Consider the following 54,285-nt stretch of genomic DNA (forward strand, 5'->3'; position numbering starts at 1 on the left):
CAACGAGTTGTTCGACCAGGTCGAGGATATGAAGTCCGACCTCGAACTCGACGAGGGCAGTTCCATCGACCAGCTCAAAGAGGAGATCGAGGACCTGGAGTTCAAACAGCAGACGGAGGTTCTCAACCCGGAAGAAGAGCGGGAACTCATCGAGAAAATCGAAGACAAACGCGAGAAACTCCAGGAGAAACAAGAGAAGCTCGACCAGACCGGTGACGTCGAGGAGCTCAAGAGCGAAGCCGAAGAAATCCGCTCGGAAGCCTCCCAGCACCACCAGAAGGTCACGGAACTCGCCGACGAGGCTCAGAAACATCACAACGAGATGATCGAGGCCTACCGCGAGGCCGACGAGATCCGCGACGAAGCCGACGAGATGCACGAGAAGTTCGTGGAGGCCCAGGAGGCCGCAGACCAGCACCACGAGGACTTCGTGCGCGTCCAGAAGCGCCTGCGCGAACTCGACAAGAAAGAAGAAGAGGAGGAACGCAGCAAGCGCGAAGAAGAGCAGGAAGCGGCGCGCGAGGAGGCCGAGGAGATCTACCAGAAGTTCAAAGAAGGCGAGACCCTCGACACCGAAGACCTGATGAAGCTTCAGAAGACGGGGCTGCTCTAAGCCAGCACGACGACATCAGATTCTCTCTCTTCGAGCCGGCTAGCCACTGCCGTGCCTGCCCCGACGCCCGGAACCGACCGGCGGTCCTCGAGCGAGCAGATTTTTACCGCGCAGTCCCGAACCGCGGATATGTCTGGACAGCGGCTGCAGGCGCTGGGCCGCGGCGTCGTCGCGCTCGTCTGTATGGTCGGAATCGTCGCACTCGCGTGGGTCGCACTGGTCGTGTATCCGCAGGACCTGACGACACTAGTCGGGGTCGTGCTGGTCGCGTCACTCCTCCCGCTGGCCGTCCGGGTGGGCGGGTCCGTCGCCGGCGCTCTCCTGCCGGGGTACAACGTCGCGGAGGTCGCCGTCGAAGGACCGATCACGCGGTCGACGGGTGGGAGTGTCCTCTCCAGTCCGACCGGGGCCGATGCCGACGCCATCGTCGAGCAGATCGAGCGGGCCGACAGCGGGGCGGCCCAGGCCCTGCTCCTGAAACTCAATACGCCTGGCGGCGAGATCGTCCCGAGCGAGGACATCCGGTTGGCCGCCGAACAGTTCGACGGCCCGACAGTCGCGTACGCCACGGACGTGTGCGCGAGCGGGGGGTACGACATCGCCAGTGGCTGTGACGAACTGTGGGCACGACGCGGGAGTATCGTCGGCTCCATCGGTGTCGTCGGGTCGCGAGTCAACGTCAGTGACCTGGCCGACGAACTCGGGGTGAGCTACGAGCAGTTCACCGCCGGCGAGTACAAGGACGCGGGTGTCCCGCTGAAAGACATCTCGGACGACGACCGCGAGTACCTCCAGGGGATCGTCGACGACTACTACGACGACTTCGTCGACACCGTCGCCGAGGGGCGGGACATGGACCCCGATCGGGTCCGCGAGACGGAAGCTCGGATCTACCTCGGTGGAGAAGCCAACGATATCGGGCTGGTCGACACGATCGGGACGCGCGAGGACGTGGAGGACAGACTGGCGGAGCAACTCGGCAACCCGGTCAGCGTCCGGACGTTCACGCCGTCACTGGGTCTGCGTGAACGCGTCGGGGGCGGGGCGGCGTCGGTCGCGTACGCGTTCGGGGCTGGGGTCGCCAGCGTGTTCGACGACGCCGACGGGTTCGATTTCAGGCTCTGAATCGGCCTGCAATGTTTTTTATTCGTTGGCGCACCAACAATCGATTGTGACCACGTTGGTGGCGTGCATCGACCGCACGGGGACCATCGGAGCGGAGCCACCGGTCGTGGGTTGGGAGGCTGTCCAGTCGCTCGTGACCGATTTCGGCGTTACCGACCCCGAGGACAGCCGCGTTAACTGCGTGCTGGAGGCGTTGCGGGTCACGCGTGACATGCGTGACGACGGCGAGGACGTGGTCGTTGCAGTTCTCTCGGCGTCCGGCGACTCCGTCTCGGCCGACCGAGCGGTCGCGACGCAGACCGACCAGCTTACCGACGAGCACGCCCTCGAATCCGCGGTCGTCGTCGTCGACAGCGCCGAAGACGAGCGACTGGTGCCCATCGTCGAGAGTCGCGTGCGCGTGGACGCGGTCGACCGCGTCGTCGTCCGTCAGGCCCGCGATATCGAGTCCACCTACTACCTGCTCAAGCAGTTCCTGGCCGACGAGGAACTGCGGAAGACGGTGCTGGTACCGGTCGGCGTCGCTTTGCTCGCGTTCCCGGCGCTGATGACGCTCGCGGACAGCCCGGCCGTCGCGGCCGGTGCCATCGCCGCTGTCATCGGTGTCTTCTTTCTGTACAAGGGACTTGGCGTCGACTCCGTGCTGGCCTCCCTTCCCGGGCAGATTCAGAACGCACTCTACTCCGGGCAGGTATCGCTCGTCACTTATGTCGTGGCCGTCGGACTGGCGCTCATCGGTGTCTTTGCGGGGGTCATCGGCGTGTCCGCTACCGCCAACGAGGCACCGTTCATCCTCGCGATGCGGTTCGCTTTCGACGCGATTCCGTGGCTGACGGCGGCGGCCTTCGCCGGTTCGACCGGCCGCCTGCTCGACGAGATTATCCGCGACGACCGGGTACGGAGCGCGTACGTCAACCTGCCGTTCGGTGCGGTTGCAGTCGGCCTCGTCGTCCGGGGCTTTTCAGCGTTCTTCCTCGAGACTGCGGGCGTGTTCCCGTCGTTCCAGATGCCCGCGATGGACTTCGGCGCCGTCTCGGTCCAGGGGCTGACCCTCGAACCCCGGATCCGCCTGTTGCTGTTCATTCTCGCTGGCATCTTCGTCTCCCTCGTCGGCGTGCGCTTCTCGTCGTATTTCAACCAGGCTGACATCGAAGAGGAACTCGCCGAACAGCAGTGACCGCCGACCGGGGTCGGGACCGGTGTGGATTTACGCAACCGCCGACAACACGGAAACATGGCAGACGACGGCGCGTGGGTCAGTCTCTTCTCGGGCGGCAAAGACTCTTCGTGGGCACTGTATCAGGCGCTCGAACAGGGTCTGTCGGTCGAGCGGCTCGTCACCGTCCATCCCGAGGGTGATTCGTACATGTACCACGTCCCGGCGACAGACCTCGCGGCACTGGCCGCCGAGAGCGTCGGCACGCCCCTCGTCGACGTGGAACCCGACGATTTCAATGCGGCCGAAGCGACTGACGCGGGTGAACAGGGTGACACGGAACTGGAACCGCTGGAGGCCGCGCTCCGGGAACTCGACGCCGACCTTCCCGGTGGAATCGCCGGTCTGACCGCCGGCGCGGTCGAGAGCGAGTACCAGACCAGCCGTATCGAGGCGATGGCCGACCGGCTCGACGCCGACCTCTTCGCCCCGCTCTGGCAGGAAGACCCCAGTGAGCTCGCCGATGCGATGCTGGCTGCGGGCTTCGAGATCCGGATCATTCAGGTCGCGGCCTACGGACTGGACGAGTCCTGGCTCGGCCGGACGCTCGACGACGAGGCCCTTTCGGCCCTCGAAACGCTCAACGACGAGTACGGTGTCCACGTCCTCGGCGAAGGCGGGGAGTTCGAGACGCTGGTCACCGACGGCCCGCACATGGACCGTTCGATTCGACTCGACTACGACACGGTGTGGGAGGGGTCGCGGGGGTATATCGACGTCGAAGACGCCTGGTTGGACCGAGCCGAGTAATTCGGTTCGTACTCCTGTGCCCACTCCAGTAGCGGCGCCAGTCGTTCGCCCGACTCTGCCCCGTTTTCGTAGGAGTGGGACACTCCGAACCACCTGTGACGGGACGTCGCCTGCGGAGTCTGGAATCCCTGTGCCCACGTCGGGGATAAACTCCGACACAGAAACAGGAAGCCCTGTCCCCACAAGCGAGGGGCGGGGAGCCCCGAACGCGGCAGGGCAGGGGAGTTCAGTTCGTACTCGACGCGAGGCGGGATCTCGCCGTACCGCTCGCGCCGGAGCAACCTGATGGCCTCCAGTTCGTCCAGTCGCGTCGACAGCGTCGACGTGCTGACGTCGGGCAGGTGCGCCTCGGTCTCCACGAACCGGACCTGCCAGCGGGCCTCGACGGGCCACACCGGACCCATCACGTACTTCCGGCCGAGCAGATCCATCACCCCCGATAGCAGGCAGTGACACCCGTTGTTCTTCGGAGCACAGGCCATCTCTGTGGTGAGTTCGTCTCCTCGCAGTCGGTCCTATACTTTGATCCTCACAGCTCGACAACTTCGATTTCAACGGTATAGCTGGAGACAATCGACGAGTTCAGGTTCGGACTCGATACGGATGTACGGTTTGTTCTGTCCCTACACCGACGCGTTCGCCGATCGGGAGGCCTACGAGGCCTGGGCCGCCGAGACCGACGCGGCAACGACGGCCATCCGGCTGGAGCACGGTGTCGCACTGGCCGGCGAACTGGGCCAGCGGACGGTCCGACCCGGCGAGTAACGAGTCGGGGCGTCAGTCGCCGTTCGTGATCTGGGTATGTGCGCCGATCAGCGCGCTCGCGAGGTCCAGGTTCTCGACGTGAGTCTCCTTATCGATGATGGAGTCTCGGATCTCGCAGTCCTCGATGGTGGCGTCGGAGAAGACGACGGCGGACTCGACGGTCGAGTCGACGACACTGGCACCCGGGAGCACGTGGACGTTGTCGCCGATGTCCGAGTTCTCTACGGTCGCGCTCTCCGCGACGAGCTGTCCGTCGTCGAGTTCCCAGGCGACGGCTTCGAGGTAGCTCTCGGGGGTGCCGATGTCGTACCAGGCGTCGTCGAAGGCGAAGGCGTAGGTGTCCTCGTGGGACTGGAGCCACTGGATGAACCAGCCCGGTTCGTCCGGGTTGTTGTCGCCGTCGAGATACTCTCCGAAACGGATGCTCTCGGCAGGGAACGCGTAACAGGCGATCGACACCAGTGTGCTGTTGGGGTTGTCGGGTTTCTCCTGGAAATCGACGACCCGTTCACCCTCGAGTTCGACCAGGCCGTAGGACTTTGCCTTCTCGAAAGTGCCCACGTCGTAGGCGGCCAGCGTCGGCGCGCCTTTCGCCTCGAAGTAATCGAGGAAGTTCGAGGTATCGAAGCCAATCAGGTTGTCGCCGGCGACGACGAGCAGGTCGTCGTCGACGTTCTCGCGCTCGACCAGCTGGGCCAGCGCACCCACGACACCGAACTTCTCGTCTTCCTCGGTCGTGTCCTCGATGGAGAGGCAGGGCTTCTCGTATCCCTGCGCTTCGATGTGAGCCTCGAACTCCCGTGCGAACCGCTCGTTCGTACTCACGTAAACGTCCTCGATGCGGTCGTCAGTCTCTAGCTCTGTGAGGATACGGTCGATGACGGTCGTCTCCCCCACCGGAAGGAGCATCTTCGGTCTGTGTTTCGTGACCGGCCATAGACGCGTCGCGTAGCCACCAGCGAGAACCACTGCTTCCATATCCGGAGCGTCAGCCCACTGGAGTAAGTTCTTTTTGGACCGTACACGTCCGGAGGCGCGTCCTGTCCAGTCGATTGCGTCGTCCAGAAGAGGTATGTCAATCCAAATCGAACGTCGGCCATGCGTGAGGCGAAGACGGACAAGACGACCCGCCAGCGCGTGACCGAGCGACTCCGGACAGAGGCGATGCCCGCTGCGGCCATCGCTCGAGAGTTCGACATCAAGGCGAGCGCGGCGATTAGCCACGTCGAACACATCGCCCAGTCACTCGAACACACAGCAGAGCAACTGCTCGTCGCACCACCGACCTGTCGTGACTGCGGGTTCGACGACTTCGACGACCTCCTGAACCGGCCCGGCCGCTGTCCGGAGTGCAAAAGCGAGAGCGTCGAGGAGCCCGCGTTCCGGATCGAGTAGGAACTCCCACTCCCGACGGAACTGTGCGGCGACAGCGCCGAGCGTCGAGACCTGGCACGGCGGTCGAAAGTAGCAAACTATAGGTTCTTCAACTGGGATGACGGGAACGTGCGCGGAACAGTGGGTGCCGTCCTGCGGACGGCACTAGTCGGGCTGGGGGTCGCGGTCCTGCTGGCCGGCATCGTGACGCTTGCGTTTCCGCAACTGTTGACCGGACTCCCCGACGGTGGTCAGCATGACCCTCAGGTTCCGAGCCAGCGCGGCGGCACACCCGGCTGGGACACGGGCTCGCTGGTGATGTCTGTCGTGTGTGTCGTCGGCGGGCTGACGGTCGCCGCTGCGGGGCTCGCGGTCCCCGGGCGGTCGTCTCGATTGCTCCTTCGCGAACAGTCGTTTACGCGGACCCAGCGGACTTCGGTTCTGTTAGGAGCGTCTCTCTCAATCGGCCTGCCGTCACTGCTCGCAGCCGGGTTCGACTTCGGCAACTCGCTGCTCGCCCTGCTCGGGTCGGTCCTGTTCTCGTTCGTCGGTGCCCTAATGGTCCTGGTCGGGACCGCCCGCGGCCTCCAGATGAGCCAGCGCCGACCGCCGGATCAGAACTCGTAGTTGGAGTTCGAGGAGAGGTCGACGTCGTCCTGCTCGCCCGGGCCGACACCGACGAGGGCGTAGTCCTCGTCGGTCAGGTAGACGCCGCCGTCGGTCGCCTCGACCTCGACGGCTTGGAGGTACGCTCCTTCACAGGGGCCGTGCGTACACATGCCGGTGTCCTTCTCGAAGTACGCGCCGTGGTTGGCACAGATTACCTCGCCGTCACGCATCGGCGCTCCCGACCCCTTGTCGAGTTTGATGTGCGTGAAATGCTGGCAGTAGTTGAGCCAGCAGGCCAGTTCGCCGGGGCTGTCCGTGTTAGCGTCCTCGTCGTCGATGACGCGGACGATGATCGCCTCCTTCTCCTCGTCGGTGTCGTGGTCCCGGACCCGGAACAGGAACGTAGAGTCCGTCGGTACGTCGTCGACGGTCGCAATCCGACTGTCCTCGTCCATGTCAGAGTATCGGTCTTCGTGGGCTTCAACGCCTCGGTTCGAAATCGAAACGAGTCCGACCCGCTAGCTTAACGAAGCAGGCCCCCCGACCTCGGGGTATGGCCGAGCTGCTCGTCTACGGATCCTACGGGTACACTGGGGAACTGATCGTCGAGGAAGCCACGGCGCGCGGCCTCGACCCGATACTGGCTGGGCGCAACGAGCACACCCTCTCCGAGCAGGCCGCCGAGCTGAACTGCGAGATGGCCGCGTTCGAAGTCGACGACTACGCTGCTGTTACGCACGCCCTCGACGGAGTCGATGCGGTCCTCAACTGTGCCGGTCCGTTCGTTGAGACGTACGAGCCAATGGTCGAGGCCGCAATCGAGTCCGGCACTCATTACCTCGACATCACCGGCGAGATCGACGTGTTTCGGGCCGTCGCGGACTACGACGACCGGGCCGTAGAGGCCGACGTAATGTGTATGTCCGGCGTGGGCTTCGACGTGGTCCCCACGGACTGTCTGGCCGCACATCTCCACGAGCGCCGCCCCGAGGCGACTCATCTCGCGCTGGCGTTCAAAGGGCTGGCAGACATCTCACCGGGGACGATGAAGACGATGCTGAATTACGCGGGCGACGGTGGCTACGTCCGCCGAGACGGACTGGTCGAATCGGTGCCGGCCGCCTACCGAACTCGCAGGATCGACTTCGGGTCGGGCGAGCGCTCGGCGGTCACTATCCCCTGGGGCGACGTGGTCACCGGCTATCACACGACCGGCATCCACAACATCGAGGTGTACATTGCTGTGCCGGAGCCGGCCATCTGGGCGATGCGCGGCACGCGCCCCGTCGCACCGCTGCTCGACATCGAACCGGTCAAAACGACACTGGAGAGTGTCATCGACACCGCGGTGACCGGTCCCGGTGCGCGCACCCGTGAGCGTGGCCGGGGGGCCGTCTGGGGTGAGGTGTCCGACGAGGACGGCGGTCGCGCTGTCTCTCGCCTGGAAACACCCGAAACCTACGAACTGACTGTCGAGTCCGCACTGGAGATTGCCGAACGCGTCCTCGACGGGGACGCGCCGGTCGGTTACCAGACTCCTGCGGGTGCCTACGGCCCGGACCTCGTTCTCGACCTGCCGGGCGTCGAACGCGAGGACGTGAGATAAAATGGCCGCCGAACTCACACGCCGGGCACGGATCGGATTCGCGCTCGCGCTCGGCGGGTTCGCTGCCATTCTGGCCGGGGCGCTGTTTTTCCTACCGTTTGGCGTCGACTGGCCGGCGGCGGTCTTCGTCGCCGCCGCGGTGTACGTCGTCTTGCTTTTCGAGACCGTACTGGACGACGCGACGTTCGGCGGGAACTGACTCACCCCTGGTAGTGCCGTCGTTCGACCCGCTCGTCGAACAGTCGGGAGAGCAGTTTCGTCATCGGACCGGTCCCGATGTCGATGCCGTCGACGCTGGCGATCGGTCTGAGCTCCCATGTCGTGTTCGTCAGGAAGGCCTCGTCGGCGTCCCGGACGTCTCCGACCTCGTAGCGGCCGGGTTCGACCGGGAACTCCTCCTCGCGAGCCAGTTCCAGCACCACCTCCCGGGTCACCCCGGGGAGGATATCACAGTCCTCGCTCGGGGTCTTGAGGACGCCGCTGTCGACGAAGCAGACGTTGCTTGTCGCGCCCTCCGCGACCACGTCGTCGAACGTTCGGAGTAGCGCCTCGTCCGCTTTGAACTCGTCCGTTGCGGCCCGCCGGAGTTCGAGTCTGGCCCGAATCCCGTTGAGATAGTTGTGCGTTTTGGCCGCTGCCGGGGTCGCAGCGTCGGGCGTCCGTCGGGTCCTGACGGTCTGGACCACCGCCGGGTCGTCCCACGGGGTCGTTCCCTCGACGCCGCCACGCGGGAGGCCTTTGACGATGACGACGACCGTTGGATCCACGTCGGGGTCCGGCGTCAGTTTCCCAGGCTGGGCCCCTCTCGAAACCGACAGCCGGACGTAGGCGTCGTTGAGGTCGTTCACGTCGAGAGTCGCCCGGACGCGCTCGCGGAGGTCGTCGGGGACGGCGTCGGCGAAGCCGAGCAGGTCGCAGGTGTTGCGGAGTCGGGCCTCGTGGGCGTCCCACGCGAAGACCTCGCCGCCGTAGGCACGCAGTGTCTCGAAAGCCGCGTCGCCGTACATGAATCCGCGGTCGCGGACGCTGACGGTCGCGTCCCCGGCCGGGACGAGTTCGCCGTCTACGTGGAAACGGTAGTCTGACATTGTGTACAGAAGGCCGCGATCAGTTGCTTGCCGATGTCGGTTAGGATGCTTTCCGGGTGGAACTGCACGCCGTAGTGTGGCCGGTCACGGTGGCGCACGCCCATGACGACTCGCGGCTCGACGCCTCGTTGCCCGTCGGTCGCCGTGTGCTCCCCGTCCCCCGCGACGGTCCAGGCGGTTTCGGTCAACACGTCGGGCAGGTCGGCGCGTTCGACGGCCAGCGAGTGGTACCGCCCCACCTCGAAGCGATTCGGAAGGTCGGCGAACAGCCCTTGGCCGTCGTGTTCGACCGTGGATGGTTTGCCGTGGACGACCGCCTCGGCGTGGCCGACCGGCGCACCGTTGGCCGCACACAACGCCTGGTGGCCGAGACAGACACCCAGTGTCGGATACGCGAGTTCGGCGAAGACCGGCATCGAGACGCCCGCGTCCTCCGGAGTGCCCGGTCCCGGCGAGACGACGATCGCGTCCGGGTCGAGGTCGCGGATGCCCGAGACCGTAATCGCGTCGTTGCGGCGGACGACCACTTCCTCCGCCTCAGTATCCCTGCTGTCCTCGCCGTCGTCCGAGTCGCCACACGACCGGTTGGCGACGACCCCACCCGCCCTCTCCGACTGCGTTGAGCCGCCCGGTGACGTGACGACGTCACCGACGTACTGGACGAGGTTGTAGGCGAAGGAGTCGTAGTTGTCGACGACGAGCACTCTCACGACTGCCCTCCGTCGGCCGCGACCTCGACAGCCAGGTCACCCCGCTGGCCGAGCGCCTCGTCGACCGCCGTCACCAGCGCCCGAGCCTTGTCGAGGGTCTCCTCGTACTCGCGCTCGGGTTCGGAATCGTGAACGATCCCTGCGCCGACCCGGAGGTGGTACTCGTCGTCGTAGCGTACGAGCGTCCGAATGACGATGGAAAGTGTTGCCCGACTGTCGAACCCGAACAACCCGACGCTCCCAGTGTAGGGGCCACGGCGCGTGGCCTCTCCCTCGTCGATAATCTCCATGGTCCGTGGTTTGGGCGCACCGGTGATTGTCCCACCGGGGAACACCGCCTCGATAGCGTCCGCCAGGTCTGTACCGTCACGGAGGCGGCCTCGCACTTCCGAGACGAGATGCATCACCTCGCTGTAGCGGTCGACGCGGCGGTAGTCGGTGACCGCGACGCTCCCGTACGCGGAAACTTTGCCGAGGTCGTTTCGCTCCAGGTCGACCAGCATGGCGTGTTCGGCGCGCTCTTTCTCGTCGGCCCGCAGATCTGCCGCCAGTTCGTCGTCCTCGGCCTCGGTCTCCCCCCGGGGACGTGTTCCCGCGATGGGCTCGGTCACCAGTGTGTCACCGTCGCGGTCGAGCAGGAGTTCCGGGCTGGCGCTCACCAGGTCGACGCCGGGAAACTCGACCAGCGCGGAGTACGGTGCGGGGTTGACCTGACGGAGTGCGTCGAAGGCCTCGACGGGGTGGACTGCTGCCGGCGCTGTCAGTCGCTGGGAGACGTTCGCCTGGAACGTGTCCCCGTCGCGGACGTGCGCTTTGACCCGGCGGACCCGGCTGGCGAAGGCCGTCCGGCCACAGTCACTCTCGAACTGGGTTGTCGCGGCTTCGACCGGCGGCGAACCGACCGCCGGGTCGCCCGCAGTTGCCCGCTCGACCAGTTCGCGCGCCCTCGCCAGTCCGTGGTCGTACGCCGCCGCGACCGGTCGCCCTCGGTCGCCGTCGGGGTCGACTCGCGGACAGGCGGTCACCCGGAGCGTCGTCTCCTCGCCACGGGGTTCCTCCCAGGCGGCCAGTCGGTCGTAGAGCGCCACCTGTACTCGTGGGAGGTCGCGGTCGCGCTCGGCGTCGTTCGGTAGTTCTTCTAGCTCCCGAACGAGGTCGTAGGAGAGCCAACCGACCGCACCGCCGGGGTAGGGCACCTCGCAGTCGCCCCGCGCCAGCGACTCGGCGTCGAGGCGGTCACACAGCGTCGACAGTGCTGCCCCGTCGTCGGGGCTGACTGTCACCCAGTCTACGGGGTCGACACCGAAGTAGCCCCAACCGGACTGTCCGCCCGTGGTTTCGAGATAGACACCGTCGGGCGACTCGCTGTCGGCGTTTCCGTCGGTCGGCCGGGCACGCCGGTAGGCTGTAAACGGGTCTTCGACCGTCACCCTGAGTTCGACGGGCACGCGTGTCCCGGGTGTAACACCGTCGGCGACGCTCCGGAAGGCGGTCCTGTCTGTCACGACCCTCGGCGTGGTCATCTGCTCGAAGAAAGCGGATACAACAGTAACCGTTTTGCGGTTCTACTCATCCTCGCCGCGAGCGCGAGCGACCCAGCGACCCACGCGCTTCTCCGAGAGGTCGGTTCCGTCCGCGATGTCCGCGGCGTCGGCCGCCGCCAGGTCGCCGACCGTCTCGACGCCGATGTCGGCCAACGTCTCCGCGTAGGACGGACCGATACCCTTGATCGTGTCCGTCGACGCATCGGCGTTCTCGACCGCTGACTCGACCGCGTCGGCCTCAGCCTCGGATTCGGCACTCTCAGCCTGGACTTCGGGTTCGGTCGCTTCGGCCTGGCGTTCGGCGTCTTCGCTCGAGGATTCGTCGTCGGTTTCACCGGCCGCGTCGGGTTCGGCGGCCGAGCTCGATTCGATGTCGGCGGTCGTCTCGTCGCCGGTGCCCTTGACTGCGTCTTCGGAGGCAGTATCGGGCTCGGGTTCGTGTTCGACCGTTACGCCGGCGTCCTTGCGCCCGGGCTCGGCGGTTCCGGACGTCGAACGAGACCCGGAACCGTCGAGTCCGATCACCGACTTTAGTATCTTGAACAGCCCCATATTCAGATGTAGTCAACCCGCCTACTTAAAGACGCTCCCGCAAAACCCGATTCATTTTTTCTACGGGCGCGTCCGCGCCGGTCCACTGCTCGAACGCCTCGACACCCTGATACAGCAGCATCCACGCGCCGTCGACCGTCGTCGCGCCGGCCGCCTCGGCGTCGCGCAGGAGTCGTGTCTCGACGGGGTCGTAGACGGCGTCCAACACCCCGAGGTCCGCGTGCAGCGACTCGGCCGGGGCCGGCGACCGGTCTTCTTTCATGCCGACGCTCGTACAGTTGACCAGCACGTCGGCGTCGGCGACCAGTTCGTCGAGCGCGTCGAGACCGTGGCCCGTCGCGTCCGGGACTTCGGCGGCCAGGTCGTGAGCCGTCGACTCGGTTCGGTTCGCGACGTCGACGGTCATCCCCTCGTCGGCGAGGCCGAACGCGACCGCCCGACCTGCGCCACCCGCGCCGACGACGACCGCCTCGCCGTCGAGGCCAACGTCGTGTGAGCGAAGTGCACGGGTCGCGCCGACGGCGTCGGTGTTGTACCCCGTCGGTGGGTCGGTGGCGAAATCGACGGTGTTGACCGCACCGATGCGCTCGGCCAGCGGGGCGGGTTCGACGGCGTCCAGCACGTCCTGCTTGAACGGAATCGTAACGTTCAGTCCGCAAACGCCGACTGTCGCGGCCGACTCGACGGCCGCCTGGCCGGCGTCAGCGGGCGGCTCGAAGGTGACGTAGCGGGCGTCGATTCCCAGTTCCTCGTAGGCTGCCTCGTGCATCGGCGGCGACAGCGAGTGCCCCACCGGGTTCCCGATCAGTCCGTACACGTCCATACCGGTGGCAGTCGCGGGGCCGGCATAACCGCACCGCTCCTGCCCCGGTTCCGCGACGGCGGCCGGGCACCTTGGCGCCGTGCCGTCGGAGTCGGTAGGGTAGAATTGACAAAGCTTTCCTTCCGGTGCCGTTTCCGGTCGGATAGTGACTCGACTTCGCCATCCGCTCGTCGCGGTTGCCGTCGCGGTCGCCCTGACGGTGCCGTGGGTCGCGACCGTCCTCGTTGGAGCCGGTGTCGACATCGTCGCGGAAGTCGCGCTCAGTGGTGTGGCGATTCTCGGCGCCTCGTTTCTGCTCGCGTGGGGCGCCGAGACTGCCGAGAAAGACGTGCCGCGAGCGTTCGCTATCGCCGTCCTCGTCAACAAGGCTCGTTCGACGGCCGGGTTCAACGCCCTCATCTCGTCGAAGCTCAACCAGTGGACGCTGCTGGTCGGGACAATCGCCGTCGTCTACTCACTGGCACTCGGCGCGGTCGGGACGCTCCCGTTCGACAGCAAACAGGCGGCCGAGATATGGATCACCGCCGCCCAGTCGTTTTTCGCCCTGGCGCTTTTGATCGACTTCGAAATCTCGACCAGGGAGGCAGTTGTCCTGTTCATCCTCCTTTTCTCCCAGGTCGCTCTGGAGTTCGCGCTCGTCGGGGGACTGATCGAGTTGCCGGTAACCAGCGAGGGGCTGTTGTTCGTCTACACTGGCGTCTATCTGCTGTTGGGCGTCGCACTGTTCATCGAGCGCCGAGGCTCGGTACGCCGGCTGTTCGGCCTGGCCGGCGACGCGGTCCGGACCACCGTCGGTCGCGAGCCTGCCGACGTCGAACGGGCAGACTGATGCTCGGAATCGTCGTCTCCCGCGCGGATCGGGCCTCCGAACACGTCGGCAATCGTCTCCGGGAACTCGCGGACTGGTCGCCGGTGGACGCACCCGCCCACCCCGACGCTGCAGGTCCCGTCTCCCAGACCGACGGGGCACAGCTCCGTGAGTTCGACGCGTGGCACCTCGACCTCGACGACGCCGCCGACGCCTTCCCTGCGGACCTCGACCTGCTCGTGTTCGCCTCCCGGCACAGTGGCGAGACTGGACCACTTCTCACGGCACACCACACGGGCAACTTCGGTCCGGCCGAACACGGCGGCGAGGACGACGCCCTCGCACGGGCCTGTCCGCACGCCCACCGTCGTGTCCTCGACGCACTCGCGACGCACGCACCCGAAGACTACGAGGTCGGGATGGAGTGTACGCATCACGGCCCGACCGACGTCGGTGCCCCCTCGATGTTCGTCGAGGTCGGTAGCGATGAACCCCAGTGGGACGACCCGGCAGCCGCGAGAGCGGTCGCGCGGGCGATTCTCGACCTGCGTGCCGTCGCGCCCGACGCCGACCTGGAACCCGCCAGCGTCGACAATGACCCGACAGGCCAGAACCGTCGCCACCTCGTCGGGTTCGGTGGTGGTCACTACGCTCCACGGTTCGAGCGAATCGTCCGAGAGACAGACTGGGCCGTCGGTCACCTCGCCGCCGACTGGGGACTGTCGGCGATGGGCGAACCCGACCTGAACCGGGACCTGCTCGACGCCGCCTTCGTGGAGAGCGCGGCAACCCACGCCCTCGTGGACGGCGACCGTCCCGCCCTCCGGTCCGAGATTGCGGACCTCGGGTACCAGGTCGTCGGCGAGACGTGGTTACGGGCGGTCACGGGTGTCCCGCTCGCGCTCGCCGCCCGGTTGGAAGACGCACTCGTCACGGTCGAAGCCGGTCTGCGGTTCGGTGAACCGGCTCGCGAGGCCGCCCCGGAGGCCGACTTCCAGGTCGTGTCGCTCCCGGACGAACTGGTCGCCGCGGCTCAGGGAATCGATCAGAACCGGACGCGGGAACGCGTGGCAGCGCACGCACTGGCGTTCCGCACCGCCGAGAACGGCAACCGGGTCGCCGGCCGTGCGGCCGTCGCTTCCCGTGGAGATTACACCGCTATCGTCGACGGCGCCGTAGAGATGCTCCGCACAGCCTACGATACAGTCGAGCGACGCACGGACGTCGTGATCGCTCGGAGAGACCGCTTCGACCCGGAGAAGGCGGAGACGCTCGGCGTGCCGGAAGGCCCGAAGTTCGGTCAACTTTCAGCTGGCGAACCGGTCGAGGTGAACGGACGGACGATTCCTCCCGACCAGGTCCGGTCCGAACAGGTCGACCGGTTTTCCCTCTAGTTTTATTCGCTCGCACCACCGCGAACGAAACGTATGACGTGTGGCTGACAGGAGGGGAAAGATAATTAATGCTGCTCCGCAATTCCACTTTAAATATGGACTCCATTATTAACGACGCCATGGAGGATAGCGAGGAGCAGCCGGCACAAGCACCCGAGGAAACCGAGACCGGCGGGACGACGGCGACCGAAGACGTTTCGACATCGGGACAGATGAGCGACGAGGAGTTGGCGAGTGTCGTCAAAGACCTCGAAACGAAAATCACCGTGGTCGGCTGTGGCGGTGCGGGCGGCAACACGGTTACGCGGATGATGGACGAAGGTATCCACGGCGCGAAACTCGTCGCCGCGAATACGGACGCCCAGCACCTCGCCGACGAAGTGAAAGCCGATACGAAGATTCTCATCGGCAAGAAACGGACCGGCGGCCGCGGTGCGGGGTCGGTCCCGAAGATCGGCGAGGAGGCGGCCCAGGAGAATATCGAGGACATCCAACAGTCCATCGACGATTCGGACATGGTGTTCGTGACCGCCGGGCTCGGCGGCGGAACCGGGACGGGTGCCGCACCGGTCGTCGCTCAGGCCGCCCAGGAGGCAGGCGCGCTGACCATCGCCATCGTGACGATTCCGTTCACTGCCGAGGGTGAGCGACGTCGGGCCAACGCCGACGCGGGGCTGGAGCGCCTGCGTGCGGTCTCCGACACCGTGATCGTCGTCCCGAACGACCGTCTGCTTGACTACGCCCCCTCGATGCCCCTGCAGGACGCGTTCAAAATCTGTGACCGTGTGCTGATGCGTTCGGTCAAGGGTATGACCGAACTGATCACCAAGCCCGGTCTCGTCAACGTCGACTTCGCGGACGTTCGGACGATCATGGAGAACGGTGGCGTCGCCATGATCGGCCTCGGGGAGTCCGACTCCGAGAACAAGGCTCAGGATTCCATCAGATCGGCACTCAGGTCACCGCTACTCGACGTAGAGTTCGACGGTGCCAACTCGGCGCTGGTCAACGTCGTCGGCGGTCCGGACATGTCCATCGAGGAAGCGGAGGGCGTCGTCGAGGAGATCTACGACCGGATCGACCCCGACGCCCGGATCATCTGGGGCGCGTCGGTCAATCAGGAGTTCGAGGGCAAGATGGAGACCATGATCGTCGTCACCGGCGTCGAGAGTCCACAGATCTACGGTCAAAACGAGACAGAAGTCGAACAGGCAGCCGAGAACCTCGGCGACGACATCGACTACGTGGAATAGCGGACTCTCCCGCTCTACTCCCTCCCGCGGGCGTCGTACAGGAGTCCCCGCACCATTTGACCGCTCGTTCCGTTCGCTCGGTATCTGGTACCAACGCGTCGACCTGATTCTCCGCCGCCGGAAAGACGAGACGGCCAACCGGTCGGACAACCTGACTGCCCGAGAGGAGTTTAATTTGCCCTCTCGGGCAGTGTCACGTCTCCCGAAATCGTCACACAGACTACGCTCTCGCGCTCGACCGCCGACGTGGCGGCGACTTCGGCCGTCACCTCGTCCAGCATCAGCAGGTGGTCGCTCGTCTTCGACGAACCACCGCCGGCTGTACGTTCTCTGACCGGAGGACAACGACCGGCCAAATCCGCCGAGCAGGACAGTCACCGCAGACGGTCCGCAGCGCACTCACGCCGTGAACAGTCTACGACTGTCACCCCGCTTGAGAGCGCGGATTCGCACCAATAGATAAAAAAAGGGGCGGGGGTTACATCTGAGCATGCAAGTACCGTACGACCTCACCTCCTACGTTCGGGTGCTGAAACTCGCCAGCACCCCATCGTGGGAAGAGTTCTCCCAGATCGCCAAGATTGCGGGAGCCGGAATCGTCCTGGTCGGCCTGCTAGGATTCATCATCTTCCTGTTGATGAGCTTCATTACAACCCCTCCCGTTTAATATGGGTATCTTCGCTGTCAAAACCACGGCCAGCCAGGAACGCACCGTCGCGGACATGATTATGAGCCGCGAGGAGTCGTCCATCCACGCCGTCCTCGCGCCGGACAGCCTCACCAGTTACGTGATGGTTGAGGCCGACGATGCCGCCGTTTTCGAGCGTATCTCGGACGAGATTCCACATATGCGCGGGGTCGTCCAGGGAAAGAGTTCCATCGCCGAAGTCGAACACTTCCTCTCGCCGAAACCCGACGTGGAGGGAATCGCCGAGGGCGACATCGTCGAACTCATTGCCGGGCCGTTCAAAGGCGAGAAAGCGCAGGTCCAGCGTATCGACGAGTCCAAAGACCAGGTTACCGTCGAGCTGTACGAGGCGACGGTCCCGATTCCGGTGACGGTTCGAGGCGACCAGATCCGCGTGCTGGATTCCGAAGAACGCTAACGCGTTCTCACGGCCCTCTCTCGCTTCGCCGGCAGGAACTCCGGAACGTGGCCAACCAGCAGGCAATTTTGTACTGACCCGTCCGAAGAGCGGTCGCGTTGTGGCTGCGACCCGACGAACTGGGCGCCACCCGGCGACCGTCAGGGAGAGCGAGTCGGGAAGAGGTCAGTTCGCGTCGTACAGCGCGACCACGTCGCCGTAGTCCACCTGCCCGTTGTCGTTGAAATCGTATACGTTCGGGTGGTCCGGGACGCTCGACTGGTCGAGGTTCTCGAATAGGAGTTCGACGTCGCTGTAGCTGTGGTTCCCGTCGCCGTTCGCGTCCTCATACAGACGGTCGCTGTCGGGGTCCGTGGGGGCTGCCTCGCCGACGGTGGGCGGACCGGTCACGACGGTTCCACCACGGGTCAGCACGTCCAGCGTCGCTCCGTCGTCGTCGCTATCGACTTCGTCTTCGGTACCGTCGCTATCGTCCTCGTCGTCGGGTTCGGCGGCGCTGTCGCCCACGGTACTGGCGCTGTCCCCGCCGCCTCTCCCGCTGCCTTCCTGAGAACTTCTGCCGCCCTCGTTCTCGCGTTCGTCCCCAGCACCGCTGCGTTGCACTGTGTCGCTGTCAGTCTCGGTGCCATCGTCGTCCCCGGAGTCACCGTCGTTCTCGGTGTCGCCACCGTCCTCGGTACCGTCGTCAGCTTCAGCGCCGCCGTTGTCCCCGGTGTCGCTATCAGCTTCGGCGCTGTTGTCGCTACTGTCCGCAACACTGCCATCGTCTCCAGCGACATCGTCGTTTTCAACGTGGTTTCCGTCACCGACGCCTTCGGCATCGTGGTTGGCGCTATCGCCCTCGCCTGTCAGCGCCTCTCCGCCCGCAGACTGTGCCGCCGCGGGACCGACCGCCGTCACCACCCCCAGACACAGGAAACAGACCACAAGCGGCACCGCTGATAAAAAAGTCCCACTGGAGCCCGGTAAATTCTGTGGACATCTGTTAGAAGTACCCGACGGGGCTACTGTAATGAATCGTGTTCTTTTTTAACTATACTCGTCAGTGATCTGCCGTCGAGTGTATACCGATACTGAGGTCTCGGTACCGGCCTGGTGACCCCTCTCTGGCGTGTATCTGTCACTACAATTTATTAACTGTACGCTCCGCTAACTGTGCGTGTCCGGGACGGTCGGGTCAGTCCGGAGTCGGATCGGTGCAGCGCTGGTGCCGATCGGGCTCTTCGTCGCGACCGGTATCGCGGGTGTCGTCGGATTCGTCGTACTGGCTGGTATCTCACCAGTCGACGCAGCCTTCTGGCTCCTGGATCCAACCAGCATCGAACGACACTTCCAGCGCCACTCCGGACCAGAGCGGGTGACTAAGGGGTTCACGCTGGCCGTGTTCTCGAGCCTGACCCTATCCGGACTGTGGATCGGCGAGTCGGTCCCGGATACGGTCTTCGGCGGGCAGTTTCGGGAGGAACTACGACGCGTGCAAACGGAACAGACTATCGAGGGCACGTCCGGTCACGTCGTTATCTGCGGGTACGGGATGTTCGGCCGGACAGTTACACGGCAACTCAGACAGCGTGACAAGGACGTGGTGGTCGTCGAGGCGGCCAGTGACGAACCCCTCGTGACCGAGGGCGACGCGCGTAGCGAGAACGTACTCGAACGGGCCGGCGTCACCCGCGCCAGCGCCGTGGTCGGGGGCCATCGACGACTCGAACGTCGCTATCCAGATCGCCATCGTGACGAGCCAACTCGCCCCCGACGCGGACCTCGTCGTCCGGGTCGGCGACGAGACCTACGAGTCGGTCGCCCGTCGTGCCGGCGCCGATACGGTAGTGATTCCGGAGGCCGTCAGCGGGTCGAACGTGGTCGACGGGCTGTGAAGTCAGCCGTCGCCGCGACCGAACAACGCGAACGGGACCCCGTGGACGCCGGCGAGGGTCACGGTGAAAGCACCGGCATTGGCGGGAAACGGCGAGAGCGTGAGTCCGTCCCGCGCGACGAGGAATAGAACCTCCGACGCGCGGTTTCCGGGCCGGAGAACCGAACAGGCGACCGCTCTCGGACGTCAGGCCGTGCGGCCGTTGCCTTCGAGGCGGTCGATGACCTCGTTGATATCGGCCTCGTCCTCGATTGCTTCCTTGACCTTCTCGCGGCGGCGCACCTCGTCGCTGGTGGCGTCGTAAGCGCGGACGTACTCGGCACGGCTGTGTTCGTCGAAGGCGTGTCGGATTGCGAAGTAGCCGTCCGGGAGGACGGTCCCACAGACCTGACATTCGATACGGCCGTGTTCGGTCGCCTGGTGGATGATGAGGTCCTCGACACGCTCGAACCGGTCCGTGCCGCCTTCGATCGCACACTCCCAATGTGGCATCGACCTGGTACAGTCGGGCGACGAATAAAAACGTTCGCTAGCCTCGGCCACGCGAAACCAGAATCCATATGCCACGACCACTGGAATCGGCTTACGACCAATGGCCGGTAGGGCGAGCGATGACGGGTTCCGCGTCGACATGCACGTGAAGATTCTCGACGACGAGGTGGTCCGCCGGGCGAAGGCACGGGGACTGGACGCGCTGGTGTACGCGCCTCACTTCGAGCGCCTCCCCGACATCGAGGAACGAGCACGGGCGTACTCCGACGACGAACTGCTCGTCGTCCCGGCCCGCGAACTGTTCACCGGGGACTGGCGGTCGCGCCGTCACGTCCTCGCTATCGGCCTCACCGACTCCGTGCCCGACTTTCTGACTCTCGACGGCACGATGGCCGAGCTCCGCCGGCAGAACGCCGCTGTCGTCGTCCCCCATCCAGAATTCCTGACGGTGAGCCTCGACGGCGAGCAGATCCGGGAGTACCGCGACCAGATCAACGCCGTTGAGGTGTACAATCCAAAACACCTGGACCGGGACAACCAACGCGCTCGCGAGGTCGCTCGCGAGACCGACCTGCCAGCGTTCGCCTCCTCTTATGCCCACCTTCCAAAGACCGTCGGCGAGGTCTGGACACGTTTCGACCGCCCCATCGAAAGCACACAGGACCTCGTGACCGCGTTGCAGGCCGGCGCAGACCGTCGGATATTCCACCGTGACGGCCTCGTGCACGCGTTACGGTGTAAAGCCGAGTTCTCGCATCTGCTCTGGGAGAACACCTACAAGAAGTTCGACCGGATCTACCTACAGGGGACCGAGCCGACCCATCCGGGCCACATCGCGTACCGAGACGAGTTCGAGGACGCGCGACTGTACTGAACCGGTCAGGCGCCCAGTGCCGTCGTTCCGTGCTCGATCAGTTCCTGGGGAACGTACGACGGCGCGTAGAAGACCAGCGACCCGGCGATTAGCAACTCGAACCCGGTAATGAGGAGGGTCACCAGGCTGGCGTAATCGCTCGAAGTCGAGACGCCCATGGGCAGCCTGAACTCCCTGTCCCAGGGGTACAGGAGCGCGAGCCCTCGCTTGCTCCCGGCGAGATCCAGAATGTAGTGGGTCAACACACCCAACCAGACGAACTGGAGATTGTCGAACACGAACGGATACGCCAGGAAAACTCCCAACACGAGGAAGTTGTGGAGCGTTTTTCGGTGGCGGCCGAAAGCGGTGTCCACGTCGGGAAAGAGTGCGCCCAGGGTCACCGGAATCGTCACTTCGGCGATGGTGCGGAGCGTCGCGACGTCACCGGCCGGTTCGAGGACATACCCCAGGCCGATGCCCAGGAGTACAGCGTTCAGGACGTGGCCCTCTTTGTTCATCCGTCCGGTGACAGGTTCGGCCCAGTAAAAGAGCTTCCCGTCCGGTCACGTCCGGTCGGCGACCCGACCGTCCAGATCCGACAGCGCCCGTCGCGCGACTCGCTCGCGGACCGCCTGGCGGTCACCGTCGATATCGTAGCGCTCGACGGTCGCCGTCGAGGTGCCGGTCCCCCACTCGCCAGCGTACGCGACGGCGACGAACGCGGTGCCGACGGGTTTCTCTGGCGTACCACCCCCCGGGCCGGCGACACCGGCGGTTGCGAGGCCCCAGGTCGTTCCGGCTGTGTCCCGGACGGCCTGTGCCAGTGCTCTCGTGACCGGTTCGCTGACGACGCCGTGTTCGTCGAGCAGTTCGCGGTCGACGGCCAGTAACTCTCGCAGCGAGTCGTAGGAGTACGGAACCAGCCCCCGGTCGAGGTAGTCGCTCGCGCCTGGTGTGGCCGTCAGAAGCGTCGTCACGAGACCGCCGGTACACCCCTCGGCGACGGCTACGGTGTGGTCGGCCGCACGCAGACGGTCGCCGACGGTTTCCTCGATTGGCGGCTCTGCGGCGAACTCGCGCATGGTTAGACTTAGGACCGCGGTGGGCTTGAACCCGGCGGTGCCGGCCACTCACTGCTCGGTCGCAGTGGGAAAGACACAGGGTTCGGGCAGACCCAGACTGTGCATGGACTACGAGCGGCCGCAATTTTTCCGCGTCATGCAGTACGCGGACGCCGCGGCGGGGGACGTCATCGACATGGTGAGCGGGAATCCCGACTGGGAGCCGCCGGGGGCGCTCCGGGACGGACTGGTCGAGTACGCCGACGGCGACCCCGAACAGTTTCAGTACCCCGCCAGCGAGGGGTTGCTGGAGCTGCGTGAGGAGATCGCCGCCCGCCGAAACGTCGCCCTCGAACAGGTGCTGGTCACGAACGGCGCGGGTGAGGCAAACCACCTCGCGATGGCCGAGGGACTCACACGGGGTGCCGGCGACGAGGTGATTCTGACCGATCCGGTCTACCCCTACTACGCCGGCCGGACGAACCTGCTCGACGGGCAGGCACGCTACGTCGCGGTCGACGACGACGGCCAACTCGACCCCGACGCAGTCCGGGAAGCCGCCAGCGAAGACACCGCGCTCGTCGTCGTCAACAGTCCGAACAACCCCACGGGGGCGGTCTATTCAGAGGCGACGGTCCGCGAACTCGTCGATATCGTCGAGGCCTGCGACGCCCTGCTGGTCAGCGACGAGGTGTACGACCACTTCGACTACGGCGGCGAGTTCACCAGCGCGCTCGCGGTCGACTCGGCGCATCGGGTGGTCACCAACGCGTTCTCGAAGTCCCTCGCCATCACCGGGTTCCGGGTGGGGTACGCCATCGTTCCGGAGTGGCTCGTCGACCGCTTCCGGACCCGGCACATGCTGACCAACGTGACGAGCAGTCGGCCGGCCCAGTACGCAGTCTGGCAGGCACTCAGGGAGACGCCACCGGACTACTACGGGCGCAACCGCGAGATGCTTCGCGAGCGAATCGTGGCGTTCACAGACGCTCTCGACGCCGCGGGAGCGGAGTACACCACACCACAGGGAAGTTTCTACGTCATGGCGCGCTTCCCGGATTTCTCTGGCACCATGGCCAACGTCGAGCGACTGATCGACGAGGCCGGTGTCGCCGGGATGCCCGGCGCGGCCTTCGGTGAGTCGCGAACGGACTGGTTCCGATTCGCTCTCGTGACCCCTCGCGCCGAGGAAGCCGCCGAACGACTGGCCGGGTACTTCGACTGAGAATCCGGGGGTTCATACCCGAGGACGCCCCCACTCTCTGTCAATGAGTGACCGTGAGGGAGCCGGCCGGCCGGCGACCGCGGAGAGCGACGCCGACGACGCGGATTGGCGGGCGTACTTCGGCTACGACGAGCCCTACGCGAACCAGCCCGACGCCGTCGAGGCGGCCATCGAGGTGGGTCGCAAGAACGGTTACCTCGCGATGGAAGGCCCCTGCGGGACCGGCAAGACAATGGCCGCGCTGACCGCCGCGACGACGCTCGTCCGCGAGGACGACTACGAGAGCGTCGTAGTCGTCACGCCGGTCAAACAGCAACTCCACCAGTTCGTCGCGGACCTCCGGGCGGTCAACGCCGGGCTAGACGACCCGCTAGACGGCATCGCCCTCGTGGGCAAACGAGACCTCTGTCCGTACGGCCGCGAAGACCTCTTTGCGCGGGACGAAAGTGTCCACGACCGCTGTGAAGACCTCCGGGAAGACACCGCTCACCTCGTCGAGGCCGACGGCGGAACCGACACGCACAGCGGGGCCGCGACCGACGCCGCCGTCGGGGCCGACGCGGACGAAAAGGACCAGTGGTGGGACCCGAAACGCGGCGCCGATCTCGCCACGGCCGCTCGCCGAGACCCGGAGCAGTTCAATACGGTGGCCGACGCCCGGCTGGAGACGGCTGGCGTCGAGTCCCCCTACCGCCCCGAACAGCCTCGCGCCCCGGAGGAGATGGCCGACGGCGACGACCCACCGCTGTACTGTCCCTTCGAGGCCGACTGGTACGCCCGCAACAGGGGTTCGCCCGTCGATTTCGCCGACGGCGAGGACAACGTCCTCACCTCGACCGAGTTCCTGCCCGAGTCCGTCGCCCACGGCACCTGTCCCCACCGCGCGATGGGTGTTCTGCTGGGCGAGGCCGACGTGGTGATCGGCAACTACAACCACCTGTTCGACCCCGACTCCCGGCCTCTCCTGTCGCAGGTCCTCGACGAGAACACGTTCGTGATCGTCGACGAGGCCCACCGGCTGGAGGGCCGTGTCCGGGACCTGCTCTCGGACCGTGTGGGACGGCACACGCTCGTTCGGGCGCGCAACGACTGCGCACAACTGCTCCAGCTTTCGAACCAGAGCCGCGACCACGAGCGCGAGGTCGACGACCGGCTGGCCAGCCACGACGTGCCCCGCGAGGCCGTCGCCACCGCCCGGCAATTTTACGACGACCTGGTGGACTGGCTGGACGGGCGCGTGACCGACCATCTCGATTCCGAGTTCGGCCGCGGCTGGGAGAACGACCTCCGCTCACTCCCCGAGGAGGACCTGGAGGTTCCGCTCCGTGACCCCGAAACCGAGGAGAGAGACGACCTCAGCGAGTGGGCCGAGCGCGAGGGGTACTCCGGCGACCTGTGGCGGTCACTGGCCGCGGTCGGGACTGCCGTCGAGACGACGCTGGACGAACTCGGGGAGAGCCGGCAGTGTGTCGCGGCCGCAGTGGGGGCGGTGATGGGCAACTGGTACGAGCGCGACCACGCCACCGCGTTCCGGGAGGTCGAACTCGAACACTCCCCCTCGGACACCGGCGCGACCGCCGCCCCCTGGCAGGCGGTCTACACCGCCGGCCTCCTGCTGTTCGACTGCATGCCTGCACAGGCCCTGCGGACGATCCTCGACGAACTCGGCGGCGGGGTCCTGATGAGCGCGACGCTGGAACCGCTTGACGTGTTCACCCGCGTCTCCGGACTGGACGCCATCGAAACGACCGGGACGGGGGGGCTATCGGCCTCCGAGGACGACCCGGGCCGGCCCGTCGAGACCCGGTCCTACGGGCTGACCTTCCCCGAGGAGAACCGTGCGAGCTGGCTCGTCGACGCGACGGCCTACACCGCCCGCAATCGCGGCGACCCCGTCCGCGACCACGGCAACCGCGTCCGTGACGAGTACGAACAGGTGCTCCGGACCGTGGCACGCAGCCCCGGTAACGTGCTGGTCGCGATGCCGAACTACCGGGAGGCGGCCTGGGCTGGCAGCTACCTCCGGGACGTGGTAGAGAAGGACGTTCTGGTCGACGAGAGTTCGAGCAACGAAGCCACCGACGACCGCAAACGGGAGTTTTTCAGCGGTCCGGGGAAGGTACTGGTCACGAGTACCCGCGGGACGCTCACGGAGGGCGTCGACTACGACGGGGACAAACTCCACGCGTGTGCCGTCGTCGGTGTGCCGCTGGTCAACATCGGTTCGCCGCGCGTCCGCGCGGTCCGGGCCGCATACGGCCGCGCGTTCGGCGACGACGTGGCCTTCGAGTACGCGCTGACCGTGCCCGCGGTCCGCCGCGCGCGCCAGGCTATCGGCCGGGTTGTCCGGGGAACCGACGAGGTAGGTGTCCGGATGCTCGTCGGCGAGCGCTACACGGAAGACGCCGTCCACTCCGTCCACGAGTATCTCTCTCCGGCGGAACGCCGCGAGTTCGTTCGGATGACGCCCGACTTCCTCGGTCCGCAGTTCGACTCGTTCTGGAGCGACCACGACGCACCTGAGTGACCGTGGCCGTCGACCGACCCGCGACCTCGTTTCAGAAAGCATATGTGGCGTGATTCCCCGCTTTCAGTCGGATGCCTGAGTGTCAGAACTGCGGTTCTTTCGTGACTGAGGCGTACGTCCGGGTGTTTACGCCCGAGACTCTCGACGCACCGCGTGTCTGTCCTAACTGCGAGGACAAGATCAGGGACGGAAACGACGTCCGCGAGGCTCGTTCCTCGCGGTCCTGACCCCTTTTCTCGTTTCCCCGATTACCGACGACTCGTCTCGCTCGTCCCCGTCCACCCCCAGCTACAGCTTGCGACCCGAAACTGGGGACCGACGACTACACAAGTCCCCCGCCGAACCGTTAGATATGGATCTCGAGGTAGAGGCCGTCGAGGCAATCGACGAGACGGCCGTCCCAACAGGCGTCGACGCGGCCGACTACGTCCTCTACGGCGGGAAAGGCGGCGTCGGTAAGACGACGATGGCGGCCGCGACGGCGCTGGCCAGCGCCCGCGACGACACCACCACGCTCGTGGTTTCGACCGACCCTGCCCACTCGCTGTCCGACACCCTCGAAACGGACATTCCGGCCGACCCCGAGCGCATCCGGAAGGACATTCCACTCTACGCCGCCGAGATCGACCCCGAGGAGGCCGTCGGTGACGGCCCCTTCGACGCCGAGGGTGGCCTCGGCGGAATGGGTGGTCTCGGGCAACTGCTCGGCGGTGGCGGCCCGATGGGCGGCATGGGCGGACAGAGCCAGCAGGCAGATGCGTCCGGTGCCGAGGACGAGGCCGCAGCCGCGGACCCGCTGGCCGGGCCGATGCCCGGGATGGACGAGGCGGCCGCGATGCGGCTCCTGCTCGAGTACATGGACGACGACCGGTTCGAGCGCGTAATCGTCGACACCGCGCCGACGGGCCACACGCTCAGGCTGCTCGAACTGCCGGAACTGCTCGACTCGATGATGGGGCGTCTCCTGAAGTTGCGCCAGCGGCTCAGCGGTCTCTTCGACTCCCTGCCGTTCGGCGGCGGCGACGAGGAGCAGGGGGCCGACATGGCGGACCTGGAGGTGCTTCGCGAGCGCATCGAGCGGCTCCGCGCGGTGCTTCGCGACCCCGCGATGACCGACTTCCGTATCGTGATGGTGCCCGAGGAACTGAGCGTGATGGAGTCCCAGCGGCTGCTGGACCGACTGGAGACGTTCGGGGTTCCAGTCGAGACCGTCGTCGTCAACCGCGTCATGCAGGACCTCACGGACGTGGCGGACGTCGAGAGCGACTGGTCCGTCTCGCCGGACCTGGACGACTGTGAGTTCTGTCAACGCCGGTGGCAGGTTCAGCAGCAGGCACTCAAAGAGGCCCAGGACCTGTTCCGGGGGCACGACGTGAAACGGGTTCCGTTGTTCGCCGACGAGGTGCGCGGGGAGAATCTGTTGCGAGTCGTCGCCGCCTGTCTCGACTAGTCGACGAGCCGGGAGACGCCGACGCCCATCCCCACGATAAGCAGGCCGAGCAGGCCGTTCAGGACGAGGCCGATCTGACGGCCGTTGACGAAGTTCTGGACTCCCAGCCCGACGAACAACATTCCGATGAGCACATGCAGTGACAGCACCACCTTCCCCAGGTCGAAGTCCATACGTTCCAGTTGCCTCCCGCAAATAAAAAGTCGCCCGAAACACAGCCAGCCGCCGTCGATTTCACTCGGTGTCCGTGACGACCAACACGTGCAGGTCGTTGACGTTGGTCCCCGTTGGCCCTGTCCGGAGCAGGGCGGTCCGCTCGCCGAGGTGCGACGCCGCGTCGTTGTCCGCGAGCGCACGCGCTGCCGCCTCGTCGTCGACCGTCTCGACGTCGACGAGCGCACCGGCCACCCCGCTCGTACCGTCCTGACCGTCCGTGTCGACGCTCGCTAGTACGGCTCCCTCGGGGAGCGAGCGGGCCGCACTGAGCGCAAACTCGCAGTTGGGGCCACCACGGCCGTCGCCGTCGACTGTGACCGTCGTCTCCCCGCCCGAGAGAATGACCGCCGGCGGCGAGACGGGACTCCCGGTTTCGCGGCTCTCCCGGGCCACCGCCGCGTGGGTCTTGGCCACTTCCCGGGCCTCGCCCTCGATGCCCGCGCCGAGTACCAGTGGCGTGAAACCCGCATCCGACGCGACGCCGCTGGCCGCGTCGATGGCCGTCCGCCCGTTCGCGAGGACGAACGTCCGGACGTGCTCGAAAACCGACGCGCCGGCCGTTGGCGTCTCCGCCACCTCGCCGGCGACACCGCGGTCGAGCCGTTCCTCGACCGGTGTCGGTGGCGCCACGTCGTACTCCTCGAGGACACGTTGAGCGTCAGCGAACGTCGTGGGGTCCGGGACGGTCGGGCCGCTGGCGATTACCGCCGGGTCGTCGCCGACTACGTCCGAGAAAAGCAGTGTGACGACCGTCGCTGGCGCGGCCGCGCGAGCCAACTGACCACCTTTGATCGCCGAGCAGTGTTTCCGGACCGCGTTGACCGCACCGATGGGTGCGCTCGCCGACAGTAGCGATTCGGTCACCCGCTGGAGGTCCGAGAGCGCGAGACCGTCGGCCGGAGCGGGCAGAAGCGCGCTCCCGCCGCCGGTCAGGACCGCCAGAACGAGCGTGTCCTCCTCGGCGTCGACGGCCGCTTCCCGGACTGCTCGGGCGCTCTCGACGGCGCGCTCGCTCGGAATCGGGTGGTCGCCGTCACGGACGGTAACGCGTTCGGTTGGCGTGGGGTCGTCGGTGACCACGACGCCGCCGTTGAGGCGGGTTTCGAGGACCCTCTCCAGTGCGGCCGCGACCCCCGCCGCGGCCTTCCCGCCGCCGAGGACGACCACGCGCTCGAAGGCGTCGAGGTCGATGCGGCCACCGGCGACCCGGAGCCGGTCGTCCTGCAGGGCGAGTCGGTCGCGGACGACCCGTTCGGGACGGGCGGCGTCGATGCCCGCCTCGATGCAGGCCAGTGCCAGGCTGTGGGCGGCAGTCCGTGAGCGGGCGTCGCGGTCCCGAATCACGCTAACTTTTTAACCAGTCGGTACACGCCGTCGCGCAGGCGGTCCGGGACGAACCGGAGCAGCGTGGAGTACTTCGCGACCTGGCCGACCGGATAGCGCGGGTCGGGGTCGGGTGAGCAGGCTGCTTCTAAAACCGTCTCGGCTACGTCTGTCGGTGCGACCGCCAGTGCGCTCGTGCCCCCGAATGTCTGCCCCTCATCGTAGAACGCGTAGATCGAGTCGTAAGCTCCCGAGCGTTCGGTGCCGTTCTCCAGTTCCTCGTCGGCTCGGTCGTCGAAGTTCGTATCGACCGGTCCGGGCTCGATCAGAACGGCGTCGATGTCGTACCCGTCGACCTCGCCCCGGAGTGCGTCGGTCAGCCCTTCGAGGGCGAACTTCGAGCCGTTGTAGACGCCCATGCCCGGCGTGGCAATCCGGCCCGCGACCGAGGAGATGTTGACGACCGTCCCCTCACCCTGCTCGCGCATGTGGGGCAAGGCCGCGCGGATTAGACGGTGCGGGCCGTAAACGTTCACGTCGAACTGGTCGTGGACGCGGTCGGTCGGCACGTCCTCGAGCGGACCGAACTGCGCGTAGCCGGCGTTGTTGACGAGACAGTCGAGCCGACCGTCCTCCTCGACGACGCGCTTGATGGCGGCGTCGACGTCTTCTTGCTCTGTTACGTCGAGTTCCTGGGTCCGGCAGCCCGCCTCGGCCAGCGCCTCGATGTCGTCCGTGTCCCGTGCCGTGGCGTAGACCGTCCACCCCTCCGCTTCGAAGGTCTCTGCCGTCGCGCGACCGATGCCGGACGACGCCCCCGTGATCAGCACCGTCTTGTCTTCCATACCGCACGCCTCGCCCGGGGCGCTGTTAAATTGCCAGTGTTTCCAACGGATTCCCGACCGGTCACCCCTCCGCACGGATGAGCAGGCTATTGAGGCCGGCGCACCTCCAGCCGACGGCATGTATCTCGCAGACGAGACGTGGCCCGATCTGGGCGCGTACTTCGAGGACGAGTCGCTGGTCATCGTGCCGCTAGGCTCGACGGAACAGCACGGCCCGCACCTTCCCGAAGGAACCGACCACATGATCGCACAGGCGCTGGCCCGAGACGCCGCCGACCGGACCGGCTATCTCTGTAGCCCCACTATCAACGTCGGCGTCTCGCCCCACCATCGACAGTTCCACGGCACGATGTGGGTCGACGCTCCGGTCTTCCGGGACTACGTCGAGAGTTTCTCCCGGAACCTCACGTCCCACGGCGTCGACCGCATCGTCTACGTCAACGCCCACGGCGGGAACGTCGAACACCTCCGGGAAGTCGGTCGCCGCCTCCACGAGACCGAGACCGCCTACGCCATCGAGTGGATGTGGGACCAGTCTATCCCGGACCTCGTCGACGACCTCTTCGAACAGAACGGCCCCCACGGCGGCCCCAAGGAGACGGCGATGATTATGCACATCGCGAACGAACTCGTCCACGACGACCGCCTCGAAGACGCCCGCGACGGCGGCCTCCTCGAGTGGGAGAACATGGCCGTCCACGGCGCGACCACGTTCTACGACGCCGCGGACAACACCAACAACGGCGTGCTCGGCGACCAGACCGACGCGACCCCCGAGAAAGGACGTGAACTGTTCGAGGCCGCCAGCGACCAACTGGTGAACCTCTGTGGGTGGCTCGACGACCAGCCGTTCGAGGACCTGATGCCGGAACCGCACGTAAGCGAGCGCGAATGACCGCTCAGTCTCCGAACTCCGTCTTCACGTCGTCGGCGTACCGATCCGCCAGCCGCGTCGGTTCGGGAAGTTTGTAGCCGGCCGCACAGGAGAGCGTGAGGTCCGCGGCAGTCTCGGCACTCACTCGGTGGCCTGGGCTGACCAGTAGCGGATTGATCGTCCTGTTCGACGAGTCGTACTGTCTCGACTGGGCGGCGTAGCCGATGACGGTCCCGTCGGGCGCGGTCACCTCCCCGTCTGCCTCGACGGCGACACGGTCGCCTTCGGCCAGTCCGTCGGTCGACGCGGCGGGCTGGCCACAGAGCAGGTTCTTCGCGACGCCGACGCTGGGCACGTCGAACAGGACGCCGACGTGGGTCGCCAGCCCGGCCTCCCGGTAGTGGATGTGACCGCTCCCGTCGAAGAAAACGAGGTCAGGTTCGACGGCGAGTTCACGGAAGCCCGCCAGTATCGCGCCGCCCTCCCGGAAGGACAGCAGGCCGGGAATGTACGGGATGTCGGTCGGCACGACGGCGTGAGCCCGCTCGATCACCTCACCGCCCTGGAAGGCGACTAGCGCCGACACGGCACGGTCGTCGTCGAGGAACGCCTGGTCGACACCGACGACGACGGGGACTTCCGCGTCGGAGTCGTCCGCTGGCCCGTCGCCGTCACCGCCGTCCGCAGCGCCGAGTCCCTGCTGCTCGCTCTCCCGGTCGGCACAGACCAGGCCCGGATCGAAGTCGAAGTCGTCCTCGAAGGTGGCTCTCTCGGCGATTTCACGCTGGAGGGCTTCCATCTCCGCCCGGTCGAGACTCGCGTCTGGGACGAACTCGGGGTGGACAGGCTCCATCGCTCAGAACGGGCCGCGGCCACCGGGCCCGCCGGGGCCGCCCGGGCCGCGACCCATCCCACCGCCGAGCTGGAGTTGCCCGGGGGCGCTGAGCTTGTCTTTGACCCGCTGGCCGTAGAGCAGACCGAGCGCGAGCCCGACGGCGTGAGCGACGTGGGCGATGCCGCCGCCGACCCCGCCGACGATTCCGAGCGCGCTCAGCCCGGCGTAGCCGATGGTGATAACCCAGATGGGAACGGGCAGCAGAAAGTAGAGATACACCTTGAGGTTCGGGTTCAGCACGGTCAGCACACCCATAATCGCGAGTGCTGCGCCACTGGCGCCGAGTGCACCCGCCGGGTTGCCCTGGTAGGCCTGGATGGCGATCTGGCCGAGGCCCGCCAGGACGCCGCTCCCGAGGAACAGTAGCGCGAAGTCCCGGGAACCGACGTACCGCTCGACGATCCGGCCGAAAAAGAAGATCACGATGCTGTTCCCGCCGATGTGAAAGAGGCTCAACGGCGCGTGGGAGAAGATCGAGGTGACCCAGGTCCAGACGTACTCCGGGTTCGCCGGTGAGATGACGAACAGTGCTCTGAACGCCGCCTCGCCGAGCGTGAAGAGGACGATGTGTTCGATGAGGAAGACGGCCCAGATGATACCGAGGAACAGGTATGTCACGTTTCCTCTGAAGTAGCCCAGAATCCCGCCGGGACCGGTGTTGATTCCGAGCCGGGACGCGATGCCGTTGCTCTCGGCTGTGGAACTCCCCCAGCCGCCACCGCCGCTCCCGTCGACGGTGTCGTCGAAGCCGCTGTCGAAGACGCCGTCCGGGTCGTTCCAGTTTTCTAGCCCCGGACAACTGTGGTTTTCGGGGAGGCGGTGGTCACCGCAGTAGGTCCCCCCGCAGTGGCGACACTGGTACGGCATATTTTCCTCTCGCCCACACGCGTCGCACTTCGCCATTGTGCCGCGATAAGGTACGCCCCCGGAAAGGTCTTCCCCACCGTCCCGACGGCCATGCACGGCCGGTTGGGCCGAGCGCCACCGGGTACGTCCGAGAACGTTTTATCGGTTGCGACCCGAGTAAAAGCCGTGCAGGAGTTCCAGCGCAAGCAGCTCCTCGAACGGATCGAGCGCGAGGGGGCGACAGTCGGCGCCGATATCCCCGACGAGATCGAGGTGCAGGGCGAGTTCATCGACCTCCAGACGTTCGTCTTCGAGATCAAGCGCCGGGAGACCGTTCCGCAGGGCGAGCGTGAACGGGTCACGCAGGCCAAAAAGAACCTTCGCCGTGAACGTCTCCAGCGCAAGCAACGCATCGAGGACGAGGACATCAGCTTCGAGGACGGCGAAGCCATCGCCCGAGCGATCATCGGCATCGACCGCGCGCTGAACGCACTGGAAAATCTCGGCCCGACCGACCTGGAAAAGGAGTCCGAACTACAGGAGACACAGGACAAGAAACGCTGGACGAAGTTCCTGAAGAAGGCGTTGGGCCACCAGGATGACAGCGGCGTCGGTGTCGGCCGCGGCCGCTGAACAGTTTGATACCTCGGGCGGCCTAACGCTCACCCAATGAGTCGTAACGCCGAGGTCGCCGGCCTCCTGGAGGAGTTCGCCGACCTGCTCGAAGCCAGAGACGTCGAGTACAAACCCCGCACGTACCGCCGCGCCGCCGAGAACATCCGCGGGCACCCCGCAGCTATCGAACACCTCGCGGCCGACGGCGAGAGCGGGGTGAAGGAACTCGACGGCGTCGGCGACGCCATCGCCTCGAAGGTCGTCGAGTACGTCGAAACCGGTGGTGTCGAGGAACTCGACGACCTCCGCGACGAACTCCCGGTCGACATGGCCGCGCTGACGAGCGTCGAGGGCGTCGGCCCCAAGACCGTGGGCACTCTCTACGAGGCACTCGGAATCACCACGCTCGACGAACTGGAGACCGCTGCCGAGAACGGCGAGATTCGGGAGATTTCGGGGTTCGGCGAGACGACAGAACAGAACATTCTGGAGGGGGTCGCGTTCGCACGAGAGGCCCACGAGCGGGAACTGCTCGGCGAGGCCCGGCCATACGGCGACCGTGTGCGGGAGTTCCTGACCGGCGTCGATGCGGCCACGGAGGTTGAGCTCGCGGGTTCGATCCGCCGCTGGCGGCCGACCATCGGTGACGTGGACGTGCTGGTCGGGAGCACCGACGCCGACGCCGTCGTCGACGACTTCACTGGTTGGGACGCCGCCGAAACCGTGATCGAGGCCGGCGAGAGCAAGGCCAGTCTCCGCATCGACGACTTCCGGGTCGACCTCCGGGTCGTCGACACCGACGAGTTCGGGGCTGCACTCCAGTACTTCACCGGCAGCAAGGACCACAACGTCACGCTACGCAACCGGGCGATCGGCCGTGACCTGAAAATGAACGAGTATGGCGTGTTCGACGTGTCCGAGGTGGACGACCCCGACGCCGACCAACGGGCCGGCCACCGCGTCGGTGGGGCGACCGAGGACGAGATGTACGCCGCGCTGGACCTCCCCTGGATTCCGCCGGAACTCCGCGAGGGCCGGGGCGAGGTCGCGGCCGCCGCCGACGGCGACCTCCCGGCTCTCATCGAAGACGGCGACGTTCGCGGTGACCTCCACACGCACACCGAGTGGTCCGACGGCGGGAACACGATCCGGGAGATGGCTGCGGGCGCGGCCGAGTTCGGCCACGACTATCTGGCGGTCACCGACCACGCCACCGGGCCGGGGATGGTCGGCGGCGTCGGCCTCTCCGACGCGGAACTGCGCGACCAGATCGACGAGATTCGGGCCGTCGACGCCGAGGTCGACGTCGACCTGTTCGCGGGCGTCGAGGCCAACATCGGGGCCGACGGCTCGGTCTCGGTGGGCGACGCCGTGCTCGACGCACTCGACCTGGTGGTCGCCTCACCACACGCCGGTCTCGACGGCGATGGCACCGACCGACTGGTGACTGCCACGGAACACCCAGCAGTCGACGTAGTTGGACATCCGACCGGCCGAGTCCTCAACCAGCGGGGCGGACTGGACGTGGACATCGAGCGGGTTGCAGCGGCAGCGGCAGACGCCGGGGTTGCACTGGAGATCAACAGCAGTCCGCGGCGGCTGGACATCGACGGGAGTCTCGTCAAGCCCGCCATCGAGACCGGGGCGACTATCGCCATCGACACAGATGCCCACCAGCCCGGCACCCTGGAGTCCGTCCGGTACGGCGTCCACACTGCACGCCGTGGCTGGGCGGAGACCGACGACGTGCTGAACGCCCGTGATGTCGACAGCGTGCGTGCGTTTCTGGGACTGTGACGGACCGGTCACCCGACCGGGACGACCCGGTTCACGCCCGCGACCGACTCGTGCTTGACGTCATGCTCGGCAAACTCGCCACGTTCCTGCGGATGTGCGGTTACGACGCGGTGTACGCACTGGACCGGGAACTCGAGGCAGACGACCGCATCTTGGCGCTCGCCCGGACCGAAGAGCGAACGCTGCTGACACGGGACCGCGAACTGGCTGCCCGAGCCGACGACTCCGTCCTGCTCTCGGCCCCGGACCCGGTCGAGCAGTTACGGGAACTCCGCGCGGCGGGGTTTCGACTCGAACTGGCCGCCCGGCCGGCGCGGTGTGGACGGTGTAACGGTGTCGCCGTCGCCGTCGACACCGACGAACCGACCCCAGAGTACGCACCGGACGCGGCCGAGGCCGACGTCTGGCGGTGTCGCGACTGCGGGCAGTGTTTCTGGAAGGGGAGCCACTGGGACGACGTGGCCGAGACACTGGCCGACCTCTGAGTACAGATTCAAGCGGCGTCCGGCAGACACACTCACTCCCGGTTTAGAACCCCGTTACAGCGGTTGACGAACTGTCCGAGACCCTGTGCGATGTTCCGGTCGAGCGAAACCACTACGCCGCCGTCGCTCTCTCTGAAGTGGAGCAGGACCGCGTCGGCGTGAAGCTCGACTGTCGCCTGTGTCTGGCCGAGACCCGAATACACCGCTTCGCCGGCGATGGGTTCGTAATCACGCGCTCGGTCGGCGAGTGTCTCGAACGCGCCCCTGAGCTCATCGGTAGCCACGTCGTCACGGATGTACAGCACCACCCAGTCTCGTGCATCGTACTTCACCGCCGCCCGAAAGGCATCGCCCGCTCGATCGCGTACCAGCTGGAGGAGCTTCTGATACTGTTCGCCAGTCATCATCTGAAGACATATACCCAAGTTCAGTTAGAACTATCCACTGTTCAGGAGGGCTGGTCGGTCGGACGGACCAGCAGTTCGTTGATACTCACTCGTGGGGGCTGGGTGACCGCGTAACGAATCGCAGCCGCGATGTCCTCGGGCTGGAGCACCGTCATGTCCTGCACCATCTCGGCCATGCGTTCCATCACCTGTTCGTCGGGGATGTGCTGGCCCAGTTCCGTGTCGACCGCACCGGGTTCGATCACGGTCACACGGACGCCGCTGTCTGCGGTCTCCTTTCTGAGTGACTCCGAGAAGGCGTTGACACCGAACTTCGTCGCGGAGTAGCCACCCGACGTCTCGTTGGCCCGCCGGCCTGCGACCGAGGAGATGTTGACGATGTGGCCGCTGTCCTGTTCGAGCATCCCGGGCAGGGCCTTGCGGGTGGCCGCCATCAGGCCCATCAGATTCACGTCGAGCATCTGCTGGAGGTCGTCGAGGTCGGCGCGGATCACCGGTGCGAGCAGCATGACGCCCGCGTTATTGACCAGCACGTCGAGGCCACCGAGTTCCTCGCGTGTCTGCTCGAGCATCCGCTCTACGTCGTCGGTCTCGGTCACGTCGGCGGTGATGGGGAGGGCCTGCCCGCCCTCGCTCTCGATTTCTTCGGCGAGGGCTTCGATACGGTCGGTCCGGCGTGCGGTGACGGCCACCGCCGCGCCGGCGTCGGCGAGCGCCTTCGCTGTCGCGCGACCGATACCGGAGGACGCGCCAGTTACCAGTGCGACGTCACCGTCGAGGTCGTGGGAAGTCGTCGACATACACGAGAGACGTAGCGTCTCAGCCGTCTAAGGCTGGCGGGTCCGGCAATCGGGACGGCGGTCGCCGCGCCGAGCGCCACCCCGTGTACTGTCTGGCCTGGCAGGTGAGTGTGGTCGATTTCGGCGGCCGTCGGGTCGGGAGGGCCAGTGCCGTCGCTCGTCTGTTTCGGTTGTTCACCGCCACGGCGGGTTCGTGCCGACCGACAGGCGCTGCCATCCACGGTCGCACCCGGACGGCCAGTGGGTTCGCTCGCGTTGCTCGGCCGACCCCGTCGCTCACTCGAACTCGGGTTCGCGGTCCTCGACGAACGCCGTCATCCCCTCTCTCTGGTCGGGGGTGCCGAACAGACCGCTCCAGACGCGCTGTTCGTACTGCAGGCCAGCGTCGAGATGCATCCGGTGAACCTGATTGAGCGCCTCTTTGGCGGCCTGGAGCGCGAAGGCCGGTTTCGCTGCGAGGTCCTCGGCCATGTCACGGACGAACGAATCGAGCTGGTCGTGTGCGATTACGTCACCGACGAGCCCGAGTCGGTCGGCGTCCTCGGCGTCGACCCGTTCGCCGAAGAAGACGAGTCGTCGGGCGGTTTCGTCGCCGACGAGGCGGGCGAGCCGCTGGGTGCCGCCCCAGCCCGGGACGATTCCCAGGTCGATTTCGGTCTGGCCCAACACCGCGCGCTCGCTGGCGACTCGCATGTCGGCCGCCAGCGCGAGTTCACAGCCGCCGCCGAACGCGTAGCCGTTGACCGCCGCAATCACCGGCGCGGAAAACGTCTCGACGCGGCCAGTGACGTGATGACCCTTCTCGCCGTACGACTTTGCCGCCTCGACGTCCATGTCTTTCATGTATGCGATGTCCGCGCCGGCGACGAAGGCGTCGTCGCCAGCGCCGGTGACGACGAGTACGCGCGTGTCGAGGTCCTCGGCTTCGTCGAGTGCCTCGTCCAGCGCGGACAGCGTCTCGACGTTGAGCGCGTTCAGGCGGTCGGGGCGGTCGACGGTCAGCGTCGTGATGCCGTCCTCGTGGTCGAGGGTGACTGTGTCCCAGTCCATAGCCCCTCGTGCGGCCAGCGAGTAAATAAGCGCTGGCCCCGACCGGTCGGGTCCGATGCAGAACATCAAAATACATGCTCGGTGTAGCGACGGTTAATGACGCTTTCGGAGGAGGCCCGCGAGCGACTCGCGGATGTCGTCGCGCTCCAGCCGACTAAAAACGCCGAACTCCAGGACCAGTGGGACCTGGAGAGCGGCAGCGAGGTCCACCAGTACCTCGAATCGGAACTGAAAGAGTACTACTATCGCGACGAGAACAGCCTGATCTGTGCTACCGAGGACGCCGCCGCGCTCGTCGGCGCCGACGACCCCGAGGGTGAGCGTATCCTCCAGGTCCCGTCGCTCCAGGCCGCTGTGACCGACGTGCTGGCCGGCCCCGGGGACCGCTCTCAGAGCGTCGTCTCGGTCCTCCACGACCTCCGAGACACCGGCCACGACCCCGACGTCGACGACGTCCGGTCCGCGCTGCGAAGTCTCTCCGACAAAGGGGTCGCCGAGCGAATCCAGCGCACGGTCCCTACGTTCCGACTGGCGATGGCTCGCGAGGAGTTCACCGTCGAAGAACTCGACTGACGGCGCTGGCCGGTTCGTGCGCGACTCCGGCTCCGATACGCCGACCGCGCCGGGCAGTCCCCGTTACAGGTCCTCGTGTTGTGGGAGTTCGTCCCCACACCGACGGCAGTACCGCATCGGCGCGCGCGATTCTTGCCCCTCTCGTCCGACTGTCACCTTCCGGCCACAGTTTCCACATTCGATTTTTGCCATGAGTCTCCTCTCGACACGCCGGCCCACGCCAGCGAGCGAGATACAATTACTACACTGGCCAGTGTGATAAAGTTCCGCACACCACGCTTCGCTGTCGTGTTTCACGGCCCCGGCCGCCGACGCCGACGCTGTGCGTCGAGCAGGCGCTTGACCGCTTTTCCAGGACCGCCGTCGATGGGCCACTCCTGCTGTCGCCAGGCCGGCGGCTCCGGCGAGAACTCCGGACAGGAACCCGAACACTCCCCGCCCGTCTGGTGACAGGCTTTCTCCGCACACCACGGGAGCGCATCCCCCGCCTCGGTGTGTAAGTTGAAGTGGCGACAGTCCGGCCGCATCGTGTCTGCGTAGGCCCGCCACCCCCGGCCGTAGGCTCGCTCTGCGATCTCGCGGCGCTTCTCGGCCTTCCACGCCGGGTCGGCGTACTCGAACCGCGCCGCGGAGGCGTCCCGACCACTCCCTGCGGGTCGGTCGGTAATCCGAGTTCCTGGTTCGTCGGGTGTGAGCGTCCGGGGGTTCCAGCTAACCTCGACTACCGCATCGCCAGCCGGGCCGTTGGCCGCCGGGTCGACCGTCAGGATGCCCGCTTCGACGGGGACGTCCTCCAGGAGCGCCGGCTCGACGGTGTCTCCCTCCCGGCCGGTGGCAACCCAGACCTCGTCGGCCAGCCCCAGCGCTACGTCGCGTTCGAGTTGTGGGGCGAGGTCACGAGCTGCGGCCGCGTCGAGGTCGGGCTTGTTTTCGATAGCGACGATCCGGTCGACCCACTCGGGATACGACTGGTGACGTCGCAATTCGATGCGGCCCCGTTCGCCCCGCCGCGTCTCGACCAGTTCGCGGTCGGCGGCGTCGTGGACCGCCTCGCGGACGTACTGCCAGGGATAGTCCGGCTCGGGGAGCGCGTCCCGGTACCACGCCCAGTCGACGGGCGCGTTGCGGACGACACCCAGCAGGTCCGAGTTCAGGCCCTCCGCACCGAAGGCGGCCCGCTCGCGAAGGGCTGTCCGGTCGGCCTCGACGACGATCGTGTCCCAGCGGCGGTACTTCGTCCCCAACTGGCGGGCGACCAGCACGGCGGTGTCGGAGTCGCGACCGCAGTCGGGCGGCCAGCGGCGCTCGGCCCACTGACAGACCCGTAACTCGAAGACGAATTCGGGTTCGGTCGGCACACCCCTCTCTGTGAACCCGGGGCTGAAACCGTTGTCGCCAATCCGCACCCGCCGTGGGCCACCGCGTTCAGAACTCCGTCTCCTCGTCGAGGAACTCGTGTGCCTGTTCCAGTATCTCGCGGGGGCCGTCCTGCGTGACGGTGTTCACCGCCTGCTCGTAATCACGCCACTGCATATCGCGGTGTTCGTTCGACAGTTCCGCACTCGCCTCGAACGACTTCGCGATGAACAGGTGGACGGTCTTGTGAATCGTCTCGCCGTTCGCCTCGAACACGTAGTCGTAATCCTCCCGGAAGCCGTCCAAGAGCCGGAAGTCACCGATTCCGGCCTCCTCTTTCACTTCGCGTATCGCGGTCTGCTGGAGTTCCTCGTCGCCCTCGACGCCGCCCTTGGGAAATTCCCAGTCGCCAGGCCGACTCTTGAGCAGGAGGTACTCCCTGCGGCCACGCGTATCGCGAAAGAGGATGGCTCCCGCGCTCGTGGCCTCTATCATTGACCTACGTTATTCAACCAGTACTTAAGAGAATACCGGAGGAATCGCGCCCTGCAACCGGTCGACAGCGGCTGCGGAGAGATGGGTTTTTGCCCGTCGCCGTTCTGGACCAGTCACATGCCCTTCGTCACGAAGCTCACGCTCGAAAGCGGCGACCGCCACCGCCTCGAAGACGTGGTCACCACGATCAAGGAGACCGCCGCACGCAAGGGCGTCGAACTGAAGGGGCCACACGCGGAGGCCACGAGAGACCTCAACGTCCCCCAGCACAAACGCCTCGTCGCCGACGGCGACCGGTTTCAACCCTGGACGTACACCGTCTACACCCGGACCATCCAGATCGTCGGGCACGACGAGTTCGCCCGGTCGGTCGCCGAACGCGACTTCCCCGACGGCGTCCACGTCTCCGCCGAGATCGAACAGCGCCGGCAGACGAACTGAGCTCTCGAGACTCCCAGACGACAGTTCGTTAGCGAGAGTCTGTCTCTGCAGGTTCCGTCGTTGAAACAGGAAGCCCCTGCCTCAAGCACCCCGCGTGAGTAGGCAGGGGTCAGTTCACTCCCGGTCCCCGACGTCGACAGGCGTTCCGTCTTTTTGTGCTTCGACACGCGTCGGGCACGAACCGTCCCGTCCAGTAGTATAAGTCGCTCGCGGCGCTCCAAACGTACATGAACGATGTCGACCACGACCGTCTCGTCTCACTCCGCCGTGGCTTTCACCGTCACCCGGAACCGGCCTGGCGTGAGTTCTGGACCACCGCCCGTATTCTTGCGGAACTCGACCGGATCGGTGTCGACGAGTCGCTCGTCGGCCCCGAGGTGCTCGACGCCGACGCCCGAATGGGCGTGCCTGACGGGGCGGAGCTGAGTGCCTGGCGCGACCGCGCCCGTGAGGCGGGTGCCGACCCGGACCTCCTCGACCGACTCGCGGGCGGGCAGACCGGGGCTATCGCCGTCCTCGACGGCGAGCGTGACGGCCCCACAATCGCACTCAGGGTCGATATCGACGGGCTTCCGCGGGTCGAGTCCGACGACCCGGACCACCACCCCGCGGCCGAGGGCTTCCGGTCGGAGCATCCCGGCGCGATGCACGCCTGCGGCCACGATGCTCACACGACCATCGGGCTGGGCGTTCTCGAAGCCCTCTCGGACCGGGCGTTCGCTGGCCGACTGAAAGTCCTGTTCCAGCCCGCCGAGGAGGTCGTCGGTGGTGCGGCCCCGGTGGCCGAGAGTGGTCACCTCGACGACGCCGACTATCTGCTGGCACTCCACATCGGCCTCGACCACCCGACCGGCGAGGTCGTCGCGGGCATCGATGGCTTTCTCGCGGTGAGTCACTTCCGCGCCGAGTTCGCCGGCGACCCGTCACACGCCGGGGGCCACCCGAGCGAGGGTCGAAACGCCGTACAGGCGATGGCGACCGCCGTGCAGAATCTCTACGCTATCCCGCGACACGAGGACGGCGCGACACGGGTCAACGCCGGTGACGTGGGTGGCGGAACGGCCGCGAACATCGTCCCCGAACAGGCCTACATCGAGGGCGAGGTCCGCGGCGAGACGACCGACCTGATGGAGTACATGCGGGAACGCGCCGACCGCGTTCTCGACCACGCCGCCGCAATGCACGACTGCGAGGTCGAAGTCGAGACCGCGGGGCAGGCCCCGAGCGCCGAGAACGACCCGGAACTCGTCGACGTGGTCGAGACCGTGGCCGGCCGGACCGACGGCGTCGAGTCCGTCCTGCGCCACGACGAACTGGGCGGGAGCGAGGACGCGACGTACCTCATGCGACGCGTCCAGGAATACGGCGGGAAGGCTGCCTTCGTTTGTGTCGGCACCGACCATCCCGGCGGCCACCACACCGCAACCTTCGACGTGGACGAGGACTCGCTGCCCGTCGGCGTCGCGGTCCTCGCGGACACCATCACCCACCTCGGACGCGAGGCCCCCTGACCGCGAGAAAACCGAAACCCGAAACCGCCGAACTGCGGCGTCAGTCCGTCCAGCTATTCAGCGTGAACGTCGAGTCGCTCCCCGGGTCGTCCCAGACGAGTTTAACAGTCGCCCCGTCAAGATTGAGACCGTCGGCGGTCGGCGAGGAGATCACCGAATCGACGTTGTTTGCGTTCACCCGCACGCTCGTCCCACCGGAGACACTGCTGTCGGCACCGACGCCACTATCGAGTTCGTCCCACCGGAACCGTTCGTCCAGGCCAGTGGTACTGTCCGAACTCTCCTCGTACGTCTTCGCCCCCGACACCGCCACGTCGAGGTTCCCGGCGGTGACCGTGTCGCCGGTGTCGTGACTGATCTTCAGCGTGTCCGTCCGGTAGTCAGGCGCGCTGGCCCTGGTCTCTGTGTCCTGTGCGTATTCGAAACTGAACGCCGCCTGTGGCGTCGCGTTCGTGTTTTCCTGCCCGATACCGAGAAAGAACGTTGCTGCCGTCGCCGCCAGCAACACGGTAATTGCGACCATCAGCACGACGCCGATGACCGGTGATACTGCCGAGTCGTCTGTGAATAGCGTTCTGACGTTCATCGTTGTCCCCCACCAGGCACGGAAACCCACTGTCGCTTCCGCACAGCACAGCCTGCCCACGTAGGTACCGTCCCCTTCCTATACGTTCTATTTACAATTCTAACTAATAAGCTTTGAGCGATTGATCGACGGGAACTTAACTATGGCTGGCCGCGGTCGACTCTCGCGCCGCTCAGTATTTCGGATCGGCGCCGGTCGTCGCGTAGATTTCGTCCATCACGTCGTCGCGGTCGGTGCGCCAGGTCTCGAACTCGCCCGGGGAACTCGGGTAGTCACCGTAGTGATCGAGGAGCCGGTCGGCGAGGTCCTTGGTCTGATAGAGGTCGTAGATTGTCTTCCAGTGGCCGAAGGTCTTGACCGCCGTTTTCAGTTTCAGTGGCAGGCTGATGTCCGTCGACCCCTCGTACAGTGCCTCGGCGAGCTGTTCGCCCGGTAGTGCTGCCAGCAGTGCCATCAGGTCGCCGAGGTCGTAGGCGGTCGTGAAGATGTTGTACACGTCCAGCGCGGCGTAGCGCCCGCCGAAGTGGTCCATGATGCGGCTGTTGTACTCCCAGAGTGCGCCCTCGCCGAGGTCGCCGCCGCTGATGGCGTCGATGGCCTCCTGTGCAGCGTACTGGCCGGCGTAGGCCGCACCGGCGATGCCACCGCCGGTCGTCGGGTTGACGTGGCCGGCGGCGTCGCCGACGGCGAGGAAGCCGGGTGCGACCGCCGAGTCGTACGGTCGGCGAGTCGGGAGCGCTGCCCCGAGTTTGTCGGTAACCCGGGCGTTTTTCAACTCCGGCCGATTGCGCACGTCCCGCCTGAGGTCGTCGACCAGTTTCATCGGTTCCTCGTTCATCTGGAAGCCCAACCCGACGTTGATCTCCGTCTCCGTCCGCGGGAAATACCAGAGATAGCCCGACGCTCGCTCGGTCGGCTTGAACACGAGCGCGTCGGACCACTCCACGGGTTCGTCGACCTCGATAATCTCTCGATACCCCGAGGAGAACTGCGAGTACTGGACGTTCGTGTCGAAGGTTGCGCCCGAGAGGTCGGCGTTGTCCTGCAGGATGGACAGCGCACCCGCGGCGTCGATGGTGACGTCGGCCTCGTATGTGATCGGCTCGCCCTGCCGCATGGCGTCGACGCCGGTCACGCGCCCAGTCTCGTCCTGGTGAACGTCCTTGACGACCGTGTCGTAGTGGAACTCGACGCCCGCCTTCTCGGCCCCTTCGATGAGAAGCCGGCCGTACTCCAGGCGGTCGATGACGGCGAGTTCGCCCGGCACGGGGATGTCGAGAACCGTATCCTCCGCGGGAATCTCGAAGCGCCCGTGGTCGACGATGGTGTTCGTAAAGGCAGATTCGATCTGCGATTTGGGGATGCTGTCCGGAAACTCGTCTGCCCCTTTCAGCGCGTCCCCGCACGCGATGTGACCGGCCTCCTGCGCCGGTTTCCGCTCGACGACAGCGACGTCGAGCCCCTCGTGTGCAGCGGTTGCGGCCGCGTAGCACCCCGACGTCCCCGCCCCTACGACGATGATATCGTACGTCCGGGTTCCGCCACCGACGCTCGGACTGCTGGCGTCGGTCTCCTGTGTAGCCATACCAGTCCCTGGTCGCCCCACCGAGAAAACTCTTTATAGAAGCCACACTCGGCCGTCGCCCGTCAGCACGGACCGCCCGCCGGAATAAAGACCTTTGACAGACGGTGCCCAATCGAGTGGTATGACCGATTACACCGTTGAATTCGTGGGGACGGGGGAACGGATCACGGTCTCCGGGAAGGAGACGATTCTTCGCCGGTGTATCGAAGAGGGGATTGCCCAAGAGTACTCCTGTCGGGTCGGGATGTGTCTGGCCTGCTCGGCGGAGGTCGTCGAGGGCGAAGTCACTCAGCCGGCGGCCCACGGGTTCACCGACGACGAGAAAGAGGAGTACGCCCTGACCTGCATGGCACGGCCCGCGTCGGACCTCGTGTTGGACCGCGGGAAGTATCCGCCGAGTCTCGAAGAGGACGCCGACGGCTCGACCGGCGCGACTGCCGACGATTAGGGCGGCCGGTCGGCCGGCAGAGTGTCCGGTCGAAACAGTCGATAGGACGAGCGAGCGGCCCTGCGTGCCCCCTCGGTGAACTGACCCAAAGATATTCACCGTCCGTTCGCGTTGACACAGTAGCGATGGACGACTCGCCGGTCGGAGCCGCATTAAATGGGTTCGCTGAAATGACTCCGTGGCTCTGGTGGCTCTCGATCACCTTCTACGGAATCGGCGACATCCTCACGACGGCGACCACGCAACTGTCCAGCCCCATCGCCGAAGGGAGCCCCGTCGTCGAGTCGGCGGCAGCGGCGTACGGCATCTGGGGGTTGGTCGGCCTCAAAATCGTCGCGTTCGCCGTCGCCTACGGGGTCTGGTACTCCGTGGACTCCCCACACAACGTCGGCGTTCCACTCGCGCTCTCGGTCCTCGGTGTCGGGCTAACGACGTGGAACCTCGTCGTAATCAGTGCCGTCTTCTCCGGCTGACGGCGTCCCCCCGGACAGTTTTGAATCACCGAAAAAATTAGGCGGGACCGACGAATCCGGCTGTCATTGGTGACTAATCATGCGGATTTAAGCCACATGGGATGAGAAGTAACGACAGATGTCAGACGCATCCGAGCTACCCGAGAAGCCGTGGTTCGTCGAGTACGAGCAGTTCGGCGTGCCGGAGACGCTCGAACCGTACCCCGACCAGCCGGTCCACCAGTTCCTCTACGATTCCGCCGACGAGTACCCCGACCAGGGACTCGTTCAGTCGGGCCAGAAGTACTCGTATCCGGAACTGGTCGACCACGTCGAGCGGCTGGCCACTGCCCTTCGCGACCGGGGGGTCGAGAAGGACAGTCGCGTCGCGACGGTGCTGCCGACCTCCGTGCAGTTCGCCGTCGCGGAGAACGCCATCTCCCGGGCTGGCGGGGTCCACATCCCGAACGATTTCCTCGACGCCGAGGAGGACCTGATCTACCGGCTCGAACAGGGCCAACCCGAGGTCCTCATCGGACAGGACAAACACCGAGACCTCATCGAGAGCCTCCAGGAGGAACTGGACCTCGACGACGTCATCCTCACCACCGTCGACGACTACGGTGCAGACCCGCCCGCGGACCACGAAAACGTCGAGGGCGTGGAGTGGCTCACCGACGTGATCGAGTCGACCGAGCCGAACCCACCCGAGGTCGAGTTCGACGTGGAAGAAGACGTCCACACACTCCTGTTCACCGGTGGGACGACCGGCCTGCCCAAGGGCTGCCAGCTCACACACCGCAATCTCGTCGCCAACGCCCTGCAGGCTAACGCCGCCCAGTCGCGGATGGCGGACATGATGCGCGGCGACGAGGGTGCCGTGATGGCGCTGCCGATGTATCACGCGTACGGCTACTCGGTCCAGCACTCGCTGATCGAACTCGGGCTGGAGATCCTGATGGTGCCCGACGCCCGGGACACGGAGATGATGGTCGACCTGATCGAGGAGCGCGAGCCGCTGATCATGCTCGGCGTCCCAACGCAGTTCATGGAGATCGTCAACGAGGACCTCGATCAAGACGTCGTCGGCCTCTCGGGGTCGGCTCCGTTGGCCACCGAGACCAAAGAGCAGTTCGAGGAGAAGTCGAAGGGTGTCTCACAGGGGTACGGTCTCTCTGAGATGTCGCCGGTGACCAACTTCAATACGCGCGGTCTGCAGGATATGCTGCTGGGGGAAGATACCCGCGAGGAAGGGCCGGACATGCCGACCATCGGCGTGCCGGTGCCGGACACGGACGTCAAACTCGTCGACGTCGACAGCGGCGAAGAGATTCCGCTCCGGAAAGCCATCGAGGAGGACCTCGAGGGCGAGATGCTCCTCAACGGGCCCCAGCGCATGAAGGGATATCTCGACGAGAGTAGGTCTCCGTTCGACGAGAACGGGTTCGTCGCGACCGGCGACGTCGCGAAGATCGACGCCAAGGGTCGCTTCTACATCGTCGACCGCGTCAAGAACATGATCAACGTCTCCGGACTGAAGGTGTACTCCGAGGAAGTCGACGAAGTCCTGTTCAGCCACCCCGGCGTCCACCGCCCGGCCACCATCGGCGCGCCCGACCCGGACCGGCCTGGCAGTGAGGTCGTCGTCATCTACGTCGAACCCGACCCCAACTACGACGGCGAACTCACCGAGGCGGACATCCGTGACCACATAGAGGGGAAGGTCCCGAAACAGGCCATGCCCGAGGAGATCAACATCGTCGACGAGGTCCCGACGACCGACGTCGGCAAGACCGACAAGCACTCCCTGAAAGGCCGTCACGAGTGACCCGCCGGAGGCAGTAACACGCCTCGTTTCAGGGCGATCATCTTTCTTCCGTCATGATACAGCGGTTACAGATATGAGCAGACAGTACCGAAGTCGGAGCGGTCGTCCGGGCACGAAACCGACGGCAGCCCGAGAGGGCCGTTGCTGGCGCTTCCGGAGGTGCTGGCGACGAACAAACTCCAGGTCGCCCTGACGAGCCTCGTGGTCTTTTCGGCCGGCGGTGCCGCGACGTACGTGGCGCTGACCGGCGGACCGTTGGCCAGTGACGACATGCTCGGGACGGTCCCTGCGGAGGCCGAGGCGGTGATGCACGTCGATGGCCACGTCACCGACGACGAGACGACTCGCGCGCTAGTCGAGGAGTCCGTCGACGTGGCCGCGCCGGCGAACAGCAGTTACGGCGGTCCCGACGACTTCGAGGCGGTCGTGAACGAGGCGGCCAACGACAGCGGGTCGTCCCTGGAGGGCTTCCACGGCATGACGGCTTTCTCCGCGTACGGTGACGACGCCCCGTCGAACTACAGCGCCGCCGTCGTCGACTCCGACCGGGGTACCGATGCGTTCGTCGAGGCCACTGCCAACGGCGCCGACTACGAACAGCGCACGTATCAGGGATACACGGTCTACGTCGTCGAGAACGACGCCTCGACCGCGGCGCGGCCGACGGGCCGGCGACCTCTCCGGCGGGTTCGGAAAGAAACTCGACCTAGCGCTGGCACTGCTGGACCGCTCGCCGGTGGTCTGTCTCGACGAACCGATGGGCGACCTGGACGACGTGTCGAAGACGAAACTGCTCGGCCTGTGGCCGACTACCGCGACGGCGGACTCGTCGTCGTTTCGACTCATCACCTCACCGAGTTCGAGGACGACATCGACTACGTCACCGTTCTCCGCGACGGTGAGACTATCCTCGACGAGAAACGGGACGCCATCGAACTCGGAGAACACGACTCACTGCAGGAGCTGTACGTGGCCCGCTCTCTGGCGGCCGAATCCGACACTACTTAAACACCCGTCGTGCTGCCCCATTTTAAATGGCCTAAGGTTTCTTGCAACGGTAATATAGCGTATACTACCAACTATACTGTGGACCATGACACAGGTGGAGGACACGAGTCGTGACATGCGGCTCGACACGGACTCATTCGCACAGGGGTATTTCAAAAACGCCGTTTATCGACACTGGGACCCGTACGACGTCGAAGGGTTGGAAGCGGACAAGCAGAAGGTCATCGATACGGCACCGCAGGAAGACGAGTTTAACACGCTCCGGACCGCGCTCGCTCGCTTCGGTGCGGGCGAGGAAGCCGTGACGGAGGACCTGATGCCGCTCGGGATGGCGCTGGAGGACATCAACGACCAGATGTTCCTCTCCAGCCAAATCTACGAGGAGGCCAAACACGCACAGTTCTTCGACCGCTACTGGCGAGAGGTCGTCAACCCGTCCGAGGAGGCACTCGGCTTCGAGGTGACCAATCCAACGGACCAGCGCTTCTTCAACGACCACTACATCGCGCTGTTCGACAAGACCGAGGCGGCCATGGAGCGACTGCTGGAGGACGACTCCCCGGAAGCACGAGTCGAGGCCTACTGCCACTACCATCTCGTCGTCGAGTCGGTGCTGGCACAGACCGGGTACTACGGTTTCCAGTCCGCCTTCAGTGACCAGGGTTCGGACGAGGTCGCGGTCAAGGACTGGCCCAACGCCGAAGGACTGGTCGACGGCGTCGCCAACATCCGTAGCGACGAGGGTCGCCACGTCGGCTTCGGGATGAACAAGGTCCGGAGCTACGTCCAGGACGGCGACGTCGACGAGTCGGTCGTTCAGGAGACGCTGCAGGACCTCATGCCCCACGTCGCGGGCACGTTCAGCGACCTGACGGTCGGAATCAACCCCGCACCACTCGTTGCGTACTCCCGCGACAAACTCACCCGCAGGATCGAGATCATCACCGACGCCGAGGCCGAAGTCCCCGGCGTGGACGAACTCGTCAAACTCGACACCGACGAAGGAACTGCTGCCGACTGACCGACACCGTCCTGCGGTCCGACGCCGATTTTTTATCTGACCCCGACAGCACCGGCCGTCTCAGGCGTCCGGATAGTCGTCGGCCCACGGGTTCGCTCGTTCGAGTGCCGCTGCGATACCGAGCAGGTCGGCCTCTGCGTACCGCGACCCGACGATCTGGAGGCCCACCGGCAATCCGTCGTCGGTGCGGCCGGCGGGAGCAGCCACGACCGGGTGGCCGGTCATGTTGAACGGCCAGGTGAGGCCCCAGTCCATCGGCAACCCACCGGCCCGCTCGCCGTCAATCTCCGAGGGGTATGGTTCGTCGTGGGTCAGCGGCGGCGTCGAGAGGGTCGGCATCACCAGCGCGTCGTGGTCGTCGAGGACGGCCTCGACCGCGTCGTAGAGGTCCGTCCGGACCGCGTTCGTCTTCAGGTAATCGACGGCGTCGTACCCCTCGCCCATCCGCACGGTCTGGACGAAACTGTCGGAGAGGTCGTCGGCGTCCTCGCCGGTCACGTCCACGCCGTACTCCTCGTCCAGATAGTGTGCCATGACCGCGAACAGGGGCGTCGCCTCGGTCCCGTAGGCGTAGTTCAGCGTTCCTTTGTCGGGGCCGTCCACGTCGGTGTCCGTGACCGCCGCGCCCGCGTCTGCCAGCGCGTCGACCGCGCCCCGGCAGGCCGACGTGACGGACGAAGCCACCGGGAACGTGTCCAGGTCCGGGGTGAATGCGATGTCGAACTCGGCCGCCTCACGGCCGGTCGCGTCAGTATAGTCGGTCTCGGGCGCGACGACGCTGAACGGGTCGCTGTCGTCCGGCCCGACCAGCACCGACAGCATGAGCGCGAGGTCGTCGACGGTGCGGGCCATCGGACCGACGACGCCGACCGGCGTCGTGGAACTGAACGCGTCCGGCCGGTTGTCCTTCGGGACGAGACCGAACGTCGGCTTTACCGAGACCACCTGACAGCACGACGCCGGGTTCCGGAGTGAGCCGCCTACGTCGGACCCCGTCGCCAGCGGCGCCAGCCCGGCCGCCAGCGCCGCCGCGGAGCCGCCAGACGACCCGCCCGCGTTGTAGTCGAGATCGAACGGTGTCGGCGTCGGGCCGACCAGTTCGTTGTCCGTCTGCATCGTGTGGCCCAGTTCGGGCGTGTTGGTCGTCCCTATCGGAATCGCGCCGGCCTCTTCGAGCCGCTCGACGACGACCCCCGACTCCTCGGACACGTTGTCCGCGAGCGGGGCGAGGCCCATGGTGTGTGGGACCCCTTCGACCTCCATGTGGAGGTCTTTGATGGCCACGGGGACGCCGTGGAGCGGCCCGAGGTCCTCGCCGTTCTCGACGGCCCGTTCGGCCTCGCGAGCCTGGTCCCGAGCGCGTTGCTCCAGGACGTTCACGTAGGCGTTCAACTCGTCGTCGTTGTCGTCGATGCGGTCGAGGAACGTCTCGACCAGTTCGACCGGTGACATCTCGCCGGCTCGGACCGCGTCCGCGAGGTCAGTTGCGGACCGGAACGCTGTCGACATGCCTCGAGAGCCGGACGGAACCGGAATAATAGCTTCGCCTCGCGACTGTCCCGTCCGCTCGTTCGACGACGCGCTCGGTGGTCGCACCACACGGGTCACCCAGTGACGCCCGCTCTGTGGTTCCCGCTCGCTGGACCCGTACGCTCAGTCGTCCGCGCTCGCTTCCCCGCCTTCGGCCTGGTGTGCCCGCGCCGACGCGCGGAGGTCGTCGGAAACCGCCGGCACGTCGTCCGCGTCGATGCCGCCCGCGGCCTCGATTTCTTCGCTCGACATCGGGTAGGTCCGAAGGTCGTAGTGGATGTCGATACCGGCCTTTGCTCCATGCCCCATCGCGACCGGAATCTGGTTGTGGCCGGGCACCATGTCGCCGACTGCATAGACACCCTCGGCGCTGGTCGCGCCGTGGTCGTCGACTGCGACGGTCCCGTCGTCGTTCAACTCGACACCGAGTTGTTCGGCGAGGTCCGTGTTGTACTGCGACCCGTACATGGCGAAGCCGCCGCGATACTCCCGCTGCGTGTCGTCCTCGAACTCGAGGGCTTCGAGCCAGCCGTCGTCGCCGTTCTCGACCCCCGTAATCTCCTCCTCGACGATGTCGACGGGGTGGGCACGGACGAGTTCGTCCGTCTCGTCGCTCCAGGTCGGGTCGTCGCCGTCCAGCAGGACATCGACGTCGTCGGTGAAATTGAGCATGATCATCGCGACGTGAGCGGTACTGTCGCCGTGGCCCATGACATACACCGACTCGTCCACGAACATGTAGGCGTCACAGTGCAGACAGTAGTGAAGCCCTCGTCCCGTCCGGGGAGCCGGCGGGTCTGGTCGGCCATCGGAGAAGCCGGTGGCGAAGACGACGCTGTCCGTGACAGCGGTGATGTCGCCCGCCTCCAGCCGAATTCGGCCGTCGTCGGCTCGCTCGGCGTCGGTCACGAAGTCACGGTGGTAGTCCGCGCCGTAGCCCTGGACCTGCTCGATGGCCGTCTGGAGCAACTCGTTGCCCGACGTGTCCTCGGTGATTCCGATGACGTTGTGCGTATCTCGCATCATGGCCGCTCGGCCGCCGCCTCGATTGATGACAGCGGTGTCGTGTCCCAACCGGGTCGTGTACAGCGCCGCGGTCAGCCCGGCGGGACCGCCCCCGACGACGACGACTTCGTACTCGTGTGCCTCACTCATTGGTATATATCTGTAAGACCGCGCGATACAAAACTGTCTGGTTACCCTCCGGTTATCGTGTCACCGTAACGCGGCCGTCGGAACCCAGCGCCCTTCGAAACCCGCCACAACGAGACTATGAGTACAGTTACCACGGTTCATACTCTTCACAGGTCACATGAAGGACAGGCCATATATGACTGGGATGCGTACATTCCGACGAACAGACCCGGTGTCAGCCGGCCGCCACTCATTCAAATCATGACAAGCCGTGTATTCAGACTCCATTCGACACTTGAATTGCCGCTCGAAGACGTGTACGAGTACTTCGAAGACCCCGATCTCCCGGTGGAGATGGAGGATATCGACATCACTCGTCGTAACAATACACTGATAATCAGTGCGGTTGCTGCCGACGAGAGTATGAGCAAGTACACGCCGACAGCACAACTGAAAGCAAGCATCACCGAAAACAGGGTGTACGAGGAAGAACCAGAGGACCGACCTGGCGGCCCCGGTGGTGGCGGTGGGAGCCCACAGTGGGGGACACTCGAGGAAGAAGAAGAGGAAATCGAGTCAGAGCTCGTCGAATACGCCTGTTTCAAAGGCGACCGGGAGACCGTTCTCCAGAATACCGCGCTTCAGTACCCGATGTTCGAGGTTCTCTGTGGCATCGCCTCCATCGCCGAAAAAGGGACTCTGACCGCCGTCGTGGCAGTCGACGGCGAACTCCACGCAACCCGCATCGTCGACGGTGAAGACCGGCCCGCCTCGGTCAACGTCGTCGAAGAACCCAAAGAAGACGAGGGCGCAAACGGCGTCAACTGGCGGGACAACAAGTTCATTAGCTAAACTCCGCCGACAATCGTCTCGATTACGACGGTCTCTTGCCCCCCTGCGGCCGCCGTCCCCGAACTTGTCTCTGCCCCGGTCCCCGACACGGCTTCGTGGACGCTCTGTGGGAGCGTCGTATCGACCGAACCGTCGAGCCCCACGAACTCGGCGTACCTCGTGATGTCGTTCTCCACGTCGGCGTAGGAATGGCTGCGAACCATGTCGTACATATCGGTCCCCTCACTCCCCATCACCAATCGACTGTTCTGCCGGTCCTGGAGCGTCAGATTCACCGATTGGTGCTCTTCGGTCACGACCGTCTCGACGTTTTTCATCCGCTCGCGGGCCGCCGGGAGGGGTTCCCAACGACCGTCACCGTCTTCGACTCGCCCGCGACTCCGACCGTGTACTCACCGGGTTCTCTGAACGCGTGGCAAAGGGTGATACCCCGCTGGGCGTTCGCGTTCACGCGGACCGTTCTGGAGACTGCCTACTCGCCGTCGACACGTCGACCGACGCGGCCACACCGGCTTCCGTTTCGTCATCGACCGTCGTTGTCGGTGTTTCGGAGCCAGTCGGCCCCGAACACCCCGTCAGCAACACCGAGCCTCCGACGAGCAGCAGTACTAGCAATCGCCTCATGCGAACGCGTCGGCTAACCGCAGCGAAAGCCCTGCCGTTCCTTCGAGGCGTGACCGCTCCTGCGGAACGGCTCCTCGCCGTGTCACCGCGCGATTCCGTCAGTCTCGATGGCGGAAGCTCACGACCGTACTCATCCCCTGACCGTCGACCTGTTCGGCCGTTACGTTCATCGTGAGCACGTCGTCCTCGTCGACGACGTCGTAGGTGATCGCTTCGAGGTCGTTCGCACTCTCACCTTCGGCCAGCAGGACGACCCGTACCTGCTCCCGGTTGGTCGTCACCTCGTCCACGTCGTAGCCCGCACCCTCGAACGCCTGTCGCAGGTCTGCTTGCAGTTCGCTCATAATGCTACCGTACGGTGGCCGGTAGTATAACATAGGGGCCCGCTGCCATGCGTTCCCGACCGGCCGACGGAATGTGACGACTTCTCTCACACGAACGGAATCCCGAAAAACACTTACCGGGTAATAATTATATCTCATTACACCATGGCGGAATTCCCAGACTACCTGGACGTCGACTACACCGACGGTGAGGGTGAAGACCCGTCCGACTACCCCGGTATCGAGGACAAGATCGAAAAGGCCATCGAGGTCACCCGCGAGGGCCTCGAACAGTACGAGAACCCCGTCGTGATGTGGACCGGCGGGAAGGACTCGACGCTGACGCTGTACTTCATCAAGGAAGTTGCCGAGAAGTTCGATCTGGAGGTGCCGCCGGCGGTCTTCATCGACCACTATCAGCACTTCGACGAACTGTTCGACTTCGTCGAGAAGTGGGCCGACGAGTGGGACCTGGAACTCATCTACGCTCGTAACGAGGACGTGGGCCAGTACGTCGACGAGAACGACTTGACGCCTGGCGACGATATCCCCGTGGACGGACTCAGCGAACACAACCAGCACCACATCCGGAACATCCTGGAGTACGAGGAAGACACCTTCCCGTTCCTGCTGGACACCTACGTCGGTAACCACCTGCTCAAGACGGTGGCTCTCAACGAGACCATCGAGGAGCACGACGTGGACGGCATCCTCAGCGGTGTCCGATGGGACGAACAGGAAGCCCGCGCCGACGAGACGTTCTACTCGCCGCGTCACGACCCGGACATCTACCCGCCACACGACCGCATCCAGACGATTCTGCAGTTCGCCGAACCCGACGTGTGGAACGCCTACTGGCACTTCGTCGTCCCGGACACCGTCGACGAGTACCCCGACGACGGCTACGTCCCGCAGAGCCAGGACGACATCCCCGGCGACCTTACCGAGGACGACCTGCCGGTGAGCCCGAAGTACTTCGCCGGCTTCCGCTCGCTGGGCAGTGAAGTCAGCACCGACAAGTCGGCCGAGGAACCGGCCTGGCTGCAGGACATGGAGAACACGACCGAGCGCGCCGGCCGCGCCCAGGACAAAGAAGACCTGATGGAGCGCCTGCGCGACCTCGGCTACATGTAGGAAGCTAAATTTTATTTCGTCGGGTTCGCGCCTCCGGCTCGAACCTCTCTCTGCTCACGGGCGGCAAAGCCGCCCGTTCGCATGGTATGTGGGACCTTCGGTTCCGCATTACTCGCAAAAATCTAGTACAAAAACTTCCCGGACGCTCGACCTTCGGTTTCGTGTCCGGTGAACGGCGCGCCTGCGGCGCGCGGATGCTCGTTTCGGCCCCGCCCACCGCCGTACTTTGCTCGGGTTTTCGGCTCGGATGAACGCCTCGCCAGTGTCGGGATCGGCGAACACCAGGCGTCCCTCGCAATCCCGTCCGTCCACCCGCTCGGGGAGGTCGGGAATCGCGTAGTCGCTCCGGTTTCTGAACTGTGCGGCGATGGTCCGATCGCGGGCGCGCATCTGCCCGCCCCGCGAGCC

At 65.7% G+C, this 54,285-nt stretch carries 63 protein-coding genes and 1 pseudogene (1 of these 64 cut by a window edge); 36 read left to right on the plus strand and 28 right to left on the minus strand.

Annotated elements, in window-relative coordinates; genetic code table 11:
* From Q0964_RS02355 to Q0964_RS02370, 4 genes are all read left to right on the plus strand, one after another.
* On the plus strand, positions 1-613 hold the 3' portion of the coding sequence (locus tag Q0964_RS02355) for a coiled-coil protein (RefSeq protein ID WP_299263046.1). It extends 278 nt beyond the left edge of the window; 613 of the gene's 891 nt are visible here — the last part of the coding sequence; the start codon falls outside the window, past its left edge; it ends in the stop codon at positions 611-613.
* 129 nt (positions 614-742) lie between these two features.
* Entirely contained in the window at positions 743-1,738 is a 996-nt protein-coding gene (gene sppA / locus Q0964_RS02360) for a signal peptide peptidase SppA (RefSeq protein WP_299263047.1), read from the plus strand.
* A 46-nt stretch (positions 1,739-1,784) separates the two neighbouring features.
* Positions 1,785-2,915, plus strand: coding sequence for a DUF373 family protein (locus tag Q0964_RS02365; protein ID WP_299263049.1), 1,131 nt, complete (start codon positions 1,785-1,787; stop codon positions 2,913-2,915).
* A 57-nt stretch (positions 2,916-2,972) separates the two neighbouring features.
* Positions 2,973-3,704, plus strand: coding sequence for a diphthine--ammonia ligase (locus Q0964_RS02370; RefSeq protein WP_299263051.1), 732 nt, complete (start codon positions 2,973-2,975; stop codon positions 3,702-3,704).
* Here the strand turns inward: Q0964_RS02370 and Q0964_RS02375 are convergent.
* Positions 3,632-4,186: a winged helix-turn-helix transcriptional regulator gene (locus tag Q0964_RS02375; RefSeq protein ID WP_299263053.1), complete on the minus strand. Its 555-nt coding sequence runs from the start codon at positions 4,184-4,186 to the stop codon at positions 3,632-3,634. The genes Q0964_RS02370 and Q0964_RS02375 overlap by 73 nt on opposite strands.
* A 121-nt stretch (positions 4,187-4,307) precedes the next feature.
* Here Q0964_RS02375 and Q0964_RS18280 point away from each other — a divergent pair, with 121 nt between their 5' ends.
* Positions 4,308-4,469, plus strand: coding sequence for a hypothetical protein (locus Q0964_RS18280; RefSeq protein WP_349254420.1), 162 nt, complete (start codon positions 4,308-4,310; stop codon positions 4,467-4,469).
* 12 nt (positions 4,470-4,481) lie between these two features.
* Here the strand turns inward: Q0964_RS18280 and Q0964_RS02385 are convergent, their stop codons facing one another.
* Positions 4,482-5,447, minus strand: coding sequence for a nucleotidyltransferase family protein (locus Q0964_RS02385; RefSeq protein WP_299263056.1), 966 nt, complete (start codon positions 5,445-5,447; stop codon positions 4,482-4,484).
* A gap of 120 nt (positions 5,448-5,567) precedes the next feature.
* On the opposite strand from Q0964_RS02385, the gene Q0964_RS02390 reads away from it, so the two are divergent.
* Together Q0964_RS02390 and Q0964_RS02395 are read left to right on the plus strand one after the other, a co-directional pair.
* On the plus strand, positions 5,568-5,864 hold the full coding sequence (locus Q0964_RS02390) for a transcriptional regulator (RefSeq protein ID WP_299263058.1): 297 nt from the start codon (positions 5,568-5,570) through the stop codon (positions 5,862-5,864).
* Positions 5,865-5,972: 108 nt separating this feature from the next.
* Positions 5,973-6,470: a hypothetical protein gene (locus tag Q0964_RS02395; protein WP_299263060.1), complete on the plus strand. Its 498-nt coding sequence runs from the start codon at positions 5,973-5,975 to the stop codon at positions 6,468-6,470.
* Here the strand turns inward: Q0964_RS02395 and Q0964_RS02400 are convergent.
* Positions 6,458-6,907: a Rieske (2Fe-2S) protein gene (locus Q0964_RS02400; RefSeq protein WP_299263062.1), complete on the minus strand. Its 450-nt coding sequence runs from the start codon at positions 6,905-6,907 to the stop codon at positions 6,458-6,460. The two genes, Q0964_RS02395 and Q0964_RS02400, sit on opposite strands and share 13 nt — an antisense overlap.
* Before the next feature lie 98 nt (positions 6,908-7,005).
* Between Q0964_RS02400 and Q0964_RS02405 the strand changes: the two genes are divergently transcribed.
* Positions 7,006-8,058, plus strand: a complete 1,053-nt coding sequence (locus Q0964_RS02405; protein ID WP_299263063.1) for a saccharopine dehydrogenase family protein — start codon at positions 7,006-7,008, stop codon at positions 8,056-8,058.
* A gap of 1 nt (position 8,059) precedes the next feature.
* The gene (locus Q0964_RS02410; RefSeq protein ID WP_299263064.1) at positions 8,060-8,257 is read left to right on the plus strand and encodes a hypothetical protein; all 198 of its coding nucleotides are present in this window, start codon (positions 8,060-8,062) and stop codon (positions 8,255-8,257) included.
* Position 8,258: 1 nt separating this feature from the next.
* On the opposite strand, the gene Q0964_RS02415 is transcribed toward Q0964_RS02410, so the two are convergent.
* The 5 genes from Q0964_RS02415 to Q0964_RS02435 are packed head-to-tail and all read right to left on the minus strand — an operon-like array spanning position 8,259 to position 12,775.
* A complete protein-coding gene (locus Q0964_RS02415) occupies positions 8,259-9,146 on the minus strand; it encodes an aminotransferase class IV (RefSeq protein WP_299263066.1) in 888 nt (295 codons plus the stop codon).
* Entirely contained in the window at positions 9,122-9,856 is a 735-nt protein-coding gene (locus tag Q0964_RS02420) for an anthranilate synthase component II (RefSeq protein WP_299263068.1), read from the minus strand. The genes Q0964_RS02415 and Q0964_RS02420 overlap by 25 nt, the downstream gene beginning before the upstream one ends.
* Positions 9,853-11,379, minus strand: coding sequence for an aminodeoxychorismate synthase, component I (gene pabB / locus Q0964_RS02425; RefSeq protein ID WP_299263070.1), 1,527 nt, complete (start codon positions 11,377-11,379; stop codon positions 9,853-9,855). The genes Q0964_RS02420 and pabB overlap by 4 nt, the downstream gene beginning before the upstream one ends.
* A gap of 42 nt (positions 11,380-11,421) precedes the next feature.
* Complete coding sequence (locus Q0964_RS02430) at positions 11,422-11,952, minus strand: helix-hairpin-helix domain-containing protein (protein ID WP_299263072.1); 531 nt, start codon at positions 11,950-11,952, stop codon at positions 11,422-11,424.
* A 25-nt stretch (positions 11,953-11,977) separates the two neighbouring features.
* Positions 11,978-12,775, minus strand: coding sequence for a shikimate dehydrogenase (locus Q0964_RS02435; RefSeq protein WP_299263074.1), 798 nt, complete (start codon positions 12,773-12,775; stop codon positions 11,978-11,980).
* A 145-nt stretch (positions 12,776-12,920) separates the two neighbouring features.
* Between Q0964_RS02435 and Q0964_RS02440 the strand changes: the two genes are divergently transcribed.
* From Q0964_RS02440 to Q0964_RS02460, 5 genes are all read left to right on the plus strand, one after another.
* Complete coding sequence (locus Q0964_RS02440) at positions 12,921-13,604, plus strand: hypothetical protein (protein ID WP_414652125.1); 684 nt, start codon at positions 12,921-12,923, stop codon at positions 13,602-13,604.
* On the plus strand, positions 13,604-14,977 hold the full coding sequence (locus Q0964_RS02445) for a D-aminoacyl-tRNA deacylase (protein ID WP_299263076.1): 1,374 nt from the start codon (positions 13,604-13,606) through the stop codon (positions 14,975-14,977). Before Q0964_RS02440 ends, Q0964_RS02445 begins: the two co-directional genes overlap by 1 nt.
* Before the next feature lie 95 nt (positions 14,978-15,072).
* Positions 15,073-16,230 carry a cell division protein FtsZ gene (gene ftsZ / locus Q0964_RS02450; protein WP_299263078.1) on the plus strand — a complete coding sequence of 386 codons (1,158 nt, stop codon included), beginning with the start codon at positions 15,073-15,075 and terminating at the stop codon, positions 16,228-16,230.
* A gap of 490 nt (positions 16,231-16,720) precedes the next feature.
* Positions 16,721-16,897, plus strand: a complete 177-nt coding sequence (locus Q0964_RS02455; protein WP_299263080.1) for a protein translocase SEC61 complex subunit gamma — start codon at positions 16,721-16,723, stop codon at positions 16,895-16,897.
* A gap of 1 nt (position 16,898) precedes the next feature.
* Complete coding sequence (locus tag Q0964_RS02460; protein ID WP_299263082.1) at positions 16,899-17,336, plus strand: transcription elongation factor Spt5; 438 nt, start codon at positions 16,899-16,901, stop codon at positions 17,334-17,336.
* A 165-nt stretch (positions 17,337-17,501) separates the two neighbouring features.
* On the opposite strand, the gene Q0964_RS02465 is transcribed toward Q0964_RS02460, so the two are convergent.
* On the minus strand, positions 17,502-18,263 hold the full coding sequence (locus Q0964_RS02465) for a hypothetical protein (RefSeq protein WP_299263084.1): 762 nt from the start codon (positions 18,261-18,263) through the stop codon (positions 17,502-17,504).
* Positions 18,264-18,870: 607 nt separating this feature from the next.
* Between Q0964_RS02465 and Q0964_RS02470 the strand changes: the two are divergent.
* From Q0964_RS02470 to Q0964_RS02480, 3 genes and pseudogenes are all read left to right on the plus strand, one after another.
* Positions 18,871-18,966: pseudogene (locus tag Q0964_RS02470) on the plus strand (hypothetical protein); the annotation flags it as partial.
* A 103-nt stretch (positions 18,967-19,069) separates the two neighbouring features.
* Positions 19,070-19,213, plus strand: coding sequence for a hypothetical protein (locus Q0964_RS02475; protein WP_299263220.1), 144 nt, complete (start codon positions 19,070-19,072; stop codon positions 19,211-19,213).
* On the plus strand, positions 19,210-19,341 hold the full coding sequence (locus Q0964_RS02480) for a hypothetical protein (RefSeq protein WP_299263222.1): 132 nt from the start codon (positions 19,210-19,212) through the stop codon (positions 19,339-19,341). Before Q0964_RS02475 ends, Q0964_RS02480 begins: the two co-directional genes overlap by 4 nt.
* Positions 19,342-19,398: 57 nt before the next feature.
* On the opposite strand, the gene Q0964_RS02485 is transcribed toward Q0964_RS02480, so the two are convergent.
* Positions 19,399-19,704: a DUF7565 family protein gene (locus tag Q0964_RS02485; protein ID WP_299263086.1), complete on the minus strand. Its 306-nt coding sequence runs from the start codon at positions 19,702-19,704 to the stop codon at positions 19,399-19,401.
* Between the two features lie 100 nt (positions 19,705-19,804).
* Between Q0964_RS02485 and Q0964_RS02490 the strand changes: the two genes are divergently transcribed.
* Positions 19,805-20,578: a PHP-associated domain-containing protein gene (locus tag Q0964_RS02490; protein WP_299263088.1), complete on the plus strand. Its 774-nt coding sequence runs from the start codon at positions 19,805-19,807 to the stop codon at positions 20,576-20,578.
* A gap of 5 nt (positions 20,579-20,583) precedes the next feature.
* Here Q0964_RS02490 and Q0964_RS02495 read toward each other — a convergent pair whose 3' ends face one another.
* Positions 20,584-21,078, minus strand: coding sequence for a metal-dependent hydrolase (locus Q0964_RS02495; RefSeq protein WP_299263090.1), 495 nt, complete (start codon positions 21,076-21,078; stop codon positions 20,584-20,586).
* Between the two features lie 45 nt (positions 21,079-21,123).
* Positions 21,124-21,642 carry a CinA family protein gene (locus Q0964_RS02500; RefSeq protein ID WP_299263091.1) on the minus strand — a complete coding sequence of 173 codons (519 nt, stop codon included), beginning with the start codon at positions 21,640-21,642 and terminating at the stop codon, positions 21,124-21,126.
* A gap of 103 nt (positions 21,643-21,745) precedes the next feature.
* On the opposite strand from Q0964_RS02500, the gene Q0964_RS02505 reads away from it, so the two are divergent.
* The 4 genes from Q0964_RS02505 (at position 21,746) to Q0964_RS02515 (ending at position 26,823) form a co-directional block, all read left to right on the plus strand.
* Positions 21,746-22,846, plus strand: a complete 1,101-nt coding sequence (locus Q0964_RS02505) for a pyridoxal phosphate-dependent aminotransferase (protein ID WP_299263092.1) — start codon at positions 21,746-21,748, stop codon at positions 22,844-22,846.
* A gap of 43 nt (positions 22,847-22,889) precedes the next feature.
* Complete coding sequence (locus tag Q0964_RS02510) at positions 22,890-25,373, plus strand: ATP-dependent DNA helicase (protein WP_299263094.1); 2,484 nt, start codon at positions 22,890-22,892, stop codon at positions 25,371-25,373.
* 71 nt (positions 25,374-25,444) lie between these two features.
* A complete protein-coding gene (locus Q0964_RS18555; RefSeq protein WP_170845305.1) occupies positions 25,445-25,600 on the plus strand; it encodes a DUF7563 family protein in 156 nt (51 codons plus the stop codon).
* Positions 25,601-25,725: 125 nt separating this feature from the next.
* Positions 25,726-26,823: an ArsA family ATPase gene (locus Q0964_RS02515; RefSeq protein WP_299263096.1), complete on the plus strand. Its 1,098-nt coding sequence runs from the start codon at positions 25,726-25,728 to the stop codon at positions 26,821-26,823.
* Here the strand turns inward: Q0964_RS02515 and Q0964_RS02520 are convergent.
* The 3 genes from Q0964_RS02520 to Q0964_RS02530 all read right to left on the minus strand — a co-directional run bounded on the left by Q0964_RS02520 (position 26,820) and on the right by Q0964_RS02530 (position 29,207).
* Positions 26,820-26,996: a hypothetical protein gene (locus tag Q0964_RS02520; protein WP_299263098.1), complete on the minus strand. Its 177-nt coding sequence runs from the start codon at positions 26,994-26,996 to the stop codon at positions 26,820-26,822. The genes Q0964_RS02515 and Q0964_RS02520 overlap by 4 nt on opposite strands.
* A gap of 61 nt (positions 26,997-27,057) precedes the next feature.
* Positions 27,058-28,383: a glycerate kinase type-2 family protein gene (locus tag Q0964_RS02525; RefSeq protein WP_299263100.1), complete on the minus strand. Its 1,326-nt coding sequence runs from the start codon at positions 28,381-28,383 to the stop codon at positions 27,058-27,060.
* Positions 28,380-29,207 (minus strand): SDR family oxidoreductase, encoded by an 828-nt coding sequence (locus Q0964_RS02530; protein WP_299263102.1) that lies wholly within the window; start codon positions 29,205-29,207, stop codon positions 28,380-28,382. Before Q0964_RS02530 ends, Q0964_RS02525 begins: the two co-directional genes overlap by 4 nt.
* Positions 29,208-29,325: 118 nt before the next feature.
* Between Q0964_RS02530 and Q0964_RS02535 the strand changes: the two genes are divergently transcribed.
* Complete coding sequence (locus Q0964_RS02535; RefSeq protein ID WP_299263104.1) at positions 29,326-30,102, plus strand: creatininase family protein; 777 nt, start codon at positions 29,326-29,328, stop codon at positions 30,100-30,102.
* A 4-nt stretch (positions 30,103-30,106) separates the two neighbouring features.
* On the opposite strand, the gene Q0964_RS02540 is transcribed toward Q0964_RS02535, so the two are convergent.
* Positions 30,107-30,934 (minus strand): endonuclease V, encoded by an 828-nt coding sequence (locus Q0964_RS02540; protein ID WP_299263106.1) that lies wholly within the window; start codon positions 30,932-30,934, stop codon positions 30,107-30,109.
* 3 nt (positions 30,935-30,937) lie between these two features.
* Entirely contained in the window at positions 30,938-31,879 is a 942-nt protein-coding gene (locus tag Q0964_RS02545; RefSeq protein WP_299263108.1) for a rhomboid family intramembrane serine protease, read from the minus strand.
* 129 nt (positions 31,880-32,008) lie between these two features.
* On the opposite strand from Q0964_RS02545, the gene Q0964_RS02550 reads away from it, so the two are divergent.
* From Q0964_RS02550 to Q0964_RS02560, 3 genes are read left to right on the plus strand one after another with little or no spacing between them, the layout of a single operon-like run.
* Positions 32,009-32,455, plus strand: a complete 447-nt coding sequence (locus tag Q0964_RS02550; protein ID WP_299263110.1) for a DUF5788 family protein — start codon at positions 32,009-32,011, stop codon at positions 32,453-32,455.
* 36 nt (positions 32,456-32,491) lie between these two features.
* Positions 32,492-34,234 (plus strand): helix-hairpin-helix domain-containing protein, encoded by a 1,743-nt coding sequence (locus Q0964_RS02555; protein ID WP_299263112.1) that lies wholly within the window; start codon positions 32,492-32,494, stop codon positions 34,232-34,234.
* Positions 34,231-34,719 carry a Mut7-C RNAse domain-containing protein gene (locus Q0964_RS02560; RefSeq protein ID WP_299263114.1) on the plus strand — a complete coding sequence of 163 codons (489 nt, stop codon included), beginning with the start codon at positions 34,231-34,233 and terminating at the stop codon, positions 34,717-34,719. The genes Q0964_RS02555 and Q0964_RS02560 overlap by 4 nt, the downstream gene beginning before the upstream one ends.
* A 32-nt stretch (positions 34,720-34,751) precedes the next feature.
* Here the strand turns inward: Q0964_RS02560 and Q0964_RS02565 are convergent, their stop codons facing one another.
* The 3 genes from Q0964_RS02565 to Q0964_RS02575 form a co-directional block, all read right to left on the minus strand.
* Entirely contained in the window at positions 34,752-35,126 is a 375-nt protein-coding gene (locus Q0964_RS02565) for a DUF7522 family protein (protein WP_299263116.1), read from the minus strand.
* A gap of 41 nt (positions 35,127-35,167) precedes the next feature.
* Positions 35,168-35,926: an SDR family NAD(P)-dependent oxidoreductase gene (locus Q0964_RS02570; RefSeq protein WP_299263118.1), complete on the minus strand. Its 759-nt coding sequence runs from the start codon at positions 35,924-35,926 to the stop codon at positions 35,168-35,170.
* Between the two features lie 276 nt (positions 35,927-36,202).
* A complete protein-coding gene (locus Q0964_RS02575) occupies positions 36,203-36,976 on the minus strand; it encodes an enoyl-CoA hydratase/isomerase family protein (RefSeq protein ID WP_299263120.1) in 774 nt (257 codons plus the stop codon).
* A gap of 96 nt (positions 36,977-37,072) precedes the next feature.
* Here Q0964_RS02575 and Q0964_RS02580 point away from each other — a divergent pair, with 96 nt between their 5' ends.
* Entirely contained in the window at positions 37,073-37,549 is a 477-nt protein-coding gene (locus tag Q0964_RS02580; protein WP_299263122.1) for a DUF5797 family protein, read from the plus strand.
* Between the two features lie 293 nt (positions 37,550-37,842).
* Here the strand turns inward: Q0964_RS02580 and Q0964_RS02585 are convergent, their stop codons facing one another.
* Positions 37,843-38,907 carry a DUF5787 family protein gene (locus Q0964_RS02585; protein WP_299263124.1) on the minus strand — a complete coding sequence of 355 codons (1,065 nt, stop codon included), beginning with the start codon at positions 38,905-38,907 and terminating at the stop codon, positions 37,843-37,845.
* A 67-nt stretch (positions 38,908-38,974) separates the two neighbouring features.
* Complete coding sequence (locus tag Q0964_RS02590) at positions 38,975-39,400, minus strand: bis(5'-nucleosyl)-tetraphosphatase (RefSeq protein WP_299263126.1); 426 nt, start codon at positions 39,398-39,400, stop codon at positions 38,975-38,977.
* 117 nt (positions 39,401-39,517) lie between these two features.
* Here Q0964_RS02590 and Q0964_RS02595 point away from each other — a divergent pair, with 117 nt between their 5' ends.
* Entirely contained in the window at positions 39,518-39,841 is a 324-nt protein-coding gene (locus tag Q0964_RS02595; protein WP_299263128.1) for an uS10/mL48 family ribosomal protein, read from the plus strand.
* 227 nt (positions 39,842-40,068) lie between these two features.
* Positions 40,069-41,352: an amidohydrolase gene (locus Q0964_RS02600; protein WP_299263130.1), complete on the plus strand. Its 1,284-nt coding sequence runs from the start codon at positions 40,069-40,071 to the stop codon at positions 41,350-41,352.
* A gap of 40 nt (positions 41,353-41,392) precedes the next feature.
* On the opposite strand, the gene Q0964_RS02605 is transcribed toward Q0964_RS02600, so the two are convergent.
* Both Q0964_RS02605 and Q0964_RS02610 read right to left on the minus strand, forming a co-directional pair.
* Entirely contained in the window at positions 41,393-41,938 is a 546-nt protein-coding gene (locus Q0964_RS02605; RefSeq protein ID WP_299263132.1) for a type IV pilin N-terminal domain-containing protein, read from the minus strand.
* Positions 41,939-42,110: 172 nt separating this feature from the next.
* Positions 42,111-43,523 carry a geranylgeranyl reductase family protein gene (locus tag Q0964_RS02610; RefSeq protein ID WP_299263134.1) on the minus strand — a complete coding sequence of 471 codons (1,413 nt, stop codon included), beginning with the start codon at positions 43,521-43,523 and terminating at the stop codon, positions 42,111-42,113.
* A gap of 121 nt (positions 43,524-43,644) precedes the next feature.
* On the opposite strand from Q0964_RS02610, the gene Q0964_RS02615 reads away from it, so the two are divergent.
* From Q0964_RS02615 to Q0964_RS02635, 5 genes are all read left to right on the plus strand, one after another.
* Positions 43,645-43,971: a 2Fe-2S iron-sulfur cluster-binding protein gene (locus Q0964_RS02615; RefSeq protein ID WP_299263136.1), complete on the plus strand. Its 327-nt coding sequence runs from the start codon at positions 43,645-43,647 to the stop codon at positions 43,969-43,971.
* A 125-nt stretch (positions 43,972-44,096) separates the two neighbouring features.
* Complete coding sequence (locus Q0964_RS02620; protein WP_299263138.1) at positions 44,097-44,444, plus strand: DUF5658 family protein; 348 nt, start codon at positions 44,097-44,099, stop codon at positions 44,442-44,444.
* A 118-nt stretch (positions 44,445-44,562) separates the two neighbouring features.
* Positions 44,563-46,251, plus strand: a complete 1,689-nt coding sequence (locus Q0964_RS02625; protein WP_299263140.1) for an AMP-binding protein — start codon at positions 44,563-44,565, stop codon at positions 46,249-46,251.
* Positions 46,252-46,392: 141 nt separating this feature from the next.
* Complete coding sequence (locus tag Q0964_RS02630; RefSeq protein WP_299263142.1) at positions 46,393-47,259, plus strand: hypothetical protein; 867 nt, start codon at positions 46,393-46,395, stop codon at positions 47,257-47,259.
* 85 nt (positions 47,260-47,344) lie between these two features.
* A complete protein-coding gene (locus tag Q0964_RS02635) occupies positions 47,345-48,280 on the plus strand; it encodes a ferritin family protein (protein WP_299263144.1) in 936 nt (311 codons plus the stop codon).
* Positions 48,281-48,340: 60 nt separating this feature from the next.
* Here Q0964_RS02635 and Q0964_RS02640 read toward each other — a convergent pair whose 3' ends face one another.
* Together Q0964_RS02640 and Q0964_RS02645 are read right to left on the minus strand one after the other, a co-directional pair.
* The gene (locus tag Q0964_RS02640) at positions 48,341-49,789 is read right to left on the minus strand and encodes an amidase (RefSeq protein ID WP_299263146.1); all 1,449 of its coding nucleotides are present in this window, start codon (positions 49,787-49,789) and stop codon (positions 48,341-48,343) included.
* A 144-nt stretch (positions 49,790-49,933) separates the two neighbouring features.
* A complete protein-coding gene (locus Q0964_RS02645; protein ID WP_299263148.1) occupies positions 49,934-50,965 on the minus strand; it encodes an NAD(P)/FAD-dependent oxidoreductase in 1,032 nt (343 codons plus the stop codon).
* Positions 50,966-51,205: 240 nt separating this feature from the next.
* Between Q0964_RS02645 and Q0964_RS02650 the strand changes: the two genes are divergently transcribed.
* A complete protein-coding gene (locus tag Q0964_RS02650) occupies positions 51,206-51,796 on the plus strand; it encodes a DUF7110 family protein (RefSeq protein ID WP_299263150.1) in 591 nt (196 codons plus the stop codon).
* Here the strand turns inward: Q0964_RS02650 and Q0964_RS02655 are convergent.
* A complete protein-coding gene (locus Q0964_RS02655; protein WP_299263152.1) occupies positions 51,793-52,113 on the minus strand; it encodes a hypothetical protein in 321 nt (106 codons plus the stop codon). The two genes, Q0964_RS02650 and Q0964_RS02655, sit on opposite strands and share 4 nt — an antisense overlap.
* A 405-nt stretch (positions 52,114-52,518) precedes the next feature.
* Positions 52,519-52,764, minus strand: a complete 246-nt coding sequence (locus tag Q0964_RS02660; RefSeq protein WP_299263154.1) for a hypothetical protein — start codon at positions 52,762-52,764, stop codon at positions 52,519-52,521.
* 144 nt (positions 52,765-52,908) lie between these two features.
* On the opposite strand from Q0964_RS02660, the gene Q0964_RS02665 reads away from it, so the two are divergent.
* A complete protein-coding gene (locus Q0964_RS02665) occupies positions 52,909-53,877 on the plus strand; it encodes a phosphoadenosine phosphosulfate reductase family protein (protein ID WP_299263155.1) in 969 nt (322 codons plus the stop codon).
* Positions 53,878-54,285: the final 408 nt, after the last annotated feature.

The sequence above is a fragment of the Halorientalis sp. genome (assembly GCF_028275115.1).
Taxonomy (GTDB): Archaea; Halobacteriota; Halobacteria; order Halobacteriales; family Haloarculaceae; genus Halorientalis.

Coding starts and splice junctions, on each gene's coding strand:
- Q0964_RS02605 (WP_299263132.1), bottom strand. CDS start 41,938: ATGAACGTCAGAACGCTATTCACAGACGACTCGGCAGTATCACCGGTC.
- Q0964_RS02650 (WP_299263150.1), top strand. CDS start 51,206: ATGACAAGCCGTGTATTCAGACTCCATTCGACACTTGAATTGCCGCTC.
- Q0964_RS02455 (WP_299263080.1), top strand. CDS start 16,721: ATGCAAGTACCGTACGACCTCACCTCCTACGTTCGGGTGCTGAAACTC.
- Q0964_RS02530 (WP_299263102.1), bottom strand. CDS start 29,207: ATGGAAGACAAGACGGTGCTGATCACGGGGGCGTCGTCCGGCATCGGT.
- Q0964_RS02575 (WP_299263120.1), bottom strand. CDS start 36,976: ATGGACTGGGACACAGTCACCCTCGACCACGAGGACGGCATCACGACG.
- Q0964_RS02430 (WP_299263072.1), bottom strand. CDS start 11,952: ATGGGGCTGTTCAAGATACTAAAGTCGGTGATCGGACTCGACGGTTCC.
- Q0964_RS02620 (WP_299263138.1), top strand. CDS start 44,097: ATGGACGACTCGCCGGTCGGAGCCGCATTAAATGGGTTCGCTGAAATG.
- Q0964_RS02655 (WP_299263152.1), bottom strand. CDS start 52,113: ATGAAAAACGTCGAGACGGTCGTGACCGAAGAGCACCAATCGGTGAAT.
- Q0964_RS18555 (WP_170845305.1), top strand. CDS start 25,445: ATGCCTGAGTGTCAGAACTGCGGTTCTTTCGTGACTGAGGCGTACGTC.
- Q0964_RS02515 (WP_299263096.1), top strand. CDS start 25,726: ATGGATCTCGAGGTAGAGGCCGTCGAGGCAATCGACGAGACGGCCGTC.
- Q0964_RS02580 (WP_299263122.1), top strand. CDS start 37,073: ATGACGCTTTCGGAGGAGGCCCGCGAGCGACTCGCGGATGTCGTCGCG.
- Q0964_RS02540 (WP_299263106.1), bottom strand. CDS start 30,934: ATGGAGCCTGTCCACCCCGAGTTCGTCCCAGACGCGAGTCTCGACCGG.
- Q0964_RS02590 (WP_299263126.1), bottom strand. CDS start 39,400: ATGATAGAGGCCACGAGCGCGGGAGCCATCCTCTTTCGCGATACGCGT.
- Q0964_RS02665 (WP_299263155.1), top strand. CDS start 52,909: ATGGCGGAATTCCCAGACTACCTGGACGTCGACTACACCGACGGTGAG.
- Q0964_RS02635 (WP_299263144.1), top strand. CDS start 47,345: ATGACACAGGTGGAGGACACGAGTCGTGACATGCGGCTCGACACGGAC.
- Q0964_RS02400 (WP_299263062.1), bottom strand. CDS start 6,907: ATGGACGAGGACAGTCGGATTGCGACCGTCGACGACGTACCGACGGAC.
- Q0964_RS18280 (WP_349254420.1), top strand. CDS start 4,308: ATGTACGGTTTGTTCTGTCCCTACACCGACGCGTTCGCCGATCGGGAG.
- Q0964_RS02640 (WP_299263146.1), bottom strand. CDS start 49,789: ATGTCGACAGCGTTCCGGTCCGCAACTGACCTCGCGGACGCGGTCCGA.
- Q0964_RS02390 (WP_299263058.1), top strand. CDS start 5,568: ATGCGTGAGGCGAAGACGGACAAGACGACCCGCCAGCGCGTGACCGAG.
- Q0964_RS02490 (WP_299263088.1), top strand. CDS start 19,805: ATGGCCGGTAGGGCGAGCGATGACGGGTTCCGCGTCGACATGCACGTG.
- Q0964_RS02645 (WP_299263148.1), bottom strand. CDS start 50,965: ATGAGTGAGGCACACGAGTACGAAGTCGTCGTCGTCGGGGGCGGTCCC.
- Q0964_RS02435 (WP_299263074.1), bottom strand. CDS start 12,775: ATGGACGTGTACGGACTGATCGGGAACCCGGTGGGGCACTCGCTGTCG.
- Q0964_RS02520 (WP_299263098.1), bottom strand. CDS start 26,996: ATGGACTTCGACCTGGGGAAGGTGGTGCTGTCACTGCATGTGCTCATC.
- Q0964_RS02495 (WP_299263090.1), bottom strand. CDS start 21,078: ATGAACAAAGAGGGCCACGTCCTGAACGCTGTACTCCTGGGCATCGGC.
- Q0964_RS02375 (WP_299263053.1), bottom strand. CDS start 4,186: ATGGCCTGTGCTCCGAAGAACAACGGGTGTCACTGCCTGCTATCGGGG.
- Q0964_RS02505 (WP_299263092.1), top strand. CDS start 21,746: ATGGACTACGAGCGGCCGCAATTTTTCCGCGTCATGCAGTACGCGGAC.
- Q0964_RS02610 (WP_299263134.1), bottom strand. CDS start 43,523: ATGGCTACACAGGAGACCGACGCCAGCAGTCCGAGCGTCGGTGGCGGA.
- Q0964_RS02510 (WP_299263094.1), top strand. CDS start 22,890: ATGAGTGACCGTGAGGGAGCCGGCCGGCCGGCGACCGCGGAGAGCGAC.
- Q0964_RS02385 (WP_299263056.1), bottom strand. CDS start 5,447: ATGGAAGCAGTGGTTCTCGCTGGTGGCTACGCGACGCGTCTATGGCCG.
- pabB (WP_299263070.1), bottom strand. CDS start 11,379: ATGACCACGCCGAGGGTCGTGACAGACAGGACCGCCTTCCGGAGCGTC.
- ftsZ (WP_299263078.1), top strand. CDS start 15,073: ATGGACTCCATTATTAACGACGCCATGGAGGATAGCGAGGAGCAGCCG.
- sppA (WP_299263047.1), top strand. CDS start 743: ATGTCTGGACAGCGGCTGCAGGCGCTGGGCCGCGGCGTCGTCGCGCTC.
- Q0964_RS02410 (WP_299263064.1), top strand. CDS start 8,060: ATGGCCGCCGAACTCACACGCCGGGCACGGATCGGATTCGCGCTCGCG.
- Q0964_RS02570 (WP_299263118.1), bottom strand. CDS start 35,926: ATGTCGACGACTTCCCACGACCTCGACGGTGACGTCGCACTGGTAACT.
- Q0964_RS02555 (WP_299263112.1), top strand. CDS start 32,492: ATGAGTCGTAACGCCGAGGTCGCCGGCCTCCTGGAGGAGTTCGCCGAC.
- Q0964_RS02460 (WP_299263082.1), top strand. CDS start 16,899: ATGGGTATCTTCGCTGTCAAAACCACGGCCAGCCAGGAACGCACCGTC.
- Q0964_RS02595 (WP_299263128.1), top strand. CDS start 39,518: ATGCCCTTCGTCACGAAGCTCACGCTCGAAAGCGGCGACCGCCACCGC.
- Q0964_RS02615 (WP_299263136.1), top strand. CDS start 43,645: ATGACCGATTACACCGTTGAATTCGTGGGGACGGGGGAACGGATCACG.
- Q0964_RS02445 (WP_299263076.1), top strand. CDS start 13,604: ATGCTCGGAATCGTCGTCTCCCGCGCGGATCGGGCCTCCGAACACGTC.
- Q0964_RS02405 (WP_299263063.1), top strand. CDS start 7,006: ATGGCCGAGCTGCTCGTCTACGGATCCTACGGGTACACTGGGGAACTG.
- Q0964_RS02545 (WP_299263108.1), bottom strand. CDS start 31,879: ATGGCGAAGTGCGACGCGTGTGGGCGAGAGGAAAATATGCCGTACCAG.
- Q0964_RS02415 (WP_299263066.1), bottom strand. CDS start 9,146: ATGTCAGACTACCGTTTCCACGTAGACGGCGAACTCGTCCCGGCCGGG.
- Q0964_RS02600 (WP_299263130.1), top strand. CDS start 40,069: ATGAACGATGTCGACCACGACCGTCTCGTCTCACTCCGCCGTGGCTTT.
- Q0964_RS02565 (WP_299263116.1), bottom strand. CDS start 35,126: ATGATGACTGGCGAACAGTATCAGAAGCTCCTCCAGCTGGTACGCGAT.
- Q0964_RS02660 (WP_299263154.1), bottom strand. CDS start 52,764: ATGAGCGAACTGCAAGCAGACCTGCGACAGGCGTTCGAGGGTGCGGGC.
- Q0964_RS02370 (WP_299263051.1), top strand. CDS start 2,973: ATGGCAGACGACGGCGCGTGGGTCAGTCTCTTCTCGGGCGGCAAAGAC.
- Q0964_RS02485 (WP_299263086.1), bottom strand. CDS start 19,704: ATGCCACATTGGGAGTGTGCGATCGAAGGCGGCACGGACCGGTTCGAG.
- Q0964_RS02535 (WP_299263104.1), top strand. CDS start 29,326: ATGTATCTCGCAGACGAGACGTGGCCCGATCTGGGCGCGTACTTCGAG.
- Q0964_RS02500 (WP_299263091.1), bottom strand. CDS start 21,642: ATGCGCGAGTTCGCCGCAGAGCCGCCAATCGAGGAAACCGTCGGCGAC.
- Q0964_RS02625 (WP_299263140.1), top strand. CDS start 44,563: ATGTCAGACGCATCCGAGCTACCCGAGAAGCCGTGGTTCGTCGAGTAC.